This window comes from Rhodanobacter ginsengiterrae (genome assembly GCF_050026815.1).
Lineage (GTDB): Bacteria > Pseudomonadota > Gammaproteobacteria > Xanthomonadales > Rhodanobacteraceae > Rhodanobacter > Rhodanobacter ginsengiterrae.
In genome coordinates this window covers 1-55,283 of record NZ_JALBWO010000032.1, presented here as the reverse complement: position 1 = coordinate 55,283, position 55,283 = coordinate 1, and the positions used below count along the sequence as shown (strand labels likewise).

Here is a 55,283-nt window from a genome sequence, read left to right as displayed (position 1 = left end):
GCGCGGGTGCCGATCACCGCCAAGCTGGCGGCGCGGATGATCGGGGCGGCCGGCGTCGACCGGGTGCTGACGGTGGATCTGCATGCCGACCAGATCCAGGGCTTTTTCGACATGCCGGTCGACAACGTGTATGCGTCGCCGGTGCTGCTGGCCGACATCTGGCGCAGCCACAGCATGGACGACCTGATCGTGGTCAGCCCGGACGTGGGTGGCGTGGTGCGTGCGCGTGCGATCGCCAAGCGGCTGGACGATGCGGACCTGGCAATCATCGACAAGCGCCGGCCGCGTGCGAACGTGTCGACCGTGATGAACATCATCGGCGACGTGGAAGGCAAGACCTGCGTGATGGTCGACGACATCGTCGACACCGCCGGCACGCTGTGTGCGGCAGCTGCAGCTCTGAAGGAGCGCGGCGCCCGCAAGGTGGTTGCCTATTGCGTGCACCCGGTGCTGTCGGGTGCGGCGGTAAGCAATATCGAGGGCTCCCAGCTCGACCAGCTGGTGGTCACCAACACCTTGCCGCTGCGCCCGGAAGTGCAGGCCTGCGCCAAGATCCGTCAGCTCTCGGTCGCCGAGCTGCTGGCGGAAACCATTCGCCGCATCGCCTTTGGCGAGTCGGTGAGTTCGCTGTACGTGGATTGATTGTTGAAAGTCCGCCCCGGATGGGCGGTCTTGATCTCAGCTTTCCGCGGCATGGATGCCGCGTGGAAATAACGATCTTCCCCGGTCGCAGGGAAGTCACCCAGCCGCCGCGAGGTGGCAAACACAACCTAGGTAGTAACGACATGTCCAAGACTCATGAGATCAAGGCGCAGAGCCGCAAGGACGAGGGGAAAGGTGCGAGCCGCCGCCTGCGTCATGCCGCTTTCGTGCCGGCCGTGGTGTACGGCGCCGGTCAGCCGCCGGAAAGCATCCAGATCGAACACAACACCATCCTGCTCGCTGCCAAGAACGAGTGGTTCTTCTCCTCGGTGCTCGACCTCAACGTCGACGGCAAGGTGCAGAAGGTGCTGGTGCGTGACTGGCAGAAGCATCCGTTCAAGCAGCTGATGATGCACATGGACTTCCTGCGCATCGACGAGAACGCCAAGCTGCGCGCCAACGTGCCGCTGCACTTCCTGAACCAGGAGAAGTCGACCGCCGGCAAGACGTCCGGTCTGGTCATCTCGCACAACCTGACCGAGGTGGAGGTTTCCTGCCTGCCGAAGGACCTGCCTGCGTTCATCGAGCTGGACCTGGGCGCGCTCGAGGCTGGTGACATCATTCACCTGTCGCAGCTGAAACTGCCGGCGAACGTCGAGTTGCCCGCGCTGGCGCTGGGCGAGGCGCATGATGCTGCCGTGGTCACCGTGAACGCAGTGAAGGAAAGTGCTGCCGACGCCGCCGAGGATGCGGCTGCCGAGGCCGAGGCCGAGGCGAACAAGGCTGCCGCTGCGAAGGCGGGTGGCAAGCCTGCCGCCAAGCCGGCTGGCGACAAGAAGTAAGTCGGGCAATCCCGCGCCCGCAGGGGCGCGGGATTGCGTGGCTGGTCGCTCATGGCTGGTTTGCGACTCATCGTCGGACTGGGCAATCCCGGTGCCGAATACCTCCGAACCCGGCACAATGCCGGGTTCTGGCTAGTGGATGCTCTCGCTGGCGGTCAGGGCGAGCGCTTCGCCTTCGACGGCAAGCTGCACGGTGAAAGCTGTCGCGTGCGCCTCGGTGGCGAACCGGTCTGGCTGCTGAAGCCGGCCACCTTCATGAACAAGAGCGGCATCGCCGTGGTTTCGGCGCTGCGCTATTACAAGATCGAGCCGGACGAATGTCTGGTCGCCCACGACGACCTGGACCTGCCTGCCGGTACCGTGCGGATGAAATTCGACGGCGGCCACGGCGGCCAGAACGGCTTGCGCGACATCATGGCCCACTTGGGCCACGGCAAGTTCCATCGGTTGCGGGTCGGCATCGGCCATCCCGGCCATCGCGACCAGGTCACGCCCTGGGTGCTGGGCCGTCCGTCGGCGCAGGACGAGAACGCGATCATCGACGGCATCGGTCGCGCGCTGGACGTGCTGCCGCTGGCGGTGGATGGCCAGTTCGACAAGGCGATGCAGCAACTACATACAAGCCGGGATTCGTGATGCGGGATTCGGGATTCGTCAAAAGCATGGCGGTCCCGATCTTCCAAATCCCGAATCCCGAATCCCGAATCCCGGAGTTCAAATGGGCATCAAATGCGGCATCGTCGGACTGCCCAACGTCGGCAAGTCCACCCTGTTCAACGCGCTGACCAAGGCAGGTATCGCCGCGGCGAATTTTCCCTTCTGCACGATCGAGCCGAATGTCGGTGTGGTACCGGTGCCTGACCTGCGCTTGAGCGCGCTGGCTGCGATCGTCAATCCGCAGAAAGTGATCCCGACCGCGGTCGAGTTCGTCGACATTGCCGGCCTGGTGGCCGGCGCTTCGAAGGGCGAGGGACTGGGCAACAAGTTCCTGGCGCATATCCGCGAAGTCGATGCGATTGCCCACGTGGTGCGCTGCTTCGAGGGCGACGTGATCCATGTCGCCGGCAAGGTCGACCCGATTTCCGACATCGAGACGATCGACACCGAGCTGGCGCTGGCCGATCTGGAATCGGTCGACAAGGCGCTGAATCGCGCCGAGCGCGCGGCCAAGGCCAACGACAAGGAGGCGCTGGCCAGGAAGCCGGTGCTGCAGAAGCTGTCCGCCGGCCTCAACGAGGGCAAGTCGGCACGCAGCCTGGATCTGGACGAGGAAGAGAAGGCGCTGGTGCGCGACCTGTTCCTGCTTACGTTGAAGCCGCTGATGTACATCGCCAACGTGGCCGACGACGGCTTCGAGAACAACCCGCTGCTGGACGCGGTGCGTGCGCGTGCACTCACCGAGGGCGCCGAAGTGGTGCCGGTGTGCGCGTCGATCGAAGAGGAGATGGCGCAGCTCGAAGACGCCGATCGCGACGAGTTCCTGAAAGACATGGGCCTGGACGAGCCGGGCCTGAACCGGGTGATCCGTGCCGGCTACAAGCTGCTCGACCTGCAGACCTATTTCACCGCCGGCGTGAAGGAAGTGCGTGCCTGGCAGTTGCGGCGTGGCTCCAGTGCACCGCAGGCGGCGGGCGTCATCCACAGCGATTTCGAGAAGGGCTTCATTCGCGCCGAGACGATCGGCTACGACGACTTCATCCAGTACAAGGGTGAAGCCGGCGCTGCCGCGGCCGGACGGTTGCGCAAGGAAGGCAAGGAATACATCGTCAAGGACGGTGACGTGCTGCACTTCCTGTTCAACGTCTGAGTTCGGTGGCTCCACGAAAAAGGCGCACCTCGGGGAGCGCCTTTTCCGTGTCCGCTCAGAGCGCGCTGCCGTCGAACTTCCAGGTGAACTGCAGGTAGTGGCTGCGCCCCGGCGGCGAAGCGGCGGGGTGGGCGGGTGGGGCATAATCGGCGCTTCCCCATCCACCTGCGAGTTGAGCCGCCATGCCCGGAAAGCAGCATGAAGTCACCTTCCGCTTTCTTGCCCAGCCGACCGATGTGAATTTCGGCGGCAAGGTGCATGGCGGGATGGCCATGAAATGGATCGATCAGGCCGGCTACGCCTGTGCGGTGGCGTGGAGCGGGGCGTACTGCGTCACGGTGTCGGTCAGCGGCATCCAGTTTGTGGCGCCGATCCTGATCGGCGATCTGGTCACGGTGCGGGCCCGCCTGATTCATACCGGCACGTCGAGCATGCATCTGGCCGTGGATGTGCTTGCCAGCGACTTGCGCAAGGACCAACGTCGCCTGGCCACCAGTTGCGTGATGGTATTCGTGGCGCTGGACAGCCCGGACGGCAAGCCCACGCCGGTGCCACACTGGGAACCGCGCGACGACAGCGAACGTCGATTGCAGGAACAGGCAAAACGCCTGCTTGACGTGTCGAAGGGCATGGAGCAACTGATCTGCCTCCAGCCCGTTGCGCGGGACTGAACGCGACGGCGAAAAAATCGCGATTCCACGCGACATTGGCCTCTGCAGGTGTTGACAGTTCGGGGTTCGATCCACACAATACGCGTTCTTTGTTGGAGGGATACCCAAGCGGCCAACGGGGGCAGACTGTAAATCTGCTGGCTTACGCCTTCGGTGGTTCGAATCCACCTCCCTCCACCAGCTTGAGTGCCATCGGTAGTCAAGTTTCGGAGATCTGACAATCAGGGCTGTGGAGGTGGACGAGATCCGCCGCCGTGGTTCGACAAGATCGCAGGAAGCGATCTTGAACGCGACGCGAAAGCGGCGCGGCCCCGGAGGGGCGGAGGGCAGGATGCCCGGAGTAATCCACCTCCCTCCACCAGCTTGAGTGCCATCGGTAGTCAAGTTTCGGATATCTGACAAGCAGGATCGTGGAGGTGGATGAGATCCGCCGCCGTGGTTCGACAAAATCGCATGGAGCGATTTTGAACGCGACGCGAAAGCGGCGCGGCCCCGGAGGGGCGGAGGGCAGGATGCCCGGAGTCATCCACCTCCCTCCACCAGCAAGAGTTCCGCGCCTGGCGGGAGTAGTTCAATGGTAGAACATCAGTTTTCCAAACTGATTACGCGGGTTCGATTCCCGCCTTCCGCTCCATTGCTCTGCAAGTGTCAGGCGCTGTTGATCGAGGCAATTGCCGTTTGATCGACGCTTTTATGAAGAGTCCGACAGGATGTCGGTCTTGAGTTCGCCATCAGGGAAGATGGCTGAGGTACACCAAATACACGCTCATGTAGCTCAGTCGGTAGAGCACTTCCTTGGTAAGGAAGAGGTCACAGGTTCGATTCCTGTTATGAGCACCAAATGCATGGCCAGTCCGGCCAGCCCCGAAAGGGCAGTTTTCTTCAATTCATCGACTCCATCGGGGTGTAGCGCGCATGGCAAAGGGTAAATTCGAACGCACCAAGCCGCACGTCAACGTCGGCACGATTGGTCACGTGGATCACGGCAAGACGACGCTGACGGCAGCGCTGACGAAGGTCGGTGCGGAACGTTTTGGCGGCGAGTTCAAGGATTACAGCGCGATCGACGCGGCGCCGGAAGAGAAGGCGCGCGGCATCACGATCTCGACCGCCCACGTGGAATACGAGTCGCCGATGCGTCATTACGCGCACGTGGACTGCCCGGGCCATGCTGACTATGTGAAGAACATGATCACCGGTGCGGCGCAGATGGACGGCGCGATCCTGGTGTGCTCGGCCGCGGACGGCCCGATGCCGCAGACGCGCGAGCACATCCTGCTGTCGCGTCAGGTCGGTGTGCCGTTCATCGTGGTCTACCTGAACAAGGCGGACCTGGTGGACGACGCCGAGCTGCTCGAGCTGGTCGAGATGGAAGTGCGCGAGCTGCTGACCAAGTACGACTTCCCGGGCGACGACACCCCGATGATCCACGGTTCGGCCCGCATGGCGCTGGAAGGCGACCAGAGCGAGATCGGCGTGCCGTCGATCATCAAGCTGGTGGACGCGCTGGACAGCTACATTCCGGAGCCGGTGCGCGTCATCGACCGCCCGTTCCTGATGCCGGTGGAAGACGTGTTCTCGATCTCCGGTCGCGGCACCGTGGTGACCGGTCGTATCGAGCGCGGCATCATCAAGGTGGGCGACGAAATCGAAGTGGTCGGCATCCGCGACACGCAGAAGACCACGGTCACCGGCGTGGAAATGTTCCGCAAGCTGCTGGACGAAGGTCGCGCAGGCGACAACGCCGGCCTGCTGCTGCGCGGTCTGAAGCGTGACGACGTGGAGCGTGGCCAGGTGCTGGCCAAGCCGGGCACGATCAACCCGCACACCGACTTCGAGGCCGAGGTGTATGTGCTGTCGAAGGACGAGGGTGGTCGTCATACGCCGTTCTTCAAGGGCTATCGTCCGCAGTTCTACTTCCGTACGACCGACGTGACGGGCGCCTGCCAGCTGCCGGAAGGCGTGGAGATGGTGATGCCGGGCGACAACGTGAAGATGGTGGTGAGCCTGATCCACCCGATCGCGATGGACGAAGGTCTGCGCTTCGCGATCCGCGAAGGCGGCCGCACCGTCGGCGCCGGCGTGGTGGCCAAGGTCATCAAGTAAGCTATTGCGGGATTCGGGATTCGGGATTCGGGATTCGGAAAGGCAGACGTCCTTCCGCTTTTCACGAATCCCGAATCTCGAATCCCGATTCCCGTTCATACGCCAGTAGCTCAATTGGCAGAGCAGCGGTCTCCAAAACCGCAGGTTGGGGGTTCAAGTCCCTCCTGGCGTGCCACTTCCCCGAGGATCGAGACGGGTGACGATGGCAGGGTCGCACCGCAAGGCGCGGCATGCTGCTGACACCCGGTCACTAGTGCATGAATACCAAGGTAGAACAGCCCAAGGGCACGAACGCCGCCGACATCGGCAAGCTGGTACTGGCGGGGCTGGTGCTGGCTGCCGGTGTTTTTGCCTATTCCTGGCTCGGTCGGGATGGCAGCATCCCTTCGTCGGTGCGCCTGCTTGGCGTGCTGGCGGCGCTGGTGGTTGCGCTGGCGATTGCCGCATTTACCGCGCTGGGACGCCGTGTTCGGAACTTCATTGCCGACTCGCAGTTCGAGATGCGCAAGGTGGTGTGGCCGACCCGCGACGAGACGATCAAGACGACGGGCATCATCATCGTGGTGGTGATTGTCCTCTCGCTGCTGCTCGGTTTGATCGATCTGATTCTGAAGTCGGTCATTCTCGACTGGCTGCTGAAGCTGTAAGCCTGAGGTGAGCATGAGCAAGCGTTGGTATGTGGTGCACGCCTATTCGGGCTTCGAGAATCAGGTGAAGCGCTCCCTCGAGGAGCGCATCAAGCGCGCCGAGATGGAAGAGCGGTTCGGCGAAGTGCTGGTGCCGACCGAAGAAGTGATCGAGATGCGCGGCGGCCAGAAGCGTCGCAGCGATCGCAAGTTCTTCCCGGGCTACGTGCTGGTTCAGATCGAGACGAATACCGAAGGCAAGTCGCCGCGCATCGACGACGAGTGCTGGCATCTGATCAAGGAAACCCCGAAGGTGATGGGGTTCATTGGCGGTACTGCCGATCGCCCGCTGCCGATCAAGGACAGCGAGGCGGACGCCATTCTCAGCCGCGTGCGCGAGGGTGTCGAGAAGCCCAAGCCCAAGGTGCTGTTCGAGCCGGGCGAGATGGTGCGTGTCACCGAGGGCCCGTTCAACGATTTCAACGGCGTCGTCGAGGAAGTCAACTACGAAAAGAGTCGCCTGCGCGTCGCGGTGTTGATCTTCGGTCGCTCCACGCCCGTGGAACTGGAATTCGGTCAAGTCGAAAAAGCCTGAGTAAAGGGCGAAGGTCAGCCGAGCGTCTCCCGCTCACCACCTTCGCCCTCTCCCCCGCCTGCGAGGGGAGAGTTGGAGAGGGGGATCCCCGCCTGACCAGATCCTCCCAGCCCCTGATTTCACCCCCAATGCCATCACTGGCACGGGGATTGCTGACGAGCCAATAAATCTCTATACTGCGCGGTTCACGCGGGGTCTTTTTGGCCCGGCGTGTCCGCGTTTTCGGATCCGCAAGAGGCGGATCTTCCTTCCATCCACGGATCGGTGAACAGCGAGGAGCCGCAAGGCGCCTGGACTCGCGAGGAAAATCATCATGGCAAAGAAAGTTGTCGGTTACATCAAGCTGCAGGTCAAGGCCGGTCAGGCCAACCCCTCGCCACCGGTCGGTCCCGCCCTCGGTCAGCGCGGCCTGAACATCATGGAATTCTGCAAGGCGTTCAATGCCGCCACGCAGAAGCTGGAGCCGGGTCTGCCGATTCCGTGCATCATCACGGCCTACTCCGACCGCAGTTTCACCTTCATCACCAAGACCCCGCCGGCCACGATCCTCCTGAAGAAGATCACCGGCACGGCCAAGGGTTCGCCGAAGCCGAACACCGACAAGGTGGGCAAGGTCACCCGCAAGCAGCTGGAAGACGTTGCCAAGCAGAAGGAGCCGGATCTGACGGCTGCCGATCTCGACGCCGCGGTGCGCACCATTGCCGGTAGCGCCCGCAGCATGGGCCTTGTGGTGGAGGGTTAAGACATGGCAAAGCTCACGAAGCGTATGAAGTCGGCTCAGGCCGCGGTGCAGCCGGGCAAGTTCTATGGCCTGGAAGAAGCGCTGAAGATCGTCAAGGACAACGCCAAGGCGAAGTTCGCCGAGTCGGTGGATGTGGCCGTGCGTCTGGGTATCGACGCGAAGAAGTCGGACCAGGGTGTGCGTGGCTCCTCGCTGCTGCCGCACGGCACCGGCAAGACCGTCAAGGTTGCCGTGTTCTGCCCGCCGGGCGAAAAGGCCGAGGCTGCCAAGGCTGCCGGTGCCGACGCCGTCGGCATGGACGACCTGGCCGAGCGCATGCAGGCCGGTGATCTCGACTTCGGTCGCGTGATCGCCACGCCGGACGCGATGCGCGTGGTCGGCAAGCTGGGCCAGTTGCTGGGTCCGCGCGGCCTGATGCCGAACCCGAAGGACGGCTCGGTGACTGCCGACGTCGCCACCGCGGTGACCAATGCCAAGGCCGGCCAGGTGAAGTTCCGCAACGACAAGGCGGGCATCATCCACGCCACCATCGGCAAGGCGAGCTTCGATCCGGCCCAGCTGGCGGACAACCTCAACACGCTGATCGCCGATGTGATCAAGGCCAAGCCGTCGACGGCCAAGGGCGTGTTCCTGCAGAAAGTGGCGTTGTCCAGCACGATGGGCGTCGGCGTTGCCGTCGATACCTCGTCGCTGACCCTGTCCGCGAAGTAAGACTCAAGTCTCTGGCCGGCTGAACGCCGGTCGGAGCAAGTTTTTGAGGGCAGTTCCGGCTCGATTTCTGCCGGGACCGCTGTCAAAGACCGCAGGCGCAACCAGCGCGCGACGACGACGGGCAGGGAGCTCGGCACTGGCAGGGAATCGCCGGCGTTGCCAACGGGGTTGCTTAATCGGGTTCTTGCGAACCTGGCCTGCGCAGATGGTGCTGCCCCTTCTGGAATCGTTCGACTTCTGGAAAGGCCACCACCCGGGACACCGCAGTGTCCCCGACGTCACGGATGGCGTCGCCCAGGACCGCAAGCGGCAGGAGCCGTGAGCGGAGTTCATTTGGAGGAGTGCAATGGCTCTCAATCTGTCACAGAAGAAAGAAGTAGTCGCCGAACTGGCAGACGTTGCCGCGAAGGCTCACTCCCTGGTCGCTGCCGAGTATGCGGGCACCACGGTCGCTCAGATGACCGCGATGCGCAAGAAGGCTCGCGAATCCGGTGTGTACTTGCGAGTTGTCAAGAACACGCTGGCGTCGCGCGCCGTGGCCGGTACCGAATTCGAGGTCGTCAAGGACGTCCTGGTCGGTCCGCTGCTGTACGCATTCTCGACGGAAGAGCCCGGTGCTGCCGGGCGTCTGATCCAGGAATTTGCCAAGGGTAACGACAAGCTGAAGGCGAAGCTCGTCTCGGTGGAAGGCAAGCTGCTGCCGGCGTCGCACGTCGACGTGCTGGCCGCGTTGCCGACCCGTGAACAGGCGCTGGCGATGCTGGCCCGCGTGCTGGCCGAACCGGCCACCATGTTCGCGCGCGTCGTCAAGGCTGTTGCCGATCAGCAGGGTGGTGGCGAAGTTGCTGCCGAAGCCCCGGCTGAAGCCGAACCCGCCTAAGTTCATCGTCTATCAATCCGAATCCATTTCCAGAGGTAAATGCAATGTCCCTGACCAACGAACAGATCGTTGAAGCCGTCGCCGCCAAGTCGCTGATGGAAGTGATGGACCTGGTGAAGGCCATCGAAGAGAAGTTTGGCGTGACCGCCGCCGCCCCGGTTGCCGTGGCCGGCCCGGCCGCTGCTGCCGTTGTTGCCGAAGCGCAGACCGAGTTCGACGTGATCCTGAAGAACGCCGGCGCCAAGAAGGTCGACGTGATCAAGGCTGTCCGCGCGATCACCGGCCTGGGCCTGAAGGAAGCCAAGGACCTCACCGAGGCCGGCGGCGTCCTGAAGGAAGCCGTGTCGAAGGAAGATGCCGAGAAGTTCAAGAAGGACCTCGAAGCTGCCGGCGCCACCGTCGAACTGAAGTAATCGGCGTTTGCACGCCACCGCTTCGACTTGACGTCAAGCAAGCCTGGGAGCGAAAGCTCCCGGGCTTTGCCTGCTTTGAGCGAGAAGGGGAATGGAGAATCTGAAGTCGCCATGCCTGCGCCGGCAATGCGCTTGTGACGAGTCCCGATTCTCGATTCCCGAATCTCCGATTTTTTTCCATTCAGCCGGTGTGTGCACCACCGGCGTCACTGCGAACCGAGGCGCTACCGATCATGGCCTACTCGTTTACCGAGAAGAAACGCATCCGCAAGGACTTTGGCAAGCGTCCGCCCGTACTGGGCGTGCCAAACCTGCTGACCATCCAGACTGATTCCTATCGGGAGTTCCTGCAGGAGCATGTCGCGCCCAAGCAGCGCGGCGAGAAGGGTTTGCATGCCGCGTTGAAGTCGGTGTTCCCGATCTCCAGCTATTCGGGCAATGCTGCACTCGAGTATGTCGACTATCGCCTCGGCGAGCCGGCATTCGACGAGCGCGAGTGCCGCAATCGCGGCATGACCTATGGTGCGCCGCTGCGTACCACCGTGCGCCTGGTCATCTACGACAAGGACAGCCCGGCCTCGAAGAAGGTGGTCAAGTACATCAAGGAGCAGGAGGTCTACATGGGCGAAATTCCGCTCATGACCGACACCGGCACCTTCATCATCAACGGCACCGAGCGCGTGATCGTCTCGCAGCTGCATCGTTCGCCAGGCGTGTTCTTCGACCACGACCGCGGCAAGACGCACAGCTCGGGCAAGCTGCTGTTCTCCGCCCGCGTGATTCCCTACCGTGGTTCGTGGCTCGATTTCGAGTTCGACCCGAAGGATGCGCTGTTCACCCGCATCGACCGTCGCCGCAAGTTGCCGGTGACGGTGTTGCTGCGCGCGCTCGGTTACAACAACGAGGAAATGCTGGCCACCTTCTTCGAGCACAACGTGTTCCACCTCGGCAAGAAGGGTGGCACCACGCTGGAGCTGGTCGCCGAGCGTCTGCGTGGCGAAACGCTGAGCTTCGATCTGGCGATCGGCGGCAAGGTGCTGGTGGAAGCCGGCAAGCGCATCACCGCGCGTCACGTGCGCCAGCTGGCGGCCGAGAACATCACCGCGCTGGAAGTGCCGGACGACTATCCGGTCGGCCGCATCGTGGCTACCGACATTGTCGACGCGAATACCGGCGAGCTGCTGGCCTCGGCCAACGACGAGATCACCGCCGAGCAACTGGAAGCGTTCCGCAAGGCCGGTATCGAGACCGTGCCGACGCTGTACGTCAACGACCTCGATCGTGGCGCCTACATCTCGCACACCTTGCGCATCGACAACACCAAGACGCCGCTTGAAGCGCTGGTGGAAATCTATCGCATGATGCGTCCGGGCGAGCCGCCGACCAAGGATGCCGCGCAGAACCTGTTCTTCAACCTGTTTTTCACCTTCGACCGCTACGACCTGTCGAGTGTGGGCCGGATGAAGTTCAACCGCCGCGTGGGCCGCAAGGAAATCCTCGGTCCGGGTGTGCTGTACGACCACAAGTACTTCAGCGAGCGCAAGGAAGAGGCGTCCCAGCTGCTGGTCAAGGAGCAGGGCGAATCGTCCGACATCCTCGACGTGCTCAAGGTGCTGATCGACATCAAGAACGGTCATGGCACCGTCGACGACATCGATCACCTGGGCAACCGTCGCGTGCGTTCGGTTGGCGAGATGGCCGAGAACACCTTCCGCATCGGCCTGGTCCGGGTGGAGCGTGCGGTGCGCGAGCGCCTGTCGCTGGCCGAGGCCGATGGCCTGACCCCGCAGGACCTGATCAACGCCAAGCCGGTGGCGGCGGCGGTGAAGGAGTTCTTCGGCTCCTCGCAGCTGTCGCAGTTCATGGACCAGAACAACCCGCTGTCGGAAGTGACGCACAAGCGTCGCGTTTCAGCGCTTGGGCCGGGCGGCCTGACCCGCGAACGCGCCGGCTTCGAAGTGCGCGACGTCCATCCCACCCATTACGGCCGCGTGTGCACCATCGAGACGCCGGAAGGCCCGAACATCGGCCTGATCAACTCGCTGGCCGTGTATGCCCGCACCAACTCGTACGGCTTCCTCGAGACGCCGTACCGCAAGGTGGCTGGCGGCAAGGTCACCGACAAGGTCGATTACCTGTCGGCGATCGAGGAAGGCGATCACGTGATCGCCCAGGCGAACTCGCCGCTGGACAAGCATGGCGGTTTCGTCGAGGACTTCGTGTCCTGCCGTTTCCGTGGCGAATCCGAGCTGCGCCCGGCGTCCGAAGTGGATTACATGGACGTCTCGCCGATGCAGACCGTGTCGGTGGCGGCGGCGCTGGTGCCGTTCCTCGAGCACGACGATGCGAACCGCGCACTGATGGGCGCGAACATGCAGCGTCAGGCCGTGCCGACCCTGCGCTCGCAGACCCCGCTGGTGGGTACCGGCATCGAGCGCGCGGTGGCTCGCGATTCGGGCGTCATCGTCTCCGCCAAGCGCGGCGGCGTGATCGACCAGGTCGACGCGGCGCGTATCGTGGTGCGCGTGAACGAGGAAGAGGTCGGCGACAACGACGCCGGCGTCGACATCTACACGCTGACCAAGTACACCCGCTCCAACCAGAACACCAACCTCAATCAGCGTCCGCTGGTCAACGTGGGTGACGTGGTGGCGAAGGGCGACACGCTGGCCGACGGTTCGTCGACCGACCTGGGCGAGCTCGCGCTCGGTCAGAACATGCTGATCGCCTTCATGCCGTGGAACGGCTACAACTTCGAAGACTCGATCCTGCTCTCCGAGCGCGTCGTGCAGGAAGACCGTTACACCTCGATCCACATCGAGGAGCTGTCCTGCATCGCGCGCGACACCAAGCTGGGCGCCGAGGAAATCACCGCCGACATCCCGAACGTGGGCGAACAGGCGCTGGCGCGTCTGGACGAGTCGGGCATCGTCTACATCGGTGCCGAGGTGAAGGCCGGCGACATCATGGTCGGCAAGGTCACGCCCAAGGGCGAGAGCCAGCTGACGCCGGAAGAGAAGCTGCTGCGCGCGATCTTCGGCGAGAAGGCGTCTGACGTGAAGGACTCGTCCTTGCGCGTGCCGCCGGGCATGGACGGCACCGTCATCGATGTGCAGGTGTTCACCCGCGACGGCATCGAGAAGGACAAGCGCGCCAAGCAGATCGAGGAAACCGAGGTCAAGCGGATCCGCAAGGATCTGGACGACCAGTTCCGCATCCTCGAAGGCGCCATCTACAGCCGCATGCGCACCCAGCTGGTCGGCAAATCCGCGATGAGCGGCCCGGGCGGTCTCAAGCGCGGCACCGAGATCACCGACGCCTACCTGGACGGCCTGAAAAAGGACGACTGGTTCAAGATCAACGTCAAGGACGAGGACGTCACCGAGTTCCTCGAGCGCGCGGCCGACCAGGTCAAGCGTCACAAGGAAGAGTTCGACAAGCGCTTCAAGGAGAAGCAGGGCAAGATCACCCAGGGCGACGATCTGGCACCGGGCGTGCTGAAGATGGTCAAGGTGTTCCTGGCCGTGAAGCGCCGCATCCAGCCGGGTGACAAGATGGCTGGTCGCCACGGCAACAAGGGCGTGGTCTCCAACGTGGTGCCGGTCGAGGACATGCCGTACTCCGCCGACGGCGTGCCGGTCGACATCGTGCTGAACCCGCTGGGCGTGCCGTCGCGCATGAACATCGGGCAGATTCTGGAAGTCCATCTGGGCTGGGCCGCCAAGGGCCTGGGCAAGAAGATCCAGAAGATGCTCGAAGCGCAGGAGAAGGTCGCCAAGATCCGCGAGTTCCTCGACCAGATCTACAACACCCATGTCGCCGGTGCCGTGCAGTACGTCGACCTGAAGTCGCTCACCGACAAGGAGATCTTCACGCTCGCCACCAACCTGCAGGAAGGCGTGCCGATGGCGACGCCTGTGTTCGACGGTGCGGAAGAGACCGAGATCAAGGCGATGCTGAAGCTGGCGGATCTGCCCGAGTCGGGCCAGACCACGCTGTACGACGGCCGCACCGGCGAGGCGTTCGATCGTCCGGTCACCGTGGGCTACATGCATTACCTGAAGCTCAACCATCTGGTTGACGACAAGATGCATGCGCGCTCCACCGGCCCGTACTCGCTGGTCACCCAGCAGCCGCTGGGCGGCAAGGCGCAGTTCGGCGGCCAGCGCTTCGGCGAAATGGAAGTCTGGGCGCTGGAAGCCTATGGCGCGGCCTACACCCTGCAGGAAATGCTGACGGTGAAGTCCGATGACGTGCAGGGCCGCAACCAGATGTACAAGAACATCGTCGACGGCAACCACGAGATGTCGGCAGGCATGCCGGAATCCTTCAACGTGCTGGTGAAGGAAATCCGCTCGCTCGCCATCAACATCGATCTGGAAGAGGTCAAGTGATCGACGGGATCCGGAATACGGGATTCGGGATTTGCAGAAGCAGACCTGACCCCGATTCCGGATTCCGCACGCTTCGCTTGTTCGAATCGCGGACCTCGACATCAAGAATTTGCTCCGACCGGAGATTCAAATGAAAGACCTGCTCAACCTCTTCAATCAGCAACGCGCCACGCCGGACTTCGACGCGATCAAGATCGCGCTGGCCTCGCCGGAGCTGATCCGTTCGTGGTCGTACGGCGAAGTGAAGAAACCGGAGACGATCAACTACCGTACCTTCAAGCCGGAACGTGACGGCCTGTTCTGCGCCGCGATCTTCGGCCCGGTGAAGGACTACGAGTGCCTGTGCGGCAAGTACAAGCGCATGAAGCATCGTGGCGTCGTGTGCGAAAAGTGCGGCACGGAAGTGACGCTGGCCAAGGTGCGCCGCGAGCGCATGGGCCACATCGAGTTGGCCAGCCCGACCGCGCACATCTGGTTCCTCAAGTCGCTGCCGTCGCGCATCGGCCTGATGCTGGACATGACCCTGCGCGACATCGAGCGCATCCTGTACTTCGAAGCCTTCGTGGTGATCGATCCGGGCATGACCGCGCTCGAGCGCGGCCAACTGCTCAGCGAAGACCAGTACCTGGAAGCGACCGAAGAGCACGGCGACGAGTTCGACGCCCGCATGGGTGCCGAGGCGGTGTTCCACCTGCTGAAATCGCTCGACCTGCCGGGCGAAGTCATTCGCCTGAAGGAAGAGATCACCTCCACCAACTCCGAGACCAAGCTGAAGCGGCTGACCAAGCGCGTGAAGCTGATCGAGGCGTTCCTGGAATCCGGCAACAAGCCGGAGTGGATGGTGCTGACCGTGCTGCCGGTGCTGCCGCCGGACCTGCGTCCGCTGGTGCCGCTGGATGGCGGCCGTTTCGCCACCTCCGATCTGAACGATCTGTACCGTCGCGTGATCAACCGCAACAACCGCCTGAAGCGTCTGCTCGAACTCAATGCGCCGGACATCATCGTGCGCAACGAAAAGCGCATGCTGCAGGAATCGGTCGATGCGCTGCTCGACAACGGCCGTCGCGGCCGTGCCATCACCGGCACCAACAAGCGCGCGCTGAAGTCGCTCGCCGACATGATCAAGGGCAAGCAGGGCCGCTTCCGCCAGAACCTGCTTGGCAAGCGCGTGGACTACTCCGGCCGTTCGGTGATCGTGGTCGGTCCGACCCTGCGCCTGCACCAGTGCGGTCTGCCGAAGAAGATGGCGCTTGAGCTGTTCAAGCCGTTCATCTTCGCCAAGCTGCAGGCGCGTGGCGAAGCCACCACCATCAAGGCGGCGAAGAAGTTGGTCGAGCGCGAAGAGGCCCAGGTATGGGACATCCTCGAAGAGGTGATCCGCGAGCATCCGGTGCTGCTGAACCGTGCGCCGACCCTGCATCGCCTCGGCATCCAGGCGTTCGAGCCGAAGCTGATCGAAGGCAAGGCGATCCAGCTGCATCCGCTCGTCTGTACGGCATTCAACGCCGACTTCGACGGTGACCAGATGGCCGTCCACGTGCCGCTTTCGATCGAGGCGCAGCTCGAAGCGCGCACCTTGATGATGTCGACCAACAACATCCTGTCGCCAGCCAACGGCGAGCCGATCATCGTGCCGACGCAGGACGTGGTGCTGGGCCTGTATTACCTGACTCGCGAGCTGATCAACGTCAAGGGTACCGGCATGGTGTTCTCCGGCATTGGCGAGGCGCGCCGCGCCTACGACAATCGTGCCGTGGAGCTGCATGCCAAGGTCAAGGTGCGCATGAAACTGGTGCACATCGCCGAAGACGGCACCCGGACGCAGGAGACCAAGATCGTGGATACCACGGTCGGTCGCGCCCTGCTGGCGGAAATCCTGCCGGAAGGCTTGCCGTTCGAACTGGCCAACACCGAGCTGACCAAGAAGAACATCTCGCGCCTGATCAACTCCAGCTACCGTTTGCTGGGGTTGAAGGACACTGTCGTGTTCGCCGATCAACTGATGTATGCCGGCTATCGCTACGCGACCCGTTCGGGCATTTCGATCGGCATCGATGACATGCTGATTCCGGCCGAGAAGAAGCCGATCCTGGAAGAGGCCGAGAAGGAAGTCGTCGAGATCCAGCAGCAATACCAGTCGGGTCTGGTCACGGCCGGCGAGCGCTACAACAAGGTGGTCGACATCTGGTCGCGTACCAGTGAACTGGTGGCCAAGGCGATGATCGACGGCATCGGCGTCGAAAAGGTGAAAGATGCCGACGGCAAGATGGTCAACCAGAAGTCGATGAACTCGCTGTACATCATGGCCGACTCCGGCGCCCGTGGTTCCGTGGCGCAGATTCGTCAGCTGGCCGGCATGCGCGGCCTGATGGCGCGTCCGGACGGCTCGATCATCGAGACCCCGATCAAGGCCAACTTCCGCGAAGGCCTGAACGTGCTGCAGTACTTCAACTCGACCCACGGTGCTCGAAAGGGCCTGGCGGATACCGCGTTGAAGACGGCGAACTCCGGTTACCTGACCCGTCGCTTGGTCGACGTGGCGCAGGACGTGGTCATCACGATGGACGACTGCGGCACCGAGAACGGCGTGCTCATGCAGCCGATCGTCGAAGGCGGCGACGTGGTCGAGCCGTTGCGCGAGCGCGTGCTGGGCCGCGTGGTAGTCGAGGACGTCTATGCCCCTGGCGACGACGATGAGCCGATCGTCACCCGCGACACCCTGCTCAACGAGGCCCTGGTCGAGAAGCTCGACAAGGCCGGCGTGCAGCTGATCAAGGTGCGGTCGCCGATTACTTGCGAAGCCGAGCATGGCGTCTGCAAGTTCTGCTACGGCCGCGATCTGGCCCGCGGTCATCTGGTCAACATGGGTGAGGCCGTGGGTGTGGTTGCCGCGCAGTCGATCGGTGAACCCGGTACCCAGCTGACCATGCGTACCTTCCACATCGGTGGTGCGGCGTCGCGTGCGGCAGCGGTGGACAACGTGACGGTGAAGACCACCGGCTCGCTGAAGTACAATAACCTGAAGTCAGTGCAGCACAAGCAGGGTCACCTGGTTGCGGTGTCCCGTTCGGGCGAACTGAGCGTGATCGACGCCAGCGGCCGCGAGCGCGAGCGTTACAAGGTGCCTTACGGCGCCACCATCGCGGTCAAGGACGGTGCGCCGGTCAAGCCGGGCCAGACCGTGGCCAACTGGGATCCGCATACCCATCCGATCGTCACCGAGGTGGCCGGCGTGGTGCGCTTCATCGACTTCCTCGATGGCGTCACCGTGCAGAGCCAGACCGACGAACTGACCGGCCTGGAGTCGGCGGTGGTCACCGATCCGAAGCGTCGCGGCGCGCAGGCGAAGGATCTGCGTCCAATCGTGCGCCTGGAAGATGCCAAGGGCCGCGAGCTGAAGCTGCCGGGTACCGACATTGCTGCGCAGTACTTCCTGCCGGCCGGCGCGATCGTATCGATCCAGAACGGTGCGGAAGTGGGCGTGGGCGACGTGGTTGCCCGTATCCCGCAGGAAAGCTCGAAGACCCGCGACATCACCGGTGGTCTGCCGCGCGTGGCCGACCTGTTCGAGGCGCGCAAGCCGAAGGAGCCGGCGATCCTTGCCGAGCGCTCCGGCATCATCAGCTTCGGCAAGGACACCAAGGGCAAGCAGCGCCTGGTGATCAAGGACGTCGACGGCAACGAGCACGAGGAGCTGATTCCCAAGTGGCGTCAGGTCATCGTGTTTGAAGGCGAACATGTGGAGAAGGGCGAAACCGTCGTCGACGGCGAGCCGAGTCCGCATGACATCCTGCGGTTGCTGGGCGTGGAGCCGCTGGCCTCGTACCTGGTCAAGGAAATCCAGGACGTGTACCGCCTGCAGGGCGTGAAGATCAACGACAAGCACATCGAGGCGATCATTCGCCAGATGCTGCGCAAGGTCGAGATCGTTGAGCCGGGCGACAGCCACTATCTCCGTGGCGAGCAGATCGAGCGTGTGCGCATCAACGGCGAAAACGCCCGTGCGGAAGCGAAGGGTGAGCGTCCAGCCGAGTACCAGTCGATTCTGCTGGGTATCACCAAGGCTTCGCTGGCCACCGAGTCGTTCATTTCGGCCGCCTCGTTCCAGGAAACCACCCGCGTTCTTACCGAGGCGGCGGTTCGTGGTACGCGTGATACCTTGCGCGGTCTGAAGGAAAATGTTATTGTCGGCCGTCTTATTCCGGCAGGTACAGGCTTGGCGTACCACGCATCGCGTCGTCGCCGGGGTGGTTTGACCGCCACAGAGCTGGAGACTCTCTCCAGTTCCGCGTCTGCAGCCTCATTCATCGAGGCCCCGGTCGGCAGTGAAAACGGTGGTGACGAGTAAGCCCATCCAGGGCGCTACTCGCTGACATACGAAATGAGGTGCATGGACGCACCTCGTGTTCGGGTCCAGGACGGCTGAGCGTTGGCTTGCCTATGGCAGGCTGCTCATGTTAAATTCCCGCTTCTTGGCAGACCGAGCTTGATCGGGCTGCCTTTATGTTTTCAGGAACAGCTACGCATGACGACAGTCAATCAGTTGGTGCGCAAGTCGCGCAGCCCCAAGACCTACAAGAGCGGGTCGCCGGCTCTGCAGAGCAGTCCGCAGCGTCGTGGTGTTTGCACCCGCGTTTACACGACCACCCCGAAGAAGCCGAACTCGGCCTTGCGCAAGGTTGCCAAAGTGCGCCTGACCAATGGTTTCGAGGTCATCAGCTACATCGGTGGCGAAGGTCACAATCTGCAGGAGCACTCGGTGGTGCTGATCCGCGGCGGTCGTGTCAAGGACCTGCCCGGTGTGCGTTACCACACGGTGCGCGGCAGTCTGGACTGCGCCGGTGTCACCAAGCGCCGCCAGTCGCGCTCGAAGTACGGCGCCAAGCGCCCGAAGAAGTAATGTCGCGCGGCCCTCGCTGGCCGCTTTACAGGCGGGCAGGAATGTCCGCGAAAATAACGGACAACAAACATGTCGCGTAAAGGTTCACATCCCGCCCGTCTGGTTCTCCCGGATCCCAAGCACGGCAGCCAGCTGATCGCCCGTTTCATCAACATGGTGATGAAGAGTGGCAAGAAGTCGGTCGCTGAAAGCATCGTCTACGGTGCCCTGCAGCATATTGGCGAAAAGAATGCCGAGCCGGTGGCTCTGGTCGAGAAGGCGCTGAACAACATCGCTCCGGCGGTCGAGGTGAAGTCCCGCCGTGTTGGTGGCGCGACCTACCAGGTGCCGGTCGAAGTGCGTCCGGGTCGCCGCATGGCGCTGGCCATGCGCTGGGTCATTGATGCGGCGCGCAAGCGTGGCGAGACCTCGATGCCGCGCAAGCTGGCTGCGGAGTTGCTGGAAGCTTCGGAGAGTCGCGGCGGCGCCGCCAAGAAGCGTGAAGAAACACACCGCATGGCCGAGGCCAACAAGGCCTTCTCGCACTACCGCTGGTAAGTGCGGCGCCCGCGTGCCGCCCTTCGTGGCGGCCCGGGCTGGTTGACGGCTTCTCGCCTCGCCACGACGGCAAAAAGGATCCGGCGCCCATGCCGGACTTTTCATAAAAGCTGCAGCCGGATGGCTGCGTGAATCCTGGGCAGGGTCGCCCGACACAGGTAGATATCCATGGCACGTACCACTCCCATCGCGCGCTATCGCAACTTCGGCATCATGGCCCACATCGATGCCGGCAAGACCACCACGACCGAGCGCATTCTGTTCTACACCGGTGTCAGTCACAAGATTGGCGAGGTGCATGACGGTGCAGCCACGATGGACTGGATGGAGCAGGAGCAGGAGCGCGGCATCACCATTACGTCGGCGGCAACGACGGCGTTCTGGAAAGGCATGGATGGTTCCATGGAGCAGCACCGCTTCAACATCATCGACACCCCGGGACACGTCGACTTCACCATCGAGGTCGAGCGTTCCCTGCGCGTGCTCGACGGCGCGGTGTTCGTGTTGTGTGCGGTCGGTGGCGTTCAGCCGCAGTCCGAGACCGTATGGCGCCAGGCCAACAAGTACAAGGTGCCGCGTCTCGCGTTCGTCAACAAGATGGATCGCACCGGTGCCAACTTCGACAAAGTGGTCAGCCAGCTGAAAGCGCGTCTGGGTGCCAACCCGGTGCCGATGCAGGTGCCGATCGGTGCCGAGGACGGTTTCGAGGGCGTGGTCGACCTGCTCAAGATGAAGGCGATCATCTGGGACATGGAATCCCAGGGCATGAAGTTCGAATACCGCGAGATTCCGGCGGAGTTGGCCGAGGTTGCTGCCGAGGCGCATGCGTTCATGGTCGAGTCGGCGGCGGAAGCCACCGAAGAGCTGATGAACAAGTATCTGGAAGGTGGTGATCTGAGCGAGGCGGAAGTCATCGCCGGTCTGCGCCAGCGTACGCTGGCCAACGAGATCATCCCGGTGTTCTGCGGTACCGCGTTCAAGAACAAGGGCGTGCAGGCCATGCTCGACGCCGTCGTGCAGTTGCTGCCTTCGCCGGCCGATCGTCCGCCGGTTGCCGGTATCGACGAGGATGAGAAAGAGGCGAGCCGTCCGGCTGACGACAAGGCGCCGTTCTCCGCGCTGGCGTTCAAGATCATGACCGATCCGTTCGTCGGTTCGTTGACGTTCTTCCGCGTTTATTCCGGCACGCTGAATTCCGGCGACGCCGTGTACAACCCGGTCAAGAGCAAGAAAGAGCGCGTCGGCCGCATCCTGCAGATGCATGCCAACGAGCGTCACGAGCTGAAGGAAGTGTGCGCCGGCGACATCGCTGCCGCAGTCGGCCTGAAGGACGTCACGACCGGCGATACGCTGTGCTCGCAGGAGCACATCATCACGCTGGAGCGCATGGTGTTTCCTGAGCCGGTGATCTCGATGGCGGTGGAGCCGAAGACCAAGTCGGACCAGGAAAAGATGGGTATTGCGCTGGGTCGTCTGGCTGCGGAAGATCCGTCGTTCCGGGTGCGTACCGACGAGGAATCCGGTCAGACCATCATCTCCGGCATGGGCGAGCTGCACCTGGACATCCTGGTCGACCGCATGCGTCGCGAGTTCAACGTCGAGGCGAACGTCGGCAAGCCGCAGGTGGCTTACCGCGAGACGATTCGTACCAGCGACGTCAAGTCGGACTACAAGCATGCCAAGCAGTCCGGCGGCAAGGGCCAATACGGTCACGTCGTGATCGAGATGTCGCCGATCAGCGCTGCTGATCGTGCTGACGAGAAGATCGCCGCGACGATCAAGGATGATTTCCTGTTCATCAACGACATCACCGGTGGCGTGATTCCGAAGGAATTCATTCCGTCGATCGAAAAGGGTCTGCGCGAGACCATCACCAGCGGTCCGCTGGCCGGTTTCCCGGTGGTGAACGTGAAGGCCAAGCTGGTCTTCGGTTCCTACCATGACGTTGACTCGTCGGAAATGGCGTTCAAGCTCGCTGCATCGATGGCGTTCAAGCAGGGCTTCAACAAGGCCAGTCCGGTATTGCTCGAGCCGATCATGAAGGTCGAGATCGTCACGCCTGAAGACTACATGGGTGACGTGATGGGCGACATCAGCAAGCGTCGCGGCATGCTCACCGGCCAGGAAGACACGCCGTCGGGCAAGACCATCAATGCTGAAGTCCCGCTGGGCGAAATGTTTGGTTATGCAACCACGATTCGCTCACTGACGCAGGGCCGGGCCACCTTCACCATGGAATTCGATCACTATGCCGAGGCGCCGACCAACGTCGCCGAACAGGTGATGAAAAAGGCGTAAGCCGTGCGATCTTTGTGATCGCGGTAGCAAGGATCAGGTCGCGGCTGCTTGCGGCAGCGATCTCCAACGGCGCCCCTCCGTGGACGCATTATCAAATTTAAGTTCCCTCAGAGGTTTGAGTCATGGCAAAGGGTAAATTCGAACGCACCAAGCCGCACGTCAACGTCGGCACGATTGGTCACGTGGATCACGGCAAGACGACGCTGACGGCAGCGCTGACGAAGGTCGGTGCGGAACGTTTTGGCGGCGAGTTCAAGGATTACAGCGCGATCGACGCGGCGCCGGAAGAGAAGGCGCGCGGCATCACGATCTCGACCGCCCACGTGGAATACGAGTCGCCGATGCGTCATTACGCGCACGTGGACTGCCCGGGCCATGCTGACTATGTGAAGAACATGATCACCGGTGCGGCGCAGATGGACGGCGCGATCCTGGTGTGCTCGGCCGCGGACGGCCCGATGCCGCAGACGCGCGAGCACATCCTGCTGTCGCGTCAGGTCGGTGTGCCGTTCATCGTGGTCTACCTGAACAAGGCGGACCTGGTGGACGACGCCGAGCTGCTCGAGCTGGTCGAGATGGAAGTGCGCGAGCTGCTGACCAAGTACGACTTCCCGGGCGACGACACCCCGATGATCCACGGTTCGGCCCGCATGGCGCTGGAAGGCGACCAGAGCGAGATCGGCGTGCCGTCGATCATCAAGCTGGTGGACGCGCTGGACAGCTACATTCCGGAGCCGGTGCGCGTCATCGACCGCCCGTTCCTGATGCCGGTGGAAGACGTGTTCTCGATCTCCGGTCGCGGCACCGTGGTGACCGGTCGTATCGAGCGCGGCATCATCAAGGTGGGCGACGAAATCGAAGTGGTCGGCATCCGCGACACGCAGAAGACCACGGTCACCGGCGTGGAAATGTTCCGCAAGCTGCTGGACGAAGGTCGCGCAGGCGACAACGCCGGCCTGCTGCTGCGCGGTCTGAAGCGTGACGACGTGGAGCGTGGCCAGGTGCTGGCCAAGCCGGGCACGATCAACCCGCACACCGACTTCGAGGCCGAGGTGTATGTGCTGTCGAAGGACGAGGGTGGTCGTCATACGCCGTTCTTCAAGGGCTATCGTCCGCAGTTCTACTTCCGTACGACCGACGTGACGGGCGCCTGCCAGCTGCCGGAAGGCGTGGAGATGGTGATGCCGGGCGACAACGTGAAGATGGTGGTGAGCCTGATCCACCCGATCGCGATGGACGAAGGTCTGCGCTTCGCGATCCGCGAAGGCGGCCGCACCGTCGGCGCCGGCGTGGTGGCCAAGGTCATCAAGTAATATCCGTTATCCCGGCAGCGTGCTGCCGGGATAACTCCCGCTGTTGATCCGACCCACGGGGTCGGACAACGCCGGGGAAGCGGTCGCAGATCGAATCGATCACGCACCCCTTCACTAAACCAAGATTTACAGGTATACTTCGCAGCTCACTTGTCAGCCAGATGTATTTCTGGCCGACCTACCGCGAAATGAGGCGCAGGATGTGCTTCGAGTTCGCTGGCCGTGGATCGGCCCTCGCAAGTTGACGTGATCGCAGGACAAGTCCTGTTGACACGTCCTTTTGCGCGAGATTCGGATAGTGCCAGGCGAGCTGACTCATGCTCGCCTGGCGTTTTTGAAGGTGTCGCGCCAGACACGGGCGGCGCCGAAGTGGTGGCAAAGGGTAGTGCGGAGCGGTGAGAAGCCGTTTCGTTTCACATTACGTTCTTTAGACAACAGGACACGGTTATGGCGAACCAGAAGATTCGGATTCGGCTGAAAGCGTACGATCATCGTCTGATCGACCGCTCCGCCAGCGAGATCGTCGAGACGGCAAAGCGCACGGGTGCCACGGTACTCGGCCCGATCCCGCTCCCGACCAAGATCGAGCGTTACACCATTCTGACGTCGCCGCACGTCGACAAGGATGCACGCGACCAGTACGAGACTCGTACGCACAAGCGTGTGCTCGATATCGTCGACCCGAACGACAAGACCGTGGACGCGCTCATGAAGCTTGATCTCGCCGCTGGCGTCGATGTTCAGATCAAGCTCGGTTGAGCGACAGACAGGATACGAATATGAGTATCGGATTGGTTGGCCGCAAATGCGGCATGAGCCGACTCTTCACTGAAGATGGCCGCTCGATTCCGGTGACGCTGATTGAAGCGACGCCGAACCGGGTGACGCAGTTGAAGACGGACGATAACGATGGCTACAGCGCCGTCCAGGTTTCCGCGGGTTCCAAGCGCGCGAACCTGTTGACGCAGCCGCTGAAGGGTCATTACGCGAAGGCGAAGGTTGAGCCGGGTCGTGGCTTGTGGGAGTTCCGCGTGTCTGCCGACGATCTCGGCAAGTACACCGTGGGCAGCGAGATCAAGGCCGATGACGTGTTCACCGTCGGTCAGATCGTCGACGTCGCCGGCGTGTCGAAAGGCAAGGGCTTCCAGGGCACGATCAAGCGCTGGAACTTCAAGATGGGTGACGCCACCCACGGTAACTCGCTGTCGCATCGCGCGCCGGGTTCCATTGGTCAGCGTCAGACTCCAGGTCGCGTGTTTCCGGGCAAGAAGATGTCCGGCCACATGGGTGCGGTCAATCGCACGCAGCAGGGTCTGGAAGTGGTCAAGGTCGACGCCGAGCGTCACCTGATTGCGGTGAAGGGCGCGGTACCGGGTGCTACCGGTGGCGACGTCATCATCCGCCCGACGATGAAGGGTTGAGGAGACCGCCATGGAACTGAATGTCATTGGCGCCAAGTCGCTCAACGTGTCGGACGAAGTGTTCGGCGGTGAGTACAAGAAGGCCCTGGTCCACCAAGTTGTTGTCGCCTATCAGGCGGCCGGTCGTGCCGGCACCCAGTCGCAGCTGTCGCGCGGCGAGATGTCCGGTACCACCAAGAAGTTCAAGAAGCAGAAGGGCGGCGGCGCCCGTCACGGTGATTACCGTGCGCCGATCTTCGTCGGTGGTGGCCGCACCTTCGCAGCCAAGCCCCGCAGTTACGAGCAGAAGGTCAACCGCAAGGCCTACCGTGTCGCAATCCGCTCGATCTTTTCCGAGCTGATCCGGCAGGATCGCCTGAAGGTCGTCGAGAGCTTCGGCATCGAGACGCCGAAGACTTCGGCGATGGTCGCCAAGCTGGCCGAGCTGGAAGTTACCGGTCGCGTGCTGCTGGTGTCCGAGGATGCGTCCGAGTCGGTCTTCCTGGCCGCGCGGAACATTCCCTACATCCACGTGCTGGACGTGATGGGTCTGAACCCGGTCAGCCTGGTCGGTTCCGACCACGTGGTGATGACGGTTGACGCCGTGAAGAAGGTCGAGGAGTGGCTGGCATGAACAACGAACGCATTCTCGACACGCTGCGCGCGCCGCACATCTCCGAGAAATCGGCGCGGCTGGCCGAGCATAACCAGTACGTATTCGTGGTCGCCCCGACCGCGACCAAGGCCGATGTCCGCGCTGCCGTGGAGAAGCTGTTTGACGTCACCGTCAAGCAGGTCAACCTCGTCAACACCAAGGGCAAGGTCAAAGCCTTCCGTCAACGCGCTGGCAGCCGCCAGGGCAAGCGCAAGGCCTACGTGCGTCTTGCCGATGGCCAGACCATCGACGTCGCCGCCAAGGCCTGAGCCAGGAGTTCTGTGAGATGGCACTAATCAACCACAAGCCGACCTCGCCGGGTCGCCGTGACGCGGTCAGCGTCAAGACGGAAGGCCTGTACAAGGGCGCGCCGTTCGCGGCGTTGACCGAGTCGCAGTCCAAGACCGGCGGTCGCAATCATCATGGCCGCATCACCGTGCGTCATCGCGGCGGCGGTCACAAGCAGCATTACCGCATCATCGACTTCAAGCGTGACAAGGAAGGCATCGCCGCCCGTGTCGAGCGCATCGAGTACGATCCGAACCGCACCGCGCATATTGCGTTGCTGTGCTACGCCGATGGCGAGCGTCGTTACATCATCGCGCCGAAGGGTGTGCAGGTGGACGATCGCCTGGTGTCTGGTCGTGATGCGCCGATCAAGGCCGGCAACTGCCTGCAGCTGCGCAACATCCCGATGGGCAGCACGATCCATTGCATCGAGCTGCGTCCCGGCAAGGGTGCACAGATCGCCCGCAGTGCCGGCGCTTCGGTGCAGCTGGTCGCCCGCGAGTCCGGCTATGCCACGTTGCGTCTGCGCTCCGGCGAGATGCGTCGCGTCTCGGTCGATTGCCGCGCCACCATCGGTGAAGTCGGCAACGGCGAGCACAGCCTGAAGAAGCTCGGCAAGGCTGGCGCGAAGCGCTGGCTGGGTATCCGCCCGACCGTTCGCGGTGTGGTGATGAACCCGGTCGACCATCCGCACGGTGGTGGTGAAGGCAAGACCTCCGGCGGTCGTCATCCGGTCAGCCCCTGGGGCACGCCGGCCAAGGGTTACAAGACCCGTAACAACAAGCGCACGCAGCAGTTCATCGTGCGTCGTCGCACCAAGTAACAGGAAGCCGACATGCCTCGCTCTTTGAAGAAAGGTCCGTTCGTCGACCTTCATCTCGTAAAGAAGGTGGAAGCTGCGGTTTCCGCCAACAACAAGCGCCCGATCAAGACCTGGTCGCGTCGTTCGATGATCCTGCCGGAAATGGTCGGCTTGACCATCGCCATCCACAACGGCCGCCAGCACGTGCCCGTTCTGATCAACGAGAACATGGTCGGGCACAAGCTCGGCGAGTTCGCGGTGACCCGCACGTTCAAAGGCCATGTCGGCGACAAGAAGGGCAAGTGATGAGCACTGAAGCCAAAGCGATCCTGCGTGGCGCCCGCATCTCGGCGCAAAAGGCACGCCTGGTGGCTGATCTCGTCCGCGGGCTTCCCGTGGGCCGGGCCAGCGACGTGCTCACCTTCACCAACAAGAAGGCTGCTCACCTTGTCCGCAAGGTGCTGCTGTCGGCCGTCGCCAACGCCGAGAACAATCTCGGCGCCGATGTCGACGAGTTGAAAGTGGCCAGCATCTTCGTTGACGAAGGTCCGGCGATGAAACGCATGCATGCCCGCGCCAAAGGCCGCGGTTCGCGCATTATCAAGCGCACCAGCCACATCACTGTGGTTGTTGGTAACTGACCGAGGATAGAGACGATGGGTCATAAAGTTCATCCCACCGGTATCCGCCTCGGCATTGCCAAGGACTGGAACTCGAAGTGGTTCGCCAACAAGCGCGATTACGCCAAGTATCTCGTGGCCGACATCAAAGTGCGCGACATGCTGAAGAAGAAGCTGGCTGCTGCCGGTATCTCCCGCATCCAGATCGAGCGTCCGGCCAAGACCGCTCGGGTGACGATCCACACCGCCCGTCCGGGCGTGGTGATCGGCAAGAAGGGCGAGGATATCGAGAAGTTGCGCAAGGAAGTCAGCGACATGATGGGCGTTCCGACGCACATCAACGTCAATGAAGTGCGCAAGCCCGAGCTGGACGCGCAGCTGGTGGCCGAGTCCATCGCGCAGCAGCTGGAGCGCCGCATCATGTTCCGCCGCGCGATGAAGCGCTCGGTCGGCAACGCGATGCGTCTGGGTGCGCTGGGCATCAAGATCAACGTGTCCGGTCGTCTGAACGGTGCCGAGATTGCCCGGTCCGAGTGGGCCCGCGAAGGTCGCGTGCCGCTGCACACCCTGCGTGCGGATATCGATTACGGCACGGCCGAGGCGAAAACCACCTACGGCATCATCGGCATCAAGGTCTGGATCTACAAGGGCGAGATCTTCGATCTGGCCGCTGCCAGCCAGGAGTCGAAGGACGAGCCGTCGCAGCCGCGCCGCGAAGGTGGCGAAGGTCGTCGTAATGATTCGCGTCGCGAGGCCGGTGACGGCCGCCGCGAGCGGTCTGCGAAGTAAGGAGAGTTGCCATGTTGCAACCTAAGCGAACCAAGTACCGCAAGCAGTTCAAGGGCCGCAACGACGGTCTGGCCCAGTGCTCCAACCTCGTCAGCTTTGGCGAGTACGGCCTGAAGGCGACGACTCACGGCGCGCTCACCGCGCGTCAGATCGAAGCCGCACGTCGTTGCATCACCCGCTTCGTCAAGCGTGGCGGCAAGTTGTGGATCCGTGTGTTCCCCGACAAGCCGGTCACCAAGAAGCCGATCGAAGTCCGCATGGGCGCGGGCAAGGGCAGCGTCGAGTTCTGGGTCGCGCCGATCCAGCCTGGTCGCATGCTTTATGAAATCGAGGGCGTCGATGAGCCGACGGCACGCGAGGCGTTCCGCCTGGCCGCCGCCAAGCTCTCGGTGCAGACCCAGTTTGTGACCCGGGCGGTGATGTGATGGCCAGCAAAGATATCAATAACCAGTCGGCCGACGAGCTGAAGCAGCATCTGCTGGACCTGCGCAAGGAGCAGTTCAACCTGCGCATGCAAAAGGGTTCCGGCCAGCTCACCCAGCCGCACCAGCTGCGCCGCGTTCGGCGCGACATCGCCCGCACGAAGTTCGTGCTCGGCAGCAAGAAGTAAGGGACGGCCGACATGAGCGACAACCAGATTCAAGCAGAAGCGAAGCAGGCGCGTACCCTCGAGGGCCGCGTCACCAGCAACAAGATGGACAAGACGGTTACCGTCCTGATCGAGCGTCAGGTGCAGCATTGGCTGCTCGGCAAGATCATTCGCCGGTCGACCAAGCTGCATGCGCAGGACGACCTGGGCGCGAACGAGGGTGACCTCGTGCGTATCGCCGAGTGCCGTCCATTGTCCAAGACCAAACATCACCGCGTGGTTGAGATCATCACGCGCGCCAACGTCTAAGGGAGGGTGCAGACATGATCCAGATGCAAAGCACGCTTTCCGCGGCGGACAATAGCGGCGCGAAAGAACTGATGTGCATCAAGGTGCTCGGCGGCTCCAAGCGTCGTTACGCCGCGATCGGAGACGTCATCAAGGTCACCGTGAAAGATGCCATTCCGCGTGGCAAGGTCAAGAAGGGTGAGGTGTACAACGCCGTGGTGGTTCGTACCGCCAAGGGTGTTCGCCGTCCCGATGGTTCGCTGATCCGTTTCGACGGTAACGCAGCGGTCCTCCTCAACAACAAGCTCGAGCCGATCGGTACCCGTATTTTCGGGCCGGTTACCCGCGAGCTGCGCAGCGAGAAGTTCATGAAGATCGTCTCGCTTGCACCCGAAGTGCTCTGAGCGGAGTCAAGATATGAACCGTATCCGCAAGGGTGATCAGGTCCTCGTGATCACCGGCAAGAACAAGGGTCAGCGCGGCGACGTGCTGCGTGTTGCAGACGATCGTGTATTCGTCTCCAACGTGAACCTGGTCAAGCGCCACACCAAGCCGAATCCGCAGGCCAATCAGGCCGGTGGCATCGTCGAGCGTGAAGCTTCGATCCATCTCTCCAATGTGCAGCTGTTCAACCCCGCCACGAACAAGGGTGAACGCGTCGGCACCAAAACGCTCGAAGATGGGCGCAAGGTCCGCGTGTTCCGTTCGACTGGCGAGGTCGTGGACGCGTAAGGAATCACGATCATGACCCGCCTCGAAAATTTCTACAAAGAGCAGGTAGTCGCCAAGCTCACTGAGCAGTTCGGCTACCAGAACGTGATGCAGGTTCCCCGCATCACCAAGATCACGCTGAACATGGGCGTGGGCGAAGCTGCCGGCAACAAGAAGGTGCTCGAGAACGCGGTGGCCGACATGGCCAAGCTCTCGGGCCAGAAGCCGATCACGACCAAGGCCCGCGTCTCGGTGGCCTCGTTCAAGATCCGTGACGGCTGGCCGATCGGTTGCAAGGTCACCTTGCGCCGCGCCCAGATGTGGGAGTTCATGGATCGCCTGATCAACATCTCGTTGCCGCGCGTGCGCGACTTCCGTGGTGTGTCGGCGAAGGCCTTCGACGGCCGTGGCAACTACAATTTCGGTATCAAGGAACAGATCATTTTCCCTGAGATCGACTTCGACCAGGTTGACGCATTGCGCGGCATGGATATCTCCATTGCCACCACCGCCAAGACCGACGAAGAGGCGAAAGCCCTGCTGGCAGCGTTCAGCTTCCCGTTCCGTAACTGATAGGCGTTATCCATGGCCAAGACATCAATGGTGAACCGCGATATCAAGCGGACCAAACTCGTCGAGAAGTTCGCTGCAAAGCGCGCTGACCTGAAGGCGATCGTGCTGAGCCCGAAGTCCTCCTATGAGGAGAAGATGGAAGCTCAGACGAAACTGCAGAAGCTGCCGCGCGACGCGAGCCCGGTTCGCCAGCGTACGCGTTGCGCACTGACCGGCCGTCCGCGTGCCGTCTATGCGAAGTTCGGCCTGGGCCGGAACAAGCTGCGCGAAGCCACCATGCGCGGCGACGTGCCGGGTCTGCGCAAGGCCAGCTGGTAATCAAACAACGTTCCACACCCGGAGCGGGGGTTTTCCCGCGTTCGAGTGGTCGGCTGCAGCTCCTGCTGCAGTCGCTGGATGCGACTACCGCATCGCTATTCGCCAAAACCTGAAATTGCTGTTATAGTCGGCGGTCTGCGCAACGCAGGCTGGCTTCTTGTCAGCTCACAATTTGATTGATTTCCGGTTTTCTCGGATATCGGTGCACTCTGAAGGATGTTTTCATGAGCATGACTGATCCCATCGCCGATCTGTTCACGCGCGTCCGCAATGCCCAGGCCATGGGCAAGCCGACCGTGCGTATGCCGTCGTCGAAACTGAAGGTGGCGATTGCCGACCTTCTCAAGAACGAGGGCTACATTCTCGACGCCAAGACTTCCGCCGAGGAAGGCAAGCCGGTGCTCGAGATCAAGCTCAAGTATTTCGAGGGCCAGCCGGCCATCGAGCGCATTTCCCGTGTCAGCCGCTCCGGCCTGCGTGTGTATCGCGGCAAGGACGAGCTGCCGAAGGTCCTTGGTGGCCTGGGTATCTCGATCATCTCGACTTCCGCTGGTCTGTTGACCGATGCGCAGGCCCGCGCCAAGGGCCTGGGCGGCGAAGTCATCGGCCAAGTGGCATAAGGAGTCCTGCGATGTCACGTGTTGCCAAACAACCCATTTCCCTGCCGAAGGGCGTCGAGCTGACCGTCAACGACGAGCAGATCTCGGTAAAAGGCCCGAAGGGCACCTTGTCCGTGCATCATCTGCCCGGCGTCACCGTTGCGATCGAGAACGGTGTGGCGAGCATCAGCCTCGACGAGGGCGCCGACGACAAGTTCGGCGGCACCGCTCGCGCGCTGCTGGCGAACATGGTCACCGGTGTTTCCACCGGCTATGAGCGCAAGCTCGAGCTGGTTGGCGTCGGCTACCGCGTCTCCATGGCCGGCAAGTCGCTGAACCTGAGCCTGGGCTTCTCGCATCCGGTGGTTTTCGAGGCGCCGGAAGGCATCACCATCGAAACCCCTACGCAGACCGAAGTCCTGATCAAGGGCGCGGACAAGCAGGCGGTAGGCCAGGTCGCGGCGAAGATTCGCGGTTTCCGCCCACCCGAGCCGTACAAGGGCAAGGGCGTGCGCTACTCCGGCGAGAAGATCACCCTGAAGGAAGCCAAGAAGGCGTAAATGAGTTAGTACGCTGTCCCTGCGTGTGGAAAGCGGCCTCATGGCCGCACTCCTGGTAAGAGCAGGGCTTGTCAGCTCATCCATGCCGATCCGCTTTCGAGGAATACAGAAATGAACAAGAACGAAAATCGCCTGCGTCGCGCCAAGTCCACCCGCTCGCACATCCGCAAGCTCGCGGTTGCCCGCTTGTCGGTGCATCGCACGGGTCAGCACATCTACGCTCAGGTGTTCGATGCATCGGGCGTGAACGTGGTGGCCGCTGCCTCCACCGTGCAGAAGTCGGTCGCGGAAGGCCTGAAGGGCACCAAGAATCTCGCCGCCGCGGCGGCCGTGGGCAAGGCAGTGGCTGAACGCGCCATGGCAGCAGGCATCGAGTCGGTCGCGTTCGACCGGTCCGGCTTCCGCTTCCATGGTCGCATCAAGGCCCTGGCCGAGGCGGCTCGTGAGGCTGGTCTGAAGTTCTGAGCAATACCGGGTCGGGTCCGTCCCGATTTCCACCGCGTCACCTACAACTCCAAGCGGCTCAGCCGCAAGCAAAGTCCTGGTCCGCCGGGCACATGGAAAAGAACATGTCTTCTACCGATCGCGAAAATTCCGACGGCCTGCTGGAAAAGTTGATTGCCGTCAACCGTGTGGCCAAGACCGTCAAGGGCGGCCGCCAGATGAGCTTCACCGCACTGACCGTCGTCGGTGATGGCGAGGGCAAGGTTGGTTTTGGTTATGGCAAGGCGCGTGAAGTGCCGGTGGCCATTTCGAAGGCCATGGAGCGTGCCCGTCGCCAGATGGTCGATATCGAACTGAACAACGGTACGTTGTGGTACGCCGTCAAGGCCAATCATGGCGCGGCTCGCGTGTACATGCAGCCGGCCTCCGAAGGTACCGGCGTGATCGCCGGCGGCGCCATGCGTGCCGTGCTGGAAGTGGTCGGTGTCAAGAACGTGCTGGCCAAGGCCGTGGGTTCGCGCAACCCGATCAACCTGGTGCGCGCGACCATCAAGGGCCTGCAGGCGGTCGCCTCGCCCAAGAAGATCGCCGCCAAGCGTGGCAAGACCCTGGATGAGGTGTTGGGCAATGGCTAAGAAGAACGAAACCGCTGCCGCCACCGTGCGCGTGCGTCTGGTCAAGGGTCTGCGCGGCGTGCAGGCGCGTCATCGCCTCAGCGTCAAGGCGCTGGGTCTGGGCAAGATCAACGATGTCCGCGAGCTGAAGGACAGCCCGCAGGTTCGTGGCCTGATCAACACGGTCTATTACCTGGTCCGGGTCGAGGAGTAATCATCATGCATTTGAATACACTTAAGCCGAACGACGGCTCGCACAAGACGCGTCTGCGCGTTGGTCGCGGCATCGGTTCGGGCATGGGCAAGACCGCCGGTCGTGGTCACAAGGGCCAGCACGCCCGTGCTGGCGGCACCCACAAGTTTGGTTTTGAAGGCGGTCAGATGCCGCTGAATCGCCGGATGCCGAAGGTCGGCTTCCGTTCCAAGAAGCTGGTGGAGAGCCAGGAAGTTTTCCTGTATCAGCTCGCCAACCTCAAGGTTGACGTGATCGACGTCGTTGCGCTGCACAAGGCTGGTTTGATCAACAGCCGCGCGAAGCGAGTCAAGGTCGTGCTGAAGGGTGAAATCGGTCGCGCGGTGAAGTTGTCTGGTCTGCTGGCAACCGCCGGCGCCAAGGCAGCCATCGAGGCTGCCGGCGGCAGCGTGGAGTAAGGCCGGTGGCAGCAGCCAAGGGCAACGCACTCGGCAAGCTCGGCAAACTCACGGAGCTTCGCCAGCGCATCTTCTTCGTGATCGGTGCGTTGGTGGTGTTCCGGCTCGGTTCGTTCATTCCGGTTCCCGGCGTCAACCCCGAGGCGATGACCAGTCTGGTCAGTGGCAACGGCCTGATGGACATGTTCAACATGTTCTCTGGCGGCGCGCTGGCCCGGTTCTCGGTATTCGCGCTCGGCGTCATTCCGTACATTTCGGCGTCCATCGTGTTCCAGATGATGGGCTCCGTGGTGCCAAGCCTGCAGAGCCTCCGCAAGGAGGGTGAGTCGGGCAAGCGCAAGATGACGATGTACACGCGTTATGCCACGGTGGCGCTGGCGGCTTTCCAGTCGTTCGGCATCGCGGTGGCGCTGCAGGGTCAGGTCGCGGCGGGTGGTGCTCCGGTCGTTTATACGCCCGGTTTCGGCTTCATCCTGTCCTCGGTGGTCGGTCTTACCGCCGGCACGATGTTCCTGATGTGGCTTGGCGAGCAGATGACCGAGCGTGGTGTCGGCAACGGCATTTCGCTGCTGATCTTCGCGGGCATCGTGGCGGGTCTGCCCGGGGCGGTGGTGCATACGCTCGGCATGGCCAGCAACGGTGAGTTGTCGCTGATCAAGTTGCTGATGGTGTTCGGCCTGGCGCTGGCGGTGACTGCTTTCGTGGTGTTCATGGAGCGGGCGCAGCGACGGATCACGGTGAACTACGCACGACGGTCCGGTGGGCAGAAGGCCTACATGAACCAGAGTTCGAACCTGCCGCTGAAGATCAACATGGCCGGGGTGATTCCGCCGATCTTCGCCTCGAGTCTGCTGATGTTCCCGGCGACCGCGGTGAGCTGGTTCAGCACGGGCCAGCAGTCGCGCTGGGTGCAGGATCTGGTACAGGCGCTGAGCCCGGGCAACCCGTTGTACGAAATCGTGTTTTCTGTACTGGTGATCGGTTTTGCGTTCTTCTACACCGCGATCGTGTTCAACGCGGATGAGACGGCCGACAACCTCAAGCGTTCGGGCGCCCTGATTCCGGGCATCCGTCCGGGAAAGGGCACGGCCAACTACATTGATGCGGTGATGACTCGTCTGACCGGTGTCGGTGCGTTGTATCTGGTACTGGTGTGTCTGGTGCCGTCGTTCATGCAGAACGCCTGGCATGTTCCGTTCTATTTCGGTGGCACGTCGCTGCTGATCGTGGTGGTGGTGGTGATGGACTTTACCTCTCAGGTGCAGGCGCACCTGGTCAGTCACCAGTACGAAAGTCTGCTCAAGAAGGCCAATCTTCGTCGCAACTAGTGGCTGCTGGTGCGCGGGTGGTTTGGTCAAGGTAGGGAGCCGGCGACACCTTGGTGTCGCAGGGCTTTCCAGTCAGGGTAATTCAGGTTAAAATTGCGCGTTTAGCGCGCACGAAACGCATCGGAGAAAGTACATCATGGCGCGCATCGCGGGTGTCAATTTGCCGGTCCAGAAGCATGTCTGGGTTGGTCTGCAGAGCATTTTCGGTATCGGCCGCAGCCGAGCCAAGAAAGTCTGCGTGGATGCTGGCGTGGTTCCGACCACCCAGATCAAGTCCCTCAGTGAAGGCGAGGTGGAGAAGATCCGCCACGAGATCGCCAAGTACACCGTCGAGGGCGATCTTCGCCGCGAGGTGGGCATGGCCATCAAGCGTCTGATGGATCTGGGTTGCTACCGTGGCCTGCGCCACCGTCGCGGCCTGCCGGTGCGCGGCCAGCGCACGCGTACCAACGCACGTACCCGCAAGGGTCCCCGTCGCGCGATCAAGAAGTAACGGATTCCGAATATGGCTAAGCCGGTTAAAACCAAGAAGAAGATCAAGCGCGTTGTCACGGATGCCGTGGCGCACGTGCAGGCCTCCTTCAACAACACCATCGTCACCATCACCGATCGCCAGGGCAATGCCTTGTCGTGGGCCACTGCCGGCGGCGCCGGTTTTCGTGGCTCGCGCAAGTCGACCCCGTTCGCTGCGCAGGTTGCCGCCGAAAAGGCTGGCCGTGCCGCAGGCGACTACGGCGTGAAGACGGTCGAAGTTCGCATCAAGGGCCCTGGCCCGGGTCGCGAGTCGGCCGTGCGATCGCTGAACGCGCTCGGTTACAAGGTGCTGAACATCATCGACGTCACGCCGATTCCGCACAACGGCTGCCGTCCCCCCAAGAAGCGTCGAGTCTAAGGAGTAACCCATGGCCCGTTATCGTGGAGCTACCTGCAAACTCGCCCGTCGCGAGGGTGCGGATCTCAGCCTGAAGAGCCCGGCGCGCGCGCTGGATTCCAAGTGCAAGCTGGAAAACAAGCCCGGTCAGCATGGTGCGAACAAGCGCATGCGCATGTCCGACTATGCCGTGCAGTTGCGCGAGAAGCAGAAGGTCAAGCGCATCTATGGTGTGCTTGAGCGTCAGTTCAGCAACTACTACACCAAGGCGACCACCCTCAAGGGCAATACGGGCGAGAACCTGTTGCGCCTGCTCGAAAGCCGTCTGGACAATGTCGTCTATCGCATGGGCTTCGCGGTCACCCGCGCCCAGGCCCGCCAGTTGGTCGCGCACAAGGCGATTCTGGTCAATGGCAAGAAAGTGAATATCCCGTCGTACCAGGTGCGTCCTGGCGATGCGATCGCGCTGACCGAGAAGGCACGCAGCCAGCTGCGCGTGCAGGAAGCGGCGACCGTGTTCGACACGATGGATCTGCGTCCGATCTGGGTTGAGGTCGACGCCAAGAAGTTCGAAGGCACGTTCAAGTCGGTGCCGGATCGCGGTGATCTGCCGTCCGACATCAATGAAGCATTGATCGTCGAGCTTTACTCGAAGTAATTACCGGAGTTCTGCATGGCAGTTTCGTCAACTAGTGTGCTGCGGCCTCGTGGCCTCAGCGTCGAACAGCTCGGGGCCAACCGCGCCAAGGTGGTGGTCGAGCCGCTCGAGCGTGGCTTTGGCCATACCCTGGGCAACGCGCTGCGTCGCGTGCTGCTCTCGTCGATCCCCGGCAGCGCCATCGTCGAGGTCGAGATCGATGGCGTGCTGCATGAATACACCACCCTGGAAGGCCTGCAGGAGGACGTGATCGAAGTCCTGCTGAACCTCAAGGACGTGGCGATTCGTCAGCATACCGGCGATGAAGTCACCCTGACCCTGTCCAAGAAGGGCAAGGGCGTGGTCACGGCCGGCGACATCGTCGTCGACCATTCGGTGGAAATCATCAACCCCGAACACGTGATCTGCCACCTGACCAAGGACATCGCGCTCAACATGCGCCTGAAGGTGCGTCGCGGCGTCGGCTACCAGCCGGCCAGCACGCGCCAGCATCCGGATGACGAGGCGCGTCCGATCGGTCGTCTGCAGCTGGACGCGTCGTTCGCGCCGGTGCTGCGCGTGGCCTACGAAGTGGACGCCGCTCGTGTCGAGCAGCGCACCAACCTCGACAAGCTGGTGCTGGACATCGAGACCAACGGCACCATCGGCGCTGAAGACGCGGTTCGCAAGGCCGCCGAGATCATCAACGACCAGCTGTCGGTGTTCGGCGACTTCTCGCGTCGCGAGAGCGCCACCGACAAGGCGGAGAAGAGCGGTTTCGACCCGTTGCTGCTGCGTCCGATCGACGATCTGGAGCTCACCGTGCGTTCGGCAAACTGCCTGAAGGCCGAGAGCATCTATTACATCGGCGATCTGGTGCAGAAGACCGAAGTCGAGCTGCTGAAGACGCCGAACCTCGGCAAGAAGTCGCTGACGGAAATCAAGGACGTGCTGGGCGGGCGTGGTCTCGCGCTGGGCATGAAGCTCGAGAACTGGCCGCCGCCGGGTCTGTCGCACGGCATGCAGCTGGGTTGATTGCGGTTTCGCGATCGCCCGTGATCGCGAGTGGTACCGGTGCACTGGCGAGGTTGAGTTTCGGCTCTCTCGCCAGGCGCCACCAGCGGCCATCATGGTCGCGTTGTTTTTTTGGCGGTCCCTTTTGATCGCTGTGACATCCGGTTGGGCGAGTGCGGGTCTGCCTGCTGCGCCAGCCGCCAAAGACGGTCGTCAACGACCGTACTTTCAAGCAAGAGTCCGATACAAAAGGCTCCTCATAGCGGGTAACCGCGGGAATCCGGACATACGCGCCGGCTTTTCATAACAACAGACATCCAAAGAGTATCCAGTCATGCGCCATCAAAAATCCGGACGCAAACTCAATCGCACCAGCTCGCATCGCGAAGCCATGTTCAAGAACATGGCCTCGTCGCTGATCAAGCACGAGCTGATCCGTACCACCCTGCCCAAGGCGAAGGAACTTCGTCGTGTGGCGGAGCCGCTGATCACGCTGGGCAAGGTCGATGGCGTCGCCAATCGTCGCCTCGCTTTTGCACGCCTGCGCGACAGCGAAGCGGTAGGCAAGCTGTTCGTCGAACTGGGGCCCCGTTACAAGGAGCGTCCCGGTGGTTACCTGCGCATCCTCAAGTGCGGCTTCCGCCCCGGCGACAATGCGCCGATGGCGTATGTCGAGCTGGTGGGGCGCCCGCAGGTCGAGGCCGTCGACGCCGAGTAAGTCGTTCCGACTGAAATGTGCAGGTCCGCATCATCGAAACCCGGCCGGGCAACCTGCCGGGTTTTTCGTTTGATTTTGTCACTGTCAGGGGCCATTTTCCTGCCGTCGCACCGGGCAGGCTGACAGCGGCCCGGCGAACCGGTAAGGTCACGGTCCCGCAACGCAACAATCCGCCATGAATCCATTCCGCTGGTCGTACCGCGTCACCTTCCTCGTCGGCTTCCTGATCTGCACGGCGCTGCTCGCGTTTGCGCTCTACGCCGAATACGGGCTGGGCATGACGCCGTGCCCGTTGTGCATCTTCCAGCGCATTGCCTTCCTGGTCATGGCCCTGTTCTTCCTGCTGGGCGCGATTCACGCGCCGCAGGGCAAGGGGCGCCGGGTTTACACGGGCCTGGTGCTGGCGGGGGCGGTGGGCGGCATCATCACCGCGGGACGCCATCTGTGGCTGCAGAGCCTGCCGGCCGACCAGGTGCCTTCCTGTGGTCCCGGGCTGGGTTACATGCTGGACGCTTTCCCGTTCGCGAAGATGTTGAAGCTGGTATTCACCGGCTCCGGCGAGTGCGCCAAGGTCGAGCCGATCCTCGGTTTGCCGATGCCGCTGTGGAGCCTGTTGTGGTTCGTCGTGCTGGCGGTGCTCGCGGTGCTCGCCACGCGTCGGCGGGCGGTGTCGAAATGACTGCTGCAGCGGTTGTCGGGAATTCGCCATGACGCATGCCGCACCGAGCGTTTTCGTGCCGCGGGATTGGGAACCCGGGTCATGGCAACAGCGCGAAGCGCTGCAGCAGCCGCATTACGCCGACCCCGTCGAGCTGGCACAAGCGACGACCGAGCTCGCGCGGCTGCCGCCGCTGGTGACCTCGTGGGAGGTGCTGGCGCTGAAGCAGGCCCTGGCCGAAGCGCAGGACGGCGGTCGCTTCCTGCTGCAGGGTGGTGATTGCGCCGAGAGTTTTGCCGACTGCAGCAGCCCGATCATCTCCAACCGCCTGAAGGTGTTGTTGCAGATGAGCCTGGTGCTGGTGCACGGACTGAAGAAACCGGTGCTGCGGGTGGGACGTTTTGCCGGGCAATATGCCAAGCCGCGATCGACCGATGACGAGACACGCGACGGGCTGAGCTTGCCGAGTTTCCGCGGTGATCTCGTCAACGGGCCGGAATTCACCGCCGCCGCGCGGCGTCCCGATCCACAGCGGATGATCCGCGCGCATGCCCATTCGGCGCTGACCATGAATTTCGTGCGGGCGCTGATCGACGGTGGCTTCGCCGATCTGCGCCATCCGGAATACTGGGACCTGGCATGGGTCGAGCATTCGCCGCTGGCGGACGAGTATCGACAGATGGTGGCTGCCATCGGCGATTCGTTGCGTTTCATGGAAACGCTGGCCGGTCCGATCGGCGGTTTCTCCCGCGTGGATTTCTTCACCTCGCACGAGGCCTTGCTGCTGCATTACGAGCAGGCGCTGACCCGCGAGGTGCCGCGCAATCCGGGCTGGTTCAACCTGTCCACGCATTTTCCGTGGATCGGCATGCGCACCGCCGCGCTGGACGGCGCGCACGTGGAGTACTTCCGCGGCATCCGCAATCCGATCGCGGTCAAGGTCGGCCCCACGGTGACCGCCGACCAGCTGCTGCCGCTGATCGACGCGTTGAACCCGCACGACGAGCCGGGCCGGCTGACGCTGATCCATCGCATGGGCAACACGAAGATCGCCAGTGCGTTGCCGCCGTTGCTGGAAGCGGTGAAGCGCGAGGGGCGCCGCGTGCTGTGGGTGGCCGATCCGATGCATGGCAATACCGAAAGCACCTCGAACGGCTACAAGACCCGCCGCTTCGACAATATCCGTGGCGAGCTGGATCAGGCGTTCGACATCCACGCCGCCGCCGGCACGCGCCTGGGTGGCGTGCATCTCGAATTGACCGGCGAGGATGTCACCGAATGCATGGGCGGCGCGCGCGACCTGTCCGAGACGGATCTCGATCGCGCGTACAAGTCGATGGTCGATCCGCGCCTGAACTACGAACAGTCGCTGGAGCTGGCCATGCTGATCGTGCGCAAGTCGGTGAACGGCAAAGGCTGAGCTGCCGGCGCTGACATGCCGAAAAGGCGGCCATCGGCCGCCTTTTCCCTTGCTGCAATGAGTAGCGATCAGCGGGTGGCTTGCACCGTGTCGAGAAACTGCGGTGGCTGCCATGCTTTCGCATGCTGCTCGAAGCCGTAGGCGATCGCGATCAGGGTCGGTTCGCTCCACTTGGCGCCGAACAGCACGATGCCGACCGGCAGGCCGTGGGTGAATCCAGCCGGCACGGTGATCGACGGGTAACCCGCGACCGCCGCCGGCTGCGAGGCACCGCCGATCGTGGGGTCGCCGCTGACGATGTGGTCACCGAGTACCGGATCGGTGACGAAGGCGGGCCCCCACGACGGGGCCAGCAAGGCATCAAGGTGCTGCGCCTTCAGCGCGGCGTCGATACCTAGCGGACCGGACAGCCGTTTTGCCTTGGCCAGCGCATCGACGTAGGCCTTGTCGCTGAGCGGCCCCTTCTGCTCGGCCTGCTCGAACAGTTCCTGGCCGAACCAGGCCATTTCCTCGCTGGCGTGCGCGCGGTTGAAGGCGATCAGGTCGGCCAGCGTCTTCACGCCGAGGCCGCTGCGCGTGGCCAGATAGGCATTGATGTCGTGCTTGAAGTCGTACAGCAGCACCGTGGTCTCCGGCGCGCCCAGCTCGGCCAGGTGCGGCAGGGCGACCGGGTCGATGATGATCGCGCCCTGCGCCTTCATCAGCGCGATCGACTGCTCGAGCACGCGGTCGGCATTCGGCTCGGCGCCGGCCAGCTGGCGCACCACGCCGATGCGCTTGCCCTTCAAGCCATCCGGATCGAGGAAGCGCCGGTAATCGGTGGCGTGCCGGTCGGCCTCGGCGGTCGCCGGGTCGCGCGGGTCGCTGCCGGCGATCACGCTGAGCAGGGCCGCGGCGTCGCTCACGCTGCGCGCCATCGGACCAGCAGTGTCCTGGTTGTGGCTGATCGGCACGATGCCGCTGCGGCTGACCAGGCCCAGCGTGGGCTTGATGCCGACGATGCCGTTCATCGAGGCCGGGCAGATGATCGAGCCGTCGGTCTCGCTGCCGATCGCCACGGTGACCAGGCCGGCGGCCACCGCGGCGCCGGAGCCGGCGCTCGAACCGCAGGGGTTGCGGTCGAGCACGTAGGGGTTGCGCGTTTGGCCGCCGCGTCCGCTCCAGCCGCTGCTGGCGTGGTTGGAGCGGTAGTTCGCCCATTCGCTCAAGTTGGTCTTGCCGAGGATCAGTACGCCAGCCTTGCGCAGGCGCTCGACCAGGCCGGCGTCGCGCGTCGCCGGTGCCCCGGTCAGCGCCAGCGAGCCGGCGGTGGTGAGCATGCGGTCGCCGGTATCGATGTTGTCCTTCAGCAGGATCGGAATGCCGTACAGCGGGCCACGCCTCGCGTTGCTGGCGCGCGCCTCGTCGAGCTTGCCGGCAAGCTGCAGCGCATCGGGGTTGGTCTCGATCACCGCGCGCAGGGTGGGACCTGCGCGGTCGATCTGCTCGATGCGCTTGAGCAATTGACCGGTCAGCTGGTGACTGTCCAGGGTGCCGGCGTCCATGCGCTGCTGCAGCTGGTCGATCGATGCATAGGCAACCTCCGGTGGTGATGCGGGAAGGTCCGCTGCCATCGTGGGGCAGGCCAGCAAGGCGGTGACGAGTGCGGTGAAATGGACGGCTGAGCGATTCACGGTAACCCCCGGTTTCGTTGATGCGGCATGTTGTCGCGTGGCCCCAGCTTAGCGCCGGCCCGGATTGGGTGCTGCGGTCGCGAGCGTACAATCGCCCGATGAATACGAATGTCAGCTTCTCTCGTGCCAGGCCACTGGGTGTCGGCGTACTGTTTGTACTCGCGATGGTGTGTGGCGGCGCCAGTCGTGCCGCCGACGCCCCGACGATTCCCGATACCTTGCAACAGCGCATCGCCGCCTGCACCACCTGCCACGGCGTGCATGGCGAGGGCACGCCCGGCAGCGGCTACTTCCCGCGGCTGGCTGGCAAGCCGGCCGGGTATCTGGCACGCCAGATGCAGGATTTCCAGAACGGTCTGCGCAAATACGCGCCGATGGAATACACCGTGCGCCAGTTGCCACCGGCGTACATGCGCGAGATGGCCGAGTACTTCGCCGCGCAGCAGGTGCCGTACGCGCGTTCGCCGCTGCCGCCGGTGTCCGCCGCCGCGCTGCAGCGAGGCGAGGAGTTGATCGGCAAGGGCGATCCGGCCCGGAAGATTCCCGCCTGCAGCAGTTGCCATGGCAGCCAGCTGACCGGCGTGGAGCCATCCACGCCGGGACTGGTCGGCCTGCCGTATGACTACATCAGCGCGCAACTGGGCTCCTGGCGCACGCATACCCGGTCCACCGTGGCGCCGGACTGCATGGCGACGGTGGCCGGCCGGCTCAGCGCTTCGGACATCACCGCGGTGGCAGCGGCGCTGGCCAGTCGTGAGCTGCCGGCCGACACGCATGCGCAGCCGGCTGGCTCGGTGACGCCGCCGCTGGCCTGCGGCGTGCTGGGTGCGACGGGAGACCGGTCATGAAATGGCTGCGCTGGTTCTTGCTGGTGATCGGGTTGCTGATCGTGCTGGGCTTGCTGTGGCTGTGGTTTGGTGGCAGCCGTTCACCCACGCCGCGATCGGCCAGCAAGGTTGCTGCCGCGACGCTGGCCGATCCGGCGCTGATCGCGCAGGGCCAATACCTGGCTACAGTCGGCGACTGCGCCGGCTGCCATACCGCCCAGGGCGGTGCGCGCTACGCCGGCGGGCGGGTGCTGGCCACGCCGTTCGGTGACATCCCGGTGCCGAACATCACCCCCGATCGCGCGACCGGCCTGGGCGACTGGAGCTTCGAGGATTTCTGGCAGGCGCTGCATGCCGGCAAGGGTCGCCATGGCGAGCTGCTCTATCCGGCGTTTTCCTATACCTCGTACACCAAGGTGAGCCACCACGATGCGCTGGCGATCTTCGCCTGGCTGCAGTCGCTGGCACCGGTGCACCAGCCCGACGGCGTGGCCGCGCTGGCGTTTCCCTACAGCGTGCGCAACAGCTTGAAGGCGTGGCGCGCGCTGTATTTCCGCGAGGGTGAATTCCAGCCTGACCCGGCCCGATCGGCGCAATGGAATCGCGGCGCCTACCTGGTGCAGGGGCTGGGGCATTGCAATGAATGCCATGCCGCGCGCGATTCGCTCGGTGGCACCCCGCCGGACGTGCATCTGACCGGCGGCCAGATCCCGGTGCAGGACTGGTACGCGCCCGACCTCAGCACGCGCAGGAATGGCGGGCTCGAAGGCTGGAGCGAACAGGACATCGTCGACCTGCTGAAGACCGGCCAGTCCGCCAGGGGGGTGGCGTTCGGACCGATGGCCACGGTGGTCTCCGGCAGCACCCAGCACATGACTGATGCCGACCTGCGCGCGATCGCCACCTATCTGCAATCGCTGCCGCCGCGGGCGACTCCGGTCGAGGCCACCACGCCGTTCGACGCCAAGGCACTGACCACCCAGGGCAGCAAGGTCTACGCGCAGCATTGCGCGGATTGCCATGGCGATCGCGGCGAAGGCGTGGCCGGCGTCTACCCGCCGCTGGACGGCAATTCCTCGGTGACCGAACCGACTGGCATCAACGCCACCCGCATGGTGCTGCTCGGCGGTTTTGCACCGGTCACCGCGGCCAACCAGCGGCCGTATTCGATGCCGCCGTTCGCCCAGCAGCTGAGCGACGACGAGGTGGCGGCGGTGGTCACCTATATCCGTCGCAGCTGGGCCAATCACGGTTCGAGCGTGCGCGCCGAGCAGGTGCGCGCCTCGCGGCACACGCCGATCGAGTGAGGCGTCAGTGGCCGGCACGGACGGCGCGGTAACGCGCCGCCAGCGCCAGCCACGGGCCGATGTCCCAGTGCCCGCGCGCCTGGCCGGACGGCGAGGGCAGCACGAACAACGGCGTGCGGCCGATCGTTTCATCCTGCTGACCATAGCCGACCGCGTGATCCAGCACGGCGCGCGCCGCGTTCTTGCTGGTGAAGGCCAGCAGCAACGGAGCATGGCGTTCGATCTTGGCGCGCAGCGCGGGCACGTCGAACGCGTCACGCGGCAGTTCGTCGTCGTTGCCCGAGTGGCGCTTGGCCAGGTCGGTGAGGCCGATGCCGTAGCCGGGCAGTTGCGGGAATTCCGCCGGTGCCAGCAGGCGTGGCGTGAGGCCGGCCTCGAACAGCGCGCGCCAGAACAGGTTGCCGGGGTGGGCGTAATAGGCGCGTTCGGCGGCCGAGCGTCGGCCCGCGGCGGTCCCGCAGAACACCAGCGCCAGCCCGGGCTGCAGCAGATCGGGCAGGACGTGGTCGTCAGTCCGCCGTGGCATGACCGTCCAGCAGGAAATCGGTGAACTGGAAGCGCCCGTCGCGCAGCACCGATTCGCCACGACGCAGTTTCAGCGGCTGGCGGAACAGCGGGCCGGCATGACTCAGCGTGTGGAATTCGCCGCGCTCGCCGCAGGGGTCGACCCCGGCCGGCAATGTGTCCAGCAGGGCGGCGTCATAGGCGCGGCCGCAATAGCTGGCGTCGAGTTGCTGGGTGTCCACGCAGCACAGCAGCGCCTGGTGGCCTTCGCTGACGAAGCGCCGCGACAGCGTCGCGGTGTCCTCGCCCCACAACGGAAACACCGCGCGCCAGTTCTCGCGGCCGAGCTGGCGCACGCGGTAGTCACGCACGTCTTCCAGGAACAGGTCGCCGAAGGCGCAATGGCGCACCCCCGGCCAGCGCATGCGCGCTTCGACCAGCGCCCGGGCATGGGCCTGTTCGTACGCTTCGTTGCTGCCGGGCCAGTCCAGCATCACCTCGACCAGGGGCAGGCCAAGCGCCGCCGCCTGCGCCTGCAGGACCTCGCGTGGGGTGCCATGCATCGCCACGCGCTGGTAGTTGCGGTTCACCGTGGTCAGCAGGGCGACCACCTGCCATTGCGGGTCGGCCAGCAACCGCTGCAGGGCCAGCAGGCAGTCCTTGCCGCCGCTCCAGGCCAGCAGAATGGGCGTCGTCATCGGTTCAGCTCCAGGGTGGTTCGTCCGGCCATCGCATCCATTTTGCGTCATCTGCGCTATCAAGGCCGAATCCATGCCGTGGTTCATCGACAGTCCGCGGCCGCACCGCTATAAAGATGGTCTGTCCGGGGAGTATGCAGTGAGCGAAGAAATCCTGATCAACGTGACCCCGCGCGAGACGCGGGTCGGGGTGGTCGAGAACGGCATGTTGCAGGAAGTGCACGTCGAACGGGCATCGAAACGGGGCTATGTCGGCAATATCTACAAGGGGCGCGTGCAACGGGTGATGCCGGGCATGCAGGCGGTGTTCGTGGAGATCGGGCTGGAGCGTGCGGCGTTCCTGCACGCCTCGGACATCGTGCGGCCGCCGCTGGCCGAGGGTGCCGAGGGCAACGGCCATGTCCCATCGATCAGCGAGCTGGTGCACGAGGGCCAGGAGATCGTGGTGCAGGTGGTCAAGGACCCGATCAGCAGCAAGGGCGCGCGGCTGTCCACCCACCTGTCGATCCCGTCGCGCTATCTGGTGCTGCTGCCGTATGCGCGCACGCTGGGCATTTCCGCGCGGATCGAGGATGAGCCCGAGCGCCAGCGCCTGCGCGACGTGCTCAATCCGCTGATCGGCGAGGCCCCGCTGGGCTACATCGTGCGCACCAATGCCGAGGGCCAGACGGCGGAATCGCTGGGCTTCGACGTGACCTACCTGGGCAAGGTCTGGCGCGTGGTGCAGGAGAACATCGCCAAGGCGAAGATGGGCGACCGGGTCTACGAGGAGCTGTCGCTGCCGCTGCGCAGCCTGCGCGACATGCTCAACGACGACATCGAAAAGGTGCGCGTGGATTCGCGCCTCACCTTCGACAACGTGGTCAAGTTCGTGCACAAGTTCATGCCCAGCCTGGACGATCGCATCGAGCACTACGACGGCGAGCGGCCGATCTTCGACCTGTACGGCGTCGAGGACGAGATGCAGCGCGCGCTGAAGAAGGAAGTGCCGCTGAAATCGGGCGGCTACCTGATCGTCGACCAGACCGAGGCGATGACCACCATCGACGTCAACACCGGGGCCTATCTCGGCTCGCGCAACCTGGAGGAAACCGTCTACCGCACCAACCTGGAGGCGGCGCAGGCGGCGGCGCGCCAGCTGCGCCTGCGCAACCTGGGCGGCATCATCATCATCGACTTCATCGACATGAACGATGAGGAGCACAAGCGCCAGGTGCTGCGCATGCTGGGCAAGGGACTGGCGCGCGACCACGCCAAGACCACGGTGTATCCGATGTCGGCGCTGGGGCTGGTCGAGATGACCCGCAAGCGCACCACCGAGAGCCTGGCGCGTCAGCTGTGCGAGCCATGCCCGGCCTGCAACGGCCGTGGCCTGCTGAAGACCGCCGAGACGGTGACCTACGAGATCTTCCGCGAGATCACCCGCGCGGTGCGCCAGTTCAATGCGCAGAAGCTGCTGGTGATGGCCAATCCGCTGGTGGTCAACCGGATCCTTGAGGAAGAGTCCAGCGCGGTGGCCGAACTGGAAGAGTTCATCTCCAAAAGCATACGCTTTCAGGCTGAAGAGCATTACTCGCAGGAACAGTTTGATGTCGTCTTGCTGTAAATCTGGTGTCTGGAAATACCGCCGGGGTCGCCGCGCGTGAACGCGTTGTGGCAGCGACGGCTGCATCGCTGCGCCCGCGCTTCGGGCTGGGTTGCCGGGATCGCGCTGATCCTGCTGGCCGTGCTGGCGGCGCTGGCGCAGCTGTTGCTGCCACTGCTGGCGCGGCATCCGCAGTGGGTCGCGGCGCAACTCAGCGCGCGGTTGCAGCGGCCGGTCAGCTTTGCCTCGATGGAAGGACGCTGGACCGCCTCCGGGCCGGAATTCGTGATGCACGACGTGCGCGTCGGCGCGGCCGCGGGCCAGGCCGGCGCCGTGTTGCAGTTGCCCGAGTCCGAGTTGAAGTTCGACTTCGGTGGCTGGCTGCTGCCGTCGCGCCACCTGCTCAACCTGCACGTGCGTGGCCTGGAACTGGACCTGCTGCGACGTGCCGACGGCTGGCATGTCAACGGCATCGGCCTGGCCGGTGGCCAGGACCGGCAGCCGCTGTCGCTGGGCCGCCTGTCGGCCGACCTGTGGCTGGAAGACCTGCGCGTGTCGGTCACCGACGCGGTGCTGGACAAGCGCTACATCCTGCTGTCGAAACAGTTGCGTCTGAGCCACCAGGGCAATGAGCTGCGTTTTGGCGGCGTGCTTCGCCGCGAGGGCGTCAGCGCCGCCGTGCACAGCGCCGGTCGCTTCCGCGAGGATGGCAGTGCCGGACAGGTCTGGGTGGGTGTGGATGGGGCCGAACTGAAATCGCTGCTGGATGGCGTCGACGTGGGCGGCTACGCGGTGCAACAGGGTCACGGCAAGCTGGATGCATGGCTCGACTGGCGTCATGGCCAACTCAGCCGCAGCCTGATCCGCCTCGATCTGGACACGCTTGCCGTCAGCGGTCCCGGCGGTACCCAGGCCAGTGTCACGGCACTGCATGGCCTGGCCGGACTGAACCAGACCGGCGATGGTTACCAGCTGCGCTGGGCCGGCAACGATGGCAGTGCGCTGGCGCTCAGCCTGCATCAGCCGGGCAGCGCCCAGCTCGCGGTCAACGCGGACGCGCGCAAGTTGCAACTGGCGCCGCTGCTGCCATGGCTGGCCTTGAAGCCGGGCCTGGCGCCGGCGCTGGCGCAGTGGCTGGGCGAGGGTCATCCGCATGGCGAAGTGGATCAGCTTCGCCTGCAGTGGAGCCGAAGCGCCGGCCTGCGCTGGCTCGATCTGCGCTTTCGTGGCGCGGGCATCAATCCGGTCGGCAAGCTGCCCGGCCTGAGCAGCCTGCAGGGCGAGCTGCGTGGCGACGCCGCGGCGTTGGCACTGACCCTGCCGGCGCAGGCCACCACGCTGAGTTTTCCGCAGGCGTTCCACCAGCCTTTCGTGTTGTCGGCGCTGGGCGGCACGCTGGCGTTCTGGTCGCAGGACGGCCAGTCGCACATCGGCGTCGACGCGCTGGATTTCAGCGGCGCCGGTTACGCCGGACAGGCGCGCGGCGAGGTAGTGCTGCCGGCTGGGAGTGGCGCGCCGTTCCTGGATCTCTACGCCAGCCTGGATCATGCCGACGTGTCTGCGGCCAAGCTGTTCTGGCCCTCCGGTTCGATGTCACCCGGCACCATCGCATGGCTTGATCGCGGCCTGCAGGCGGGTCAGCTGGATTCGGCCCAGGTGCTGGTGCATGGGGACCTGGCTGACTGGCCGTTCCGGCACAACGAAGGGCGCTTCGAGGCGCATGTGGCCATCAGCGGCCTCACCCTCGACTACGGCAAGGACTGGCCGCGCGCGGAGGGGGTCGAGGCGGTTGCCGACTTCATCAACAACGGCATGCTGGTCGAGGCCAGTGGCGGCCACTCGCTGGGCGTCAAGGCGGACAAGGCGGTGGCGCTGATCGCGGACTTTGCCGATCCGCTGCTCGATCTGAATGTGCAGGGCAGCGGCAGCGGCGCCAGCCTGATGGAGTTCGTGCGCAAGAGTCCGATCGGCAGTCGTCAGGCCGACACCCTCGCCAAACTGCAACTGGGTGGCAGCGGCGATTTCGACTTCCACCTGGTGCTGCCGTTGAAGAAGGAAGCGGGCGCCGCACCGCAACTGGATGGCACGGCGCGCCTGCATGATGCCGACCTTGCCGCGCCGGAATGGAAGCTCAGGCTGGACAAGCTCAACGGGCCGCTCACCTTCGATCTGCACGGCATGCAGGCCGGGCCGCTCGACGCCAGCTTCCGCGGCCAGCCGTCGAAGTTGCAACTGGCCGTCGCCGGTGCCAACAGCGATCCGGCCACCGTGCTGTCGGCGCAGTTGCAGGGCAATTACCGCATCGACGAACTGGTGCAGGATTACCCGACGCTGGGTTGGCTCGGCAAACTGTCCGATGGCCGCAGCGGCTTCGACATCGGCTTCACCATCGCGCATGTCGCCGGCAGCGATGCGCTGAGCCAGACGCTGACCGCCAGCTCCTCGCTGCAGGGCATTGCCTTCGCGCTACCCGCGCCACTGCACAAACCCGCGGCCGGTGCGCTGCCGTTGCAGCTGACCATGAGCCTGCCGATCAACGGCAGCGAACTGCGTTTCGGGCTCGGCGATGCGCTGCGCGGTTACCTGCGGCTTGCCACGGACGAACAGCACCCGCTGGTCGGCACGCTGGCGCTGGGCACGCAGATGCCGACGACGCTGCCCGATCATGACCTGCGCATTCGCGGCCATGCCAGCCGGCTCGATGTCACCGGCTGGGTGCAGTACGTGGCGGCTGGCGTCAGCGGTGGCAGCGGCGGTCCGGGGCTGGAGAGCCTGGACATCAGCACCGACCAGGCCGAGTGGTTCGGCAGCGGGCTGGGGCCGCTGAAGCTGCAGGCGCAGCCGCAGCCGGATCTGCTCAGCGTGGACGTCGACGGTCCGGCGATGGCCGGCAACTACAGCGTGCCGACCCACGAGCTGGACAAGCGCGGCGTCACCGCAAGGCTGAAGCGCATGTACTGGCCCAAGAGCGGCGCGGTGGAAACCCCGGCGGGCTCGCCCAAGGTCGCCGGCAAGCCGCGTACCGTTGCGGCAGCCGTCGCGCCCGCCGCCGAGCCGTTGGTGGATCCGGCGAACACCGGGATCAATCCGGCCGCGCTGCCGCCATTCCATCTGTGGGTGGGCGACCTGCGCCTGGGCGACGCAAAGCTGGGTGAAGCGCGACTGGAAACCTGGCCGACCGCCGACGGCCTGCACATCGAGCAACTGCGCGCGCTGTCCAGTCGCGTGCAGATCAACGGCAGCGGCGACTGGAACGGTACGGCCAGCTCAAGCCGTACCCACATGCGGATCAACTTCGCCGCCGAGGACCTGGGCGACATGCTGGGCGCACTGGGCTTCGACGGACTGGTCAATGGCGGCAAGACGCACGACCAGCTCGACGCCAGCTGGCCGGGATCGCCCAGCGGGCTGTCGCTGGCCACCATGGACGGCACGCTCAGCATTCAGGTCAACGACGGCCGCATTCCCGAGGCGACCTCGCCCGGCATGGGCCGATTGCTGGGGCTGGTCTCGCTGGCCGAACTGCCGCGCCGACTCACCCTGGATTTCGGCGACGTGTTCGGCAAGGGCCTGGCGTTCGATTCGATCAGTGGCGACTTCAAGCTGGCCAACGGCAACGCCACCACCGACAACCTGCTGATCGCCGGCCCGGCCGCCAACATCAGCGTGACCGGCCGCACCGGCTTGCGTGCGAAAGACTACGACCAGCAGATGCAGGTGGTGCCACACGTCGGCAACAGCCTGCCGCTGGTCGGTGCGGTGGTCGGCGGTCCGATTGGCGCGGCCGCCGGCTTTGCCGTGCAAGGGCTGCTCGGCAAGGGCCTGAACAAGGCGGCCAGCGCGCGCTACCGGGTCACCGGCAGCTGGGACGATCCGGTGATGACCCTGGTCGAAAAGCACGGCAGCACGGCGCCACCCACAACGCCGTTGCTGCTTTCCCAGCCGGCCGGCGCCCGAAGCGTGAGCGCGCCGCCGACCACGCCGTTGATGATCGTGCCGCCGGCTGCAAGCAGCAGCGCGGCGCCCGCGACATCGGGTTCGGTGCCGCACTGAAACACCGGATGCCGGAGCAGCCGTTCAGTCGACCGGAGCGGTCGCGTCCTTGTTGCCGCGGAACGGAAACAGCTGCTGCCTGACGAAGCCGTCCGGCATGTAATCGCCGACCACGCCGTAGCGTTCGGGAAATTTGTTCCTGGATTTCACGGCGGTGCCGAATACGTAGTCGAGAAACGCGTAGTGCGCGGCGTAGTTCTTGTCGATCGCCTCGTCATCGGAGGCGTGATGCCAGTGGTGGAAGTCCGGCGTCACCAGCAGGTACTTCAGCGGCCCCCACGGCAGGTGCACGTTGGCGTGGTTGAACACCGCCTGGAAACCCACGATCAGGATGTAGCCGTTCATCGCCGCCTCGGAAAAGCCGAGGATGTACAGCGGTGCCAGCACGCAGACGCGGGTGAAGATCAGCTCCAGCATGTGCTGGCGCGAGCCGGCCAGCCAGTCCATCGTCTTCACGCTGTGGTGCACCGAATGGAAGCGCCACAGGAACGGCACCTCGTGATACGCGCGGTGTGTCCAGTATTGCGCCAGGTCAGCCACCAGCACGCACAGCAGCAGCTGCGGCAGGAACGGAATGTGTTGCACGGTCTGCTGGAAATCGCTGCTGACCAGCCAGCCGAACATGTGGTGCAACAGGAAGTTCACCGTCAGCAGCGCGAGCCCCACGATGAAGTGGTTCACCGCGAAATGCTTCAGGTCGGTCTGCCATTCCTTGCGGAAGATCGCCTGGCCCTTGTACAGCGGAAACAGCTTCTCGATCACCACGAAGATCAGCGTGGAGCCGAGCAGGTCGAGGATGAACCAGTCCAGCCCGATATACGGCGTGTGGTCGGGGAACTCGCCCACCGGCACGCGCGAGCCGCCCAGCGCCACCGCCGCGATCACCAGCACGAAGGCCATCACGTTGAGGTTGCGCTGGCGGCTGAGGATGATGTTGCCCAGCGACATCCCGCCGGCCACCAGCAGGCCCACCAGCAGCACCTGGCGCAGCACGTCCACCGAATACTTGTGGCGCAGGTCCGGCGTGGTCAGGTACTGCGGAAAATGGAAGGCGATCACCGCCAGCAGGCAGAGAAAGCCCAGCGACAGCGCGATCACGCCGCTGATCTTGCCCAGCCCCGGTTTCAGCTCGCCGTCGCGATGCAGCAGTTCGCGGGTTTCGGCCACCGGTTGCACGGCGCGGCCGATGGCTTCGCGGGCGGCTTCGCGTTTGGAATGTTCGCTCATGGGTGATCCTTCACGTCAGGCGCCGGCCGGCGCTGCGCGCATGGTAGCGCGCCCGGGCTTTAAAGCCGCAAGCGCCAGCCCCATGTGGGATAGTTCCTGATCGACCGCCGACAAGCTGATAACCCATGGATTCATTGATTGCCCTCGCCGAAAGCAAGCTGTTGTCCCCCGGCGGCATTGCCACCGGCGACCTCGATCGCGTGTTCACCCAGCTGATGGGCCCGTCGATCGACGCCGCCGACCTGTACTTCCAGCATTCGCGCAGCGAGTCGTGGACGCTGGAGGAGGGCATCGTCAAGGACGGCAGCCATTCGATCGAACAGGGCGTGGGCGTGCGTGCGATGTCCGGCGAGAAAACCGGCTTCGCCTATTCCGACGAGATCGTGCTGCCGCAGCTGCTGGAAGCGTCGAAAGCCGCCCGCGCGATCGCGCGCGACGGCAATGGCGCCGGCACGCCGCTGGCGCTGCACAACGCGCGCGCGCTGTACCCGGCGATCGACCCGGTCGAGAGCCTGCCCAACCCCGACAAGATCGCCTTGCTGCGCGAAGTCGACGCCTATGCGCGCTCGCGCGACCCGCGCATCAAGCAGGTCATCGTCAGCCTCGCTGCCACCATGGACACCATCCTGATCGCCGCCTCCGACGGCACCCTGGCCGCCGACGTGCGCCCGCTGGTGCGCATGAATGTGCAGGTGATCGCCGAAGCGAATGGCCGTCGCGAACAGGGCTATTCCGGCGGTGGCGGCCGCTACGGCTATCGCGAACTGACCGAGAACGGTCGCGCGCTCGCCTTCGCCGACGAGGCCGTGCGCCAGGCCCTGGTCAACCTGGATGCGGTCGACGCACCCGCCGGCAACATGACCGTGGTGCTCGGCCCCGGCTGGCCCGGCGTGCTGCTGCACGAAGCGATCGGCCACGGCCTCGAAGGCGACTTCAACCGCAAGGGCAGCTCGGCGTTCTCCGGCCGCATCGGCCAGCGCGTTGCCGCCAGGGGCGTCACCATCGTCGACGACGGCACCCTGGCCGGCCGCCGCGGCTCGCTCAGCATCGACGACGAAGGCACGCCGACGGAGTGCACCACGCTGATCGAGGATGGCATTCTGAAAGGCTATATGCAGGACAAGCTCAACGCCCGCCTGATGGGCATGGCGCCCACCGGCAACGGTCGCCGCGAATCCTTCACCGCGCTGCCGATGCCGCGCATGACCAACACCTACATGCGCGCCGGGTCACACGACCCGGACGAGATCATCCGCTCGGTGAAAAAAGGACTATACGCACCCAACTTCGGTGGCGGCCAGGTCGACATCACCAATGGCAAGTTCACCTTCTCGGCCAGCGAGGCGTATCTGATCGAGGATGGAAAGATCACCCGTCCGGTGAAGGGCGCCACGCTGATCGGTTCGGGTCCCGAGGTGCTCCATCGCGTGTCGATGATCGGCAACGACCTGGCGCTGGATGAGGGCGTGGGCGTGTGCGGCAAGGACGGCCAGAGTGTGCCTGTCGGCGTGGGCCAGCCGACCCTGAAGATTGATTCGATGACGGTGGGCGGCACCGCCTCGTAACGGTTGCCGCGCAGGGTGGGCACTGCCCGACGGCTTTTCCGCGCGTCACCTCGTCCCCGGCAACTCTCGCGGGAGCGCGCCCTTGCCTTGTCTGCCATCGGCGCGGGTTCGAAAGTAGTTGCGAGCGAGTGTCCGGCCGGCGTGGAAGTTATGCCGGTCATCCCTCGGGTTGCTTGATCGAAGTCAACATGAGTTGCACCCATTGGCGCAGGCTGACGACATTGTCCTTCCTGACGATGGAGCGAATGCGCATGAACGATCACTGCAATGGCCACGCTGAGAGCCGATTCGCAACCCTGCGCCCGCCACGGCGCTGGATGCTGCTGGTCGTGCTGGCGTGGCTGGCGGTCGTGCCCACGCTGGCACTGGCGGTTCCCACCTATGCGCGGCAGACCCAGCTCCCCTGTGCGGCGTGCCACGTCGGCGCCTTCGGTCCGGAACTCACCGCGTTCGGGCGACAGTTCAAGCTGATGGGTTACTCCATGAAGGTCGGCGACGGCAAGCAGGTGCCGCTGTCGGCGATGCTGGTGGAGTCGTTCACGCATACCCGGAAAGCGCAGACCGACATTCCCGCTGCGGGCTTCGGCCGCAACGACAATGCCGAACTGCAGCAGGCTTCGGTATTTCTGGCCGGACGGCTGAGCGAACACATGGGCGTGTTTGCGCAAGCCACCTATTCCCAGAACGGCGGTTTGCTCGGCTGGGACAACATGGACGTGCGCTATGCGCGCATGTTCAGTCGTGGCAAGCACACCGGCATCTGGGGCATTTCGGTCAACAACAACCCCACCGTCAGCGATGTATTCAACACCGCACCGGCATGGATGTATCCCTACATGTCGGCGGATCTGGCGCCGGGTGCACCGGCGCAGCCGATGCTGTTCGGTGGCCTGGGTGGCCAGTCCATCGGCGCCAGTGCCTACGTGCAACTGGATGGGGCCTGGTACCTGGAGGCCGGCGGCTACCGTTCGCTGTCGCCGTCGTTCCTGCGTCACGTCAACGCCGGTTATGACGGTCGCCTCAGTGGCATCGCGCCTTACGCGCGCGCGGCCTACACATGGCAACTGCCCAACGGTGATCTCTCCATCGGCGGATTCCTGCTCAGCATGCGTCGGGGTCTGGTCGGCGCGAACCCCGCCGGTGACGCAGTGGCGTTGGCCGGTCCCGCTGATCGCTTTCGCGATGTCGGGGTGGATTCCAGCTACCAGTACACCAAGGGCGATCACAGCGTCTCCGTGGACGCGCTGTACGTACGTGAGCAGCAACGGCTGGACGCCACCTACGCCGACGGCGGCGCCGATCATTTGCACAACAGCCTGCAGGCATTCAACCTCAAGGGCAGCTACTGGTATCGCGACACCTACGGCGTGACGCTGGCCTCGTTCGCCGACAACGGCAGCAACGATGTCACGCTGTACGGCAACAACGGCTCGCCCGATACGCGCGGCGAATCCGTCGAGTTCGACTACAACCCGTTCGGCCAGTCCGCTTCGTGGCGGCAGCCATGGGCCAACGTGCGACTGGGCTTGCAGTACACGTATTTCACGCGCTTCAGCGGGCTGGTGCACAACATCGACGGGGCGGGGCGCAATGCCAGCGCCAATAACACGCTTTACTTCTATGTGTGGCTGGCGATCTGAGCAGAGCCAAGAGCTTTCGTCTGCCTGCGGCAGCCGAGCCACCTTTCTCTGTTTGGCTGTATGGACCGGAGACATGGGTGACACATGTACCAGGACATGGGTAACAGTTTAGGCCGTTTTACCCAGGTCAATTTCCATCAGTCGATGGTGGGCAAAGTAGAGCGCGTAGATGCCCTCCTG

The 55,283-nt window shown here is 63.9% G+C and carries 57 protein-coding genes, 4 tRNA genes and 2 other RNA genes (1 of these 63 running past the window's edge); 59 read left to right on the top strand and 4 right to left on the bottom strand.

Annotated elements, in window-relative coordinates:
• The 53 genes from ACQGNJ_RS00780 to ACQGNJ_RS00520 all read left to right on the top strand — a co-directional run.
• A protein-coding gene (locus ACQGNJ_RS00780) for a ribose-phosphate diphosphokinase (protein ID WP_426687333.1) crosses the window boundary here: on the top strand, positions 1–642 show its 3' portion. It extends 300 nt beyond the left edge of the window; 642 of the gene's 942 nt are visible here — the last part of the coding sequence; the start codon falls outside the window, past its left edge; its stop codon occupies positions 640–642.
• A gap of 143 nt (positions 643–785) precedes the next feature.
• Positions 786–1,484, top strand: a complete 699-nt coding sequence (locus ACQGNJ_RS00775; protein ID WP_426687319.1) for a 50S ribosomal protein L25/general stress protein Ctc — start codon at positions 786–788, stop codon at positions 1,482–1,484.
• A 51-nt stretch (positions 1,485–1,535) separates the two neighbouring features.
• Entirely contained in the window at positions 1,536–2,120 is a 585-nt protein-coding gene (gene pth, locus ACQGNJ_RS00770; RefSeq protein WP_426687318.1) for an aminoacyl-tRNA hydrolase, read from the top strand.
• 82 nt (positions 2,121–2,202) lie between these two features.
• A complete protein-coding gene (gene ychF / locus ACQGNJ_RS00765) occupies positions 2,203–3,291 on the top strand; it encodes a redox-regulated ATPase YchF (RefSeq protein ID WP_426687317.1) in 1,089 nt (362 codons plus the stop codon).
• A gap of 182 nt (positions 3,292–3,473) precedes the next feature.
• A complete protein-coding gene (locus tag ACQGNJ_RS00760) occupies positions 3,474–3,962 on the top strand; it encodes an acyl-CoA thioesterase (protein WP_426687316.1) in 489 nt (162 codons plus the stop codon).
• A 94-nt stretch (positions 3,963–4,056) separates the two neighbouring features.
• A tRNA-Tyr gene (locus ACQGNJ_RS00755) sits at positions 4,057–4,142 on the top strand.
• Between the two features lie 38 nt (positions 4,143–4,180).
• Positions 4,181–4,323, top strand: a non-coding RNA gene (locus ACQGNJ_RS00750) — RtT sRNA.
• Between the two features lie 38 nt (positions 4,324–4,361).
• Positions 4,362–4,504: non-coding RNA, RtT sRNA (locus ACQGNJ_RS00745), on the top strand.
• 18 nt (positions 4,505–4,522) lie between these two features.
• A tRNA-Gly gene (locus tag ACQGNJ_RS00740) sits at positions 4,523–4,596 on the top strand.
• Positions 4,597–4,726: 130 nt separating this feature from the next.
• Positions 4,727–4,802, top strand: a tRNA-Thr gene (locus ACQGNJ_RS00735).
• Between the two features lie 75 nt (positions 4,803–4,877).
• A complete protein-coding gene (gene tuf / locus ACQGNJ_RS00730) occupies positions 4,878–6,068 on the top strand; it encodes an elongation factor Tu (protein ID WP_426687223.1) in 1,191 nt (396 codons plus the stop codon).
• A 99-nt stretch (positions 6,069–6,167) separates the two neighbouring features.
• Positions 6,168–6,243, top strand: a tRNA-Trp gene (locus tag ACQGNJ_RS00725).
• Between the two features lie 82 nt (positions 6,244–6,325).
• A complete protein-coding gene (gene secE, locus ACQGNJ_RS00720; protein WP_426687315.1) occupies positions 6,326–6,715 on the top strand; it encodes a preprotein translocase subunit SecE in 390 nt (129 codons plus the stop codon).
• A gap of 13 nt (positions 6,716–6,728) precedes the next feature.
• Positions 6,729–7,289 (top strand): transcription termination/antitermination protein NusG, encoded by a 561-nt coding sequence (gene nusG, locus ACQGNJ_RS00715; RefSeq protein ID WP_426687314.1) that lies wholly within the window; start codon positions 6,729–6,731, stop codon positions 7,287–7,289.
• Between the two features lie 313 nt (positions 7,290–7,602).
• On the top strand, positions 7,603–8,031 hold the full coding sequence (gene rplK / locus ACQGNJ_RS00710) for a 50S ribosomal protein L11 (protein ID WP_077516972.1): 429 nt from the start codon (positions 7,603–7,605) through the stop codon (positions 8,029–8,031).
• A gap of 3 nt (positions 8,032–8,034) precedes the next feature.
• Complete coding sequence (gene rplA / locus ACQGNJ_RS00705; RefSeq protein ID WP_426687313.1) at positions 8,035–8,742, top strand: 50S ribosomal protein L1; 708 nt, start codon at positions 8,035–8,037, stop codon at positions 8,740–8,742.
• A gap of 346 nt (positions 8,743–9,088) precedes the next feature.
• Entirely contained in the window at positions 9,089–9,622 is a 534-nt protein-coding gene (gene rplJ, locus ACQGNJ_RS00700; protein ID WP_426687312.1) for a 50S ribosomal protein L10, read from the top strand.
• Between the two features lie 44 nt (positions 9,623–9,666).
• Positions 9,667–10,035 (top strand): 50S ribosomal protein L7/L12, encoded by a 369-nt coding sequence (gene rplL, locus ACQGNJ_RS00695; protein WP_099654060.1) that lies wholly within the window; start codon positions 9,667–9,669, stop codon positions 10,033–10,035.
• Between the two features lie 230 nt (positions 10,036–10,265).
• Complete coding sequence (gene rpoB, locus ACQGNJ_RS00690; protein ID WP_483432738.1) at positions 10,266–14,429, top strand: DNA-directed RNA polymerase subunit beta; 4,164 nt, start codon at positions 10,266–10,268, stop codon at positions 14,427–14,429.
• Between the two features lie 130 nt (positions 14,430–14,559).
• Positions 14,560–18,777 carry a DNA-directed RNA polymerase subunit beta' gene (rpoC, locus tag ACQGNJ_RS00685; protein WP_426687310.1) on the top strand — a complete coding sequence of 1,406 codons (4,218 nt, stop codon included), beginning with the start codon at positions 14,560–14,562 and terminating at the stop codon, positions 18,775–18,777.
• A 177-nt stretch (positions 18,778–18,954) separates the two neighbouring features.
• The gene (gene rpsL, locus ACQGNJ_RS00680; RefSeq protein WP_007810190.1) at positions 18,955–19,329 is read left to right on the top strand and encodes a 30S ribosomal protein S12; all 375 of its coding nucleotides are present in this window, start codon (positions 18,955–18,957) and stop codon (positions 19,327–19,329) included.
• A 69-nt stretch (positions 19,330–19,398) separates the two neighbouring features.
• A complete protein-coding gene (gene rpsG / locus ACQGNJ_RS00675) occupies positions 19,399–19,866 on the top strand; it encodes a 30S ribosomal protein S7 (RefSeq protein ID WP_007514548.1) in 468 nt (155 codons plus the stop codon).
• Between the two features lie 168 nt (positions 19,867–20,034).
• Positions 20,035–22,164, top strand: coding sequence for an elongation factor G (fusA, locus tag ACQGNJ_RS00670; RefSeq protein WP_426687309.1), 2,130 nt, complete (start codon positions 20,035–20,037; stop codon positions 22,162–22,164).
• Positions 22,165–22,286: 122 nt separating this feature from the next.
• Positions 22,287–23,477, top strand: a complete 1,191-nt coding sequence (tuf, locus tag ACQGNJ_RS00665; RefSeq protein ID WP_426687223.1) for an elongation factor Tu — start codon at positions 22,287–22,289, stop codon at positions 23,475–23,477.
• 447 nt (positions 23,478–23,924) lie between these two features.
• Positions 23,925–24,236 (top strand): 30S ribosomal protein S10, encoded by a 312-nt coding sequence (gene rpsJ / locus ACQGNJ_RS00660; RefSeq protein WP_007082173.1) that lies wholly within the window; start codon positions 23,925–23,927, stop codon positions 24,234–24,236.
• Positions 24,237–24,256: 20 nt separating this feature from the next.
• A complete protein-coding gene (gene rplC, locus ACQGNJ_RS00655; protein ID WP_426687308.1) occupies positions 24,257–24,898 on the top strand; it encodes a 50S ribosomal protein L3 in 642 nt (213 codons plus the stop codon).
• A gap of 10 nt (positions 24,899–24,908) precedes the next feature.
• Positions 24,909–25,511, top strand: coding sequence for a 50S ribosomal protein L4 (rplD, locus tag ACQGNJ_RS00650; protein ID WP_426687307.1), 603 nt, complete (start codon positions 24,909–24,911; stop codon positions 25,509–25,511).
• Positions 25,508–25,801, top strand: coding sequence for a 50S ribosomal protein L23 (rplW, locus tag ACQGNJ_RS00645; RefSeq protein WP_426687306.1), 294 nt, complete (start codon positions 25,508–25,510; stop codon positions 25,799–25,801). The genes rplD and rplW overlap by 4 nt, the downstream gene beginning before the upstream one ends.
• Positions 25,802–25,818: 17 nt before the next feature.
• Positions 25,819–26,643 (top strand): 50S ribosomal protein L2, encoded by an 825-nt coding sequence (rplB, locus tag ACQGNJ_RS00640; RefSeq protein WP_426687305.1) that lies wholly within the window; start codon positions 25,819–25,821, stop codon positions 26,641–26,643.
• Positions 26,644–26,655: 12 nt separating this feature from the next.
• Positions 26,656–26,928 carry a 30S ribosomal protein S19 gene (gene rpsS, locus ACQGNJ_RS00635; protein ID WP_007082178.1) on the top strand — a complete coding sequence of 91 codons (273 nt, stop codon included), beginning with the start codon at positions 26,656–26,658 and terminating at the stop codon, positions 26,926–26,928.
• Positions 26,928–27,263: a 50S ribosomal protein L22 gene (rplV, locus tag ACQGNJ_RS00630; protein WP_426687304.1), complete on the top strand. Its 336-nt coding sequence runs from the start codon at positions 26,928–26,930 to the stop codon at positions 27,261–27,263. Before rpsS ends, rplV begins: the two co-directional genes overlap by 1 nt.
• A gap of 15 nt (positions 27,264–27,278) precedes the next feature.
• Positions 27,279–28,031 (top strand): 30S ribosomal protein S3, encoded by a 753-nt coding sequence (gene rpsC / locus ACQGNJ_RS00625; RefSeq protein ID WP_426687303.1) that lies wholly within the window; start codon positions 27,279–27,281, stop codon positions 28,029–28,031.
• 11 nt (positions 28,032–28,042) lie between these two features.
• A complete protein-coding gene (gene rplP, locus ACQGNJ_RS00620) occupies positions 28,043–28,456 on the top strand; it encodes a 50S ribosomal protein L16 (protein WP_426687302.1) in 414 nt (137 codons plus the stop codon).
• Entirely contained in the window at positions 28,456–28,641 is a 186-nt protein-coding gene (gene rpmC, locus ACQGNJ_RS00615; protein ID WP_007808194.1) for a 50S ribosomal protein L29, read from the top strand. Before rplP ends, rpmC begins: the two co-directional genes overlap by 1 nt.
• Before the next feature lie 12 nt (positions 28,642–28,653).
• A complete protein-coding gene (rpsQ, locus tag ACQGNJ_RS00610; RefSeq protein WP_426687301.1) occupies positions 28,654–28,929 on the top strand; it encodes a 30S ribosomal protein S17 in 276 nt (91 codons plus the stop codon).
• 14 nt (positions 28,930–28,943) lie between these two features.
• Positions 28,944–29,312, top strand: coding sequence for a 50S ribosomal protein L14 (gene rplN / locus ACQGNJ_RS00605; RefSeq protein WP_007513359.1), 369 nt, complete (start codon positions 28,944–28,946; stop codon positions 29,310–29,312).
• A gap of 13 nt (positions 29,313–29,325) precedes the next feature.
• Entirely contained in the window at positions 29,326–29,640 is a 315-nt protein-coding gene (rplX, locus tag ACQGNJ_RS00600; protein WP_056386827.1) for a 50S ribosomal protein L24, read from the top strand.
• A gap of 9 nt (positions 29,641–29,649) precedes the next feature.
• Complete coding sequence (gene rplE, locus ACQGNJ_RS00595; protein ID WP_426687332.1) at positions 29,650–30,192, top strand: 50S ribosomal protein L5; 543 nt, start codon at positions 29,650–29,652, stop codon at positions 30,190–30,192.
• A gap of 12 nt (positions 30,193–30,204) precedes the next feature.
• Entirely contained in the window at positions 30,205–30,510 is a 306-nt protein-coding gene (gene rpsN / locus ACQGNJ_RS00590) for a 30S ribosomal protein S14 (RefSeq protein WP_426687300.1), read from the top strand.
• Positions 30,511–30,734: 224 nt separating this feature from the next.
• Positions 30,735–31,130 (top strand): 30S ribosomal protein S8, encoded by a 396-nt coding sequence (rpsH, locus tag ACQGNJ_RS00585; RefSeq protein ID WP_007808190.1) that lies wholly within the window; start codon positions 30,735–30,737, stop codon positions 31,128–31,130.
• An 11-nt stretch (positions 31,131–31,141) separates the two neighbouring features.
• Positions 31,142–31,669 (top strand): 50S ribosomal protein L6, encoded by a 528-nt coding sequence (rplF, locus tag ACQGNJ_RS00580; protein WP_426687299.1) that lies wholly within the window; start codon positions 31,142–31,144, stop codon positions 31,667–31,669.
• 111 nt (positions 31,670–31,780) lie between these two features.
• Positions 31,781–32,134 carry a 50S ribosomal protein L18 gene (gene rplR, locus ACQGNJ_RS00575; RefSeq protein ID WP_426687298.1) on the top strand — a complete coding sequence of 118 codons (354 nt, stop codon included), beginning with the start codon at positions 31,781–31,783 and terminating at the stop codon, positions 32,132–32,134.
• Positions 32,135–32,238: 104 nt separating this feature from the next.
• Positions 32,239–32,748 carry a 30S ribosomal protein S5 gene (gene rpsE / locus ACQGNJ_RS00570; protein ID WP_007808187.1) on the top strand — a complete coding sequence of 170 codons (510 nt, stop codon included), beginning with the start codon at positions 32,239–32,241 and terminating at the stop codon, positions 32,746–32,748.
• The gene (gene rpmD, locus ACQGNJ_RS00565; protein WP_099654078.1) at positions 32,741–32,941 is read left to right on the top strand and encodes a 50S ribosomal protein L30; all 201 of its coding nucleotides are present in this window, start codon (positions 32,741–32,743) and stop codon (positions 32,939–32,941) included. Before rpsE ends, rpmD begins: the two co-directional genes overlap by 8 nt.
• Positions 32,941–33,378: a 50S ribosomal protein L15 gene (gene rplO / locus ACQGNJ_RS00560; protein ID WP_426687331.1), complete on the top strand. Its 438-nt coding sequence runs from the start codon at positions 32,941–32,943 to the stop codon at positions 33,376–33,378. Before rpmD ends, rplO begins: the two co-directional genes overlap by 1 nt.
• A 5-nt stretch (positions 33,379–33,383) precedes the next feature.
• On the top strand, positions 33,384–34,706 hold the full coding sequence (gene secY, locus ACQGNJ_RS00555; protein WP_426687297.1) for a preprotein translocase subunit SecY: 1,323 nt from the start codon (positions 33,384–33,386) through the stop codon (positions 34,704–34,706).
• Between the two features lie 136 nt (positions 34,707–34,842).
• Positions 34,843–35,199: a 30S ribosomal protein S13 gene (gene rpsM, locus ACQGNJ_RS00550; protein WP_077445190.1), complete on the top strand. Its 357-nt coding sequence runs from the start codon at positions 34,843–34,845 to the stop codon at positions 35,197–35,199.
• Between the two features lie 12 nt (positions 35,200–35,211).
• Positions 35,212–35,598 carry a 30S ribosomal protein S11 gene (gene rpsK / locus ACQGNJ_RS00545; protein WP_007513384.1) on the top strand — a complete coding sequence of 129 codons (387 nt, stop codon included), beginning with the start codon at positions 35,212–35,214 and terminating at the stop codon, positions 35,596–35,598.
• A 10-nt stretch (positions 35,599–35,608) separates the two neighbouring features.
• Positions 35,609–36,235, top strand: a complete 627-nt coding sequence (gene rpsD / locus ACQGNJ_RS00540; RefSeq protein WP_426687296.1) for a 30S ribosomal protein S4 — start codon at positions 35,609–35,611, stop codon at positions 36,233–36,235.
• Positions 36,236–36,250: 15 nt separating this feature from the next.
• The gene (locus ACQGNJ_RS00535) at positions 36,251–37,249 is read left to right on the top strand and encodes a DNA-directed RNA polymerase subunit alpha (protein WP_056714883.1); all 999 of its coding nucleotides are present in this window, start codon (positions 36,251–36,253) and stop codon (positions 37,247–37,249) included.
• Between the two features lie 313 nt (positions 37,250–37,562).
• Positions 37,563–37,946, top strand: a complete 384-nt coding sequence (gene rplQ, locus ACQGNJ_RS00530) for a 50S ribosomal protein L17 (RefSeq protein ID WP_149364224.1) — start codon at positions 37,563–37,565, stop codon at positions 37,944–37,946.
• A 175-nt stretch (positions 37,947–38,121) separates the two neighbouring features.
• Entirely contained in the window at positions 38,122–38,625 is a 504-nt protein-coding gene (locus ACQGNJ_RS00525; RefSeq protein ID WP_426687295.1) for a disulfide bond formation protein B, read from the top strand.
• Between the two features lie 28 nt (positions 38,626–38,653).
• Entirely contained in the window at positions 38,654–40,024 is a 1,371-nt protein-coding gene (locus tag ACQGNJ_RS00520) for a class II 3-deoxy-7-phosphoheptulonate synthase (protein ID WP_426687294.1), read from the top strand.
• A 68-nt stretch (positions 40,025–40,092) separates the two neighbouring features.
• On the opposite strand, the gene ACQGNJ_RS00515 is transcribed toward ACQGNJ_RS00520, so the two are convergent.
• Positions 40,093–41,697: an amidase gene (locus tag ACQGNJ_RS00515; protein ID WP_426687293.1), complete on the bottom strand. Its 1,605-nt coding sequence runs from the start codon at positions 41,695–41,697 to the stop codon at positions 40,093–40,095.
• 98 nt (positions 41,698–41,795) lie between these two features.
• Between ACQGNJ_RS00515 and ACQGNJ_RS00510 the strand changes: the two genes are divergently transcribed.
• Positions 41,796–42,545: a c-type cytochrome gene (locus ACQGNJ_RS00510; protein WP_426687292.1), complete on the top strand. Its 750-nt coding sequence runs from the start codon at positions 41,796–41,798 to the stop codon at positions 42,543–42,545.
• Positions 42,542–43,831, top strand: coding sequence for a c-type cytochrome (locus ACQGNJ_RS00505; RefSeq protein WP_426687291.1), 1,290 nt, complete (start codon positions 42,542–42,544; stop codon positions 43,829–43,831). Before ACQGNJ_RS00510 ends, ACQGNJ_RS00505 begins: the two co-directional genes overlap by 4 nt.
• A gap of 4 nt (positions 43,832–43,835) precedes the next feature.
• Here the strand turns inward: ACQGNJ_RS00505 and ACQGNJ_RS00500 are convergent, their stop codons facing one another.
• On the bottom strand, positions 43,836–44,357 hold the full coding sequence (locus ACQGNJ_RS00500; RefSeq protein ID WP_426687290.1) for a mismatch-specific DNA-glycosylase: 522 nt from the start codon (positions 44,355–44,357) through the stop codon (positions 43,836–43,838).
• Positions 44,341–45,033 (bottom strand): Dph6-related ATP pyrophosphatase, encoded by a 693-nt coding sequence (locus tag ACQGNJ_RS00495; RefSeq protein WP_426687289.1) that lies wholly within the window; start codon positions 45,031–45,033, stop codon positions 44,341–44,343. Before ACQGNJ_RS00495 ends, ACQGNJ_RS00500 begins: the two co-directional genes overlap by 17 nt.
• A 139-nt stretch (positions 45,034–45,172) precedes the next feature.
• Here ACQGNJ_RS00495 and rng point away from each other — a divergent pair, with 139 nt between their 5' ends.
• Both rng and ACQGNJ_RS00485 read left to right on the top strand, forming a co-directional pair.
• Complete coding sequence (gene rng / locus ACQGNJ_RS00490; protein WP_426687288.1) at positions 45,173–46,639, top strand: ribonuclease G; 1,467 nt, start codon at positions 45,173–45,175, stop codon at positions 46,637–46,639.
• Positions 46,640–46,675: 36 nt separating this feature from the next.
• Positions 46,676–50,671 (top strand): YhdP family protein, encoded by a 3,996-nt coding sequence (locus ACQGNJ_RS00485; protein WP_426687287.1) that lies wholly within the window; start codon positions 46,676–46,678, stop codon positions 50,669–50,671.
• A 24-nt stretch (positions 50,672–50,695) separates the two neighbouring features.
• On the opposite strand, the gene ACQGNJ_RS00480 is transcribed toward ACQGNJ_RS00485, so the two are convergent.
• Positions 50,696–51,898: a sterol desaturase family protein gene (locus ACQGNJ_RS00480; RefSeq protein ID WP_426687286.1), complete on the bottom strand. Its 1,203-nt coding sequence runs from the start codon at positions 51,896–51,898 to the stop codon at positions 50,696–50,698.
• A 125-nt stretch (positions 51,899–52,023) separates the two neighbouring features.
• On the opposite strand from ACQGNJ_RS00480, the gene tldD reads away from it, so the two are divergent.
• Together tldD and ACQGNJ_RS00470 are read left to right on the top strand one after the other, a co-directional pair.
• Positions 52,024–53,463: a metalloprotease TldD gene (gene tldD, locus ACQGNJ_RS00475; RefSeq protein ID WP_426687285.1), complete on the top strand. Its 1,440-nt coding sequence runs from the start codon at positions 52,024–52,026 to the stop codon at positions 53,461–53,463.
• Positions 53,464–53,714: 251 nt separating this feature from the next.
• On the top strand, positions 53,715–55,103 hold the full coding sequence (locus ACQGNJ_RS00470) for a cytochrome C (protein WP_426687284.1): 1,389 nt from the start codon (positions 53,715–53,717) through the stop codon (positions 55,101–55,103).
• Positions 55,104–55,283 lie beyond the last annotated feature (180 nt).

Excerpts from the sequence above, each read along its gene's own strand:
- ACQGNJ_RS00775 (WP_426687319.1), top strand. The coding sequence starts at position 786 with ATGTCCAAGACTCATGAGATCAAGGCGCAGAGCCGCAAGGACGAGGGG.
- pth (WP_426687318.1), top strand. The coding sequence starts at position 1,536 with ATGGCTGGTTTGCGACTCATCGTCGGACTGGGCAATCCCGGTGCCGAA.
- ychF (WP_426687317.1), top strand. The coding sequence starts at position 2,203 with ATGGGCATCAAATGCGGCATCGTCGGACTGCCCAACGTCGGCAAGTCC.
- ACQGNJ_RS00760 (WP_426687316.1), top strand. The coding sequence starts at position 3,474 with ATGCCCGGAAAGCAGCATGAAGTCACCTTCCGCTTTCTTGCCCAGCCG.
- tuf (WP_426687223.1), top strand. The coding sequence starts at position 4,878 with ATGGCAAAGGGTAAATTCGAACGCACCAAGCCGCACGTCAACGTCGGC.
- secE (WP_426687315.1), top strand. The coding sequence starts at position 6,326 with ATGAATACCAAGGTAGAACAGCCCAAGGGCACGAACGCCGCCGACATC.
- nusG (WP_426687314.1), top strand. The coding sequence starts at position 6,729 with ATGAGCAAGCGTTGGTATGTGGTGCACGCCTATTCGGGCTTCGAGAAT.
- rplK (WP_077516972.1), top strand. The coding sequence starts at position 7,603 with ATGGCAAAGAAAGTTGTCGGTTACATCAAGCTGCAGGTCAAGGCCGGT.
- rplA (WP_426687313.1), top strand. The coding sequence starts at position 8,035 with ATGGCAAAGCTCACGAAGCGTATGAAGTCGGCTCAGGCCGCGGTGCAG.
- rplJ (WP_426687312.1), top strand. The coding sequence starts at position 9,089 with ATGGCTCTCAATCTGTCACAGAAGAAAGAAGTAGTCGCCGAACTGGCA.
- rplL (WP_099654060.1), top strand. The coding sequence starts at position 9,667 with ATGTCCCTGACCAACGAACAGATCGTTGAAGCCGTCGCCGCCAAGTCG.
- rpoC (WP_426687310.1), top strand. The coding sequence starts at position 14,560 with ATGAAAGACCTGCTCAACCTCTTCAATCAGCAACGCGCCACGCCGGAC.
- rpsL (WP_007810190.1), top strand. The coding sequence starts at position 18,955 with ATGACGACAGTCAATCAGTTGGTGCGCAAGTCGCGCAGCCCCAAGACC.
- rpsG (WP_007514548.1), top strand. The coding sequence starts at position 19,399 with ATGTCGCGTAAAGGTTCACATCCCGCCCGTCTGGTTCTCCCGGATCCC.
- fusA (WP_426687309.1), top strand. The coding sequence starts at position 20,035 with ATGGCACGTACCACTCCCATCGCGCGCTATCGCAACTTCGGCATCATG.
- tuf (WP_426687223.1), top strand. The coding sequence starts at position 22,287 with ATGGCAAAGGGTAAATTCGAACGCACCAAGCCGCACGTCAACGTCGGC.
- rpsJ (WP_007082173.1), top strand. The coding sequence starts at position 23,925 with ATGGCGAACCAGAAGATTCGGATTCGGCTGAAAGCGTACGATCATCGT.
- rplC (WP_426687308.1), top strand. The coding sequence starts at position 24,257 with ATGAGTATCGGATTGGTTGGCCGCAAATGCGGCATGAGCCGACTCTTC.
- rplD (WP_426687307.1), top strand. The coding sequence starts at position 24,909 with ATGGAACTGAATGTCATTGGCGCCAAGTCGCTCAACGTGTCGGACGAA.
- rplW (WP_426687306.1), top strand. The coding sequence starts at position 25,508 with ATGAACAACGAACGCATTCTCGACACGCTGCGCGCGCCGCACATCTCC.
- rplB (WP_426687305.1), top strand. The coding sequence starts at position 25,819 with ATGGCACTAATCAACCACAAGCCGACCTCGCCGGGTCGCCGTGACGCG.
- rpsS (WP_007082178.1), top strand. The coding sequence starts at position 26,656 with ATGCCTCGCTCTTTGAAGAAAGGTCCGTTCGTCGACCTTCATCTCGTA.
- rplV (WP_426687304.1), top strand. The coding sequence starts at position 26,928 with ATGAGCACTGAAGCCAAAGCGATCCTGCGTGGCGCCCGCATCTCGGCG.
- rpsC (WP_426687303.1), top strand. The coding sequence starts at position 27,279 with ATGGGTCATAAAGTTCATCCCACCGGTATCCGCCTCGGCATTGCCAAG.
- rplP (WP_426687302.1), top strand. The coding sequence starts at position 28,043 with ATGTTGCAACCTAAGCGAACCAAGTACCGCAAGCAGTTCAAGGGCCGC.
- rpmC (WP_007808194.1), top strand. The coding sequence starts at position 28,456 with ATGGCCAGCAAAGATATCAATAACCAGTCGGCCGACGAGCTGAAGCAG.
- rpsQ (WP_426687301.1), top strand. The coding sequence starts at position 28,654 with ATGAGCGACAACCAGATTCAAGCAGAAGCGAAGCAGGCGCGTACCCTC.
- rplN (WP_007513359.1), top strand. The coding sequence starts at position 28,944 with ATGATCCAGATGCAAAGCACGCTTTCCGCGGCGGACAATAGCGGCGCG.
- rplX (WP_056386827.1), top strand. The coding sequence starts at position 29,326 with ATGAACCGTATCCGCAAGGGTGATCAGGTCCTCGTGATCACCGGCAAG.
- rpsN (WP_426687300.1), top strand. The coding sequence starts at position 30,205 with ATGGCCAAGACATCAATGGTGAACCGCGATATCAAGCGGACCAAACTC.
- rpsH (WP_007808190.1), top strand. The coding sequence starts at position 30,735 with ATGAGCATGACTGATCCCATCGCCGATCTGTTCACGCGCGTCCGCAAT.
- rplF (WP_426687299.1), top strand. The coding sequence starts at position 31,142 with ATGTCACGTGTTGCCAAACAACCCATTTCCCTGCCGAAGGGCGTCGAG.
- rplR (WP_426687298.1), top strand. The coding sequence starts at position 31,781 with ATGAACAAGAACGAAAATCGCCTGCGTCGCGCCAAGTCCACCCGCTCG.
- rpsE (WP_007808187.1), top strand. The coding sequence starts at position 32,239 with ATGTCTTCTACCGATCGCGAAAATTCCGACGGCCTGCTGGAAAAGTTG.
- rpmD (WP_099654078.1), top strand. The coding sequence starts at position 32,741 with ATGGCTAAGAAGAACGAAACCGCTGCCGCCACCGTGCGCGTGCGTCTG.
- rpsM (WP_077445190.1), top strand. The coding sequence starts at position 34,843 with ATGGCGCGCATCGCGGGTGTCAATTTGCCGGTCCAGAAGCATGTCTGG.
- rpsK (WP_007513384.1), top strand. The coding sequence starts at position 35,212 with ATGGCTAAGCCGGTTAAAACCAAGAAGAAGATCAAGCGCGTTGTCACG.
- rpsD (WP_426687296.1), top strand. The coding sequence starts at position 35,609 with ATGGCCCGTTATCGTGGAGCTACCTGCAAACTCGCCCGTCGCGAGGGT.
- ACQGNJ_RS00535 (WP_056714883.1), top strand. The coding sequence starts at position 36,251 with ATGGCAGTTTCGTCAACTAGTGTGCTGCGGCCTCGTGGCCTCAGCGTC.
- rplQ (WP_149364224.1), top strand. The coding sequence starts at position 37,563 with ATGCGCCATCAAAAATCCGGACGCAAACTCAATCGCACCAGCTCGCAT.
- ACQGNJ_RS00525 (WP_426687295.1), top strand. The coding sequence starts at position 38,122 with ATGAATCCATTCCGCTGGTCGTACCGCGTCACCTTCCTCGTCGGCTTC.
- ACQGNJ_RS00520 (WP_426687294.1), top strand. The coding sequence starts at position 38,654 with ATGACGCATGCCGCACCGAGCGTTTTCGTGCCGCGGGATTGGGAACCC.
- ACQGNJ_RS00510 (WP_426687292.1), top strand. The coding sequence starts at position 41,796 with ATGAATACGAATGTCAGCTTCTCTCGTGCCAGGCCACTGGGTGTCGGC.
- ACQGNJ_RS00505 (WP_426687291.1), top strand. The coding sequence starts at position 42,542 with ATGAAATGGCTGCGCTGGTTCTTGCTGGTGATCGGGTTGCTGATCGTG.
- ACQGNJ_RS00500 (WP_426687290.1), bottom strand. The coding sequence starts at position 44,357 with ATGCCACGGCGGACTGACGACCACGTCCTGCCCGATCTGCTGCAGCCC.
- ACQGNJ_RS00495 (WP_426687289.1), bottom strand. The coding sequence starts at position 45,033 with ATGACGACGCCCATTCTGCTGGCCTGGAGCGGCGGCAAGGACTGCCTG.
- ACQGNJ_RS00480 (WP_426687286.1), bottom strand. The coding sequence starts at position 51,898 with ATGAGCGAACATTCCAAACGCGAAGCCGCCCGCGAAGCCATCGGCCGC.
- tldD (WP_426687285.1), top strand. The coding sequence starts at position 52,024 with ATGGATTCATTGATTGCCCTCGCCGAAAGCAAGCTGTTGTCCCCCGGC.
- ACQGNJ_RS00470 (WP_426687284.1), top strand. The coding sequence starts at position 53,715 with ATGAACGATCACTGCAATGGCCACGCTGAGAGCCGATTCGCAACCCTG.